Origin of the sequence: Phaeobacter sp. JH20_34 (assembly GCF_048056095.1) — a bacterium.
GTDB lineage: Bacteria > Pseudomonadota > Alphaproteobacteria > Rhodobacterales > Rhodobacteraceae > Phaeobacter > Phaeobacter bryozoorum.
This window is the reverse complement of record NZ_JAYMWT010000004.1, coordinates 1018859-1076529: the sequence shown is the minus strand read 5'-3', so window position 1 is coordinate 1076529 and position 57671 is coordinate 1018859. Positions and strand designations below refer to the sequence as shown.

Below are 57671 nucleotides of genomic sequence, written 5' to 3'. Positions count from 1 at the left end.
ATCCATCCAGGTCAGCCGCTCACCGGTCATGCAGATCGGCAGACAGTCCTGTGGCAGCTGGCCGAGCTGCTCGAACATGGTCATATAGTCGAAGTTGGACAGGAATTCCCGGATCTGACCATCCTGCATCCGCACAATCAGCTGGCCGTAGTAGTCCAGTTTGTCATCCGAACTGCGGCCATAGCACCGCACGTGGACCCGGATCGCGCAATAGTCGCCGTCATCCAGCGCATGGGTCAGGGTCAGGTCAAGATCCTCCATGAGATTGTGCAGCGTGCCGACAATTTCGCGGTAGTCCGCGGCAATTGCGATTGCGCCATGCAGAGGGCCGTTTACCTCAAGCTCAGGATGAAACATCGGCTCAATCTGGTCGAGGTCCAGACCGACCCAGACATCGTAAAACCATCGAAAGAGCCGTTCACTGTTTTTCATTTATTCCCTAAGGGTCAGAAACTGACACCGGTTGAAGCATCGGGGTTGCGCAGGCAGCCTTATTCAGGGTTGCAGCATTGGTCAAAACAACGCCTGACGCGGGACTGGACCGTCGTCAGACATGAGACTGAAGCACAAGTGTTAACAACAATTCAATGGGCATTCGCTCCGGTTGGCGCTGCCCGCAGTCGAGTTTGATCGCCTCTGGTGCCTCCCGCATCTGCGCTGGTGTATCGACCTTCGGCGTGGCCCCGGATGTGGCGTCAGGGGGCGCCTGTGGTACCGAGATGCCTGCATTGTGAGAAACAGATATTGCGGTAGGGCCGAGGCCAAGATCGAAGTCTGGAGTAGGCGAGGAGGAAGTGCAGGTTTCTGTTGCCAGGTACCTGCGAACCCCGCCTTACGCGGCTAGGCGCAAGGACTTAGTTTCGGCGACATTAACAGCTTACGCTGCTACTGCCATTGCCGGAGCACGATTGTCATTTGCAATTGTACAAGTTTCGCCGATAACGGTGGCAGACAGCCGAGACAAAGCTAACCCCTTTAGACGTTCGTCGATCCTGTTTCGACCCCATGATCCCCAAATGAAGGATGTTTGGTGGAGTCGCCGGGTACCGCCCCCGGGTCCGATCCGCTTATTACGAGCGCGTTTATGTCCATAGTTCCCGAAGGAACACCCTGAATATAGGCCGTGCCGATACGGAGTTAAAGGGGAAATGACACATAAAATACGTCCCGGCGGGAGCGGCTGCACCACGACGCCGGGGCGGTGGTTTAGCCATGGTCGCCCCTGGTCGCTTCGCCAGCCCGCCGGGCAAAGACCGCAGCGGCCAGCGTGCGGGTCTCGTCCTCCAATGCGGTCAGCCCGGCAGTGGCGGCGGCCTCGTCGCGTCCCTCCAGCGCATCGGCAATGGCGCCATGCAGCGCCACCATCCGGGCGCGGTCGCGCGCGGTAAAGGTGATCATGTTCATCAGCGGCTGCATCGCCTCGACCGCTCCGGCCAGCTGGTAGGACAACACCGGATTGCCCGCCGCATCGACCAGCGCCCGGTGAAAGGCCACATCCGAGGCGCAGAACGCCTCATCCGTCAGCCTGGGCTGGCCCTGACGAAAGATCTCGGCGCGCATGGTCGCCAGCTGATCCGCCGTCCGACGTGCCGCCGCCAGCGGCGCGCAGGCCCGTTCCAGCGCATAGCGCGCCTCGCAGGCGGTGTCGAAACTGACAGCATTCATACTCAGCAGCAGCGTCGACGTGGTCACCTGCTGGGCGTAGGCATCCTCAAAACTCAGCCGGTTGACAAAGGCGCCGCCGGTGGCGCCGCGCTGGGTGCGGATCAGCGCCTGCGCGGCCAGCCGCTTCAGGGCTTCGCGGACTGTTGGCCGGGACACCTGAAACTGCTCGGCCAGTTCGGCCTCCGAGGGCAGGCGCTGGTCCACAGGCAGGGCGCCGCTGATGATCGCATCGCGGATGGCTTCGGCAATCTGCGCCGACAGATCGGCGGCGCTACGGGGGTTCAGCTTCATGTCGGTGCCCTGTGTGGTGCCCTGTGTGGTGGCCAGTGTCTTGGCCTGTGTGATGACCTGTGGCGCGGCGCGCGTCTCGGCAGAAATCATTTGTCAGACATTTAAAAGTCTGACATTTGATTGGCAAGAGTTGAGTCGCCCGCCATCGCCGTTTCGGCTGCACGGCGGGTCCGCGCTCCTGGCGCGTCAGGTTGAATTCAGAGGAGGACCCATCATGTTCAACGCATTGGTTGTGACCAAGGACGAAGACAGCGGCGAGACATCCGCCGCCGTGCAAACGCTCAGCCTCGAGCAGCTGCCGGATGCCGAGGTGACCGTGGCAGTGGACTACTCAACCGTGAACTACAAGGATGGCCTCTGTCTTGGTCCGGGCGGCGGACTGGTGCGCAAATATCCACATGTGCCGGGCATTGATTTTGCAGGCACGGTCGAGACCTCCAGCGATGAGCGTTACAAACCCGGCGACAAGGTTGTGCTGACCGGCTGGCGCGTCGGCGAAGCCCATTGGGGCGGTTATGCGCAAAAGGCCCGCGTGCGCGCCGATTGGCTGGTGCCCTTGCCGGATGGGATCGACACGCGCCAGGCCATGGCTGTTGGCACAGCGGGTTTTACCGCAATGCTGGCCGTCATGGCGCTTGAGGATCACGGGCTGACACCCGGCCACGGCCCGGTACTGGTGACCGGCGCTGCGGGTGGCGTGGGGTCGGTGGCAACCGCGATCCTCTCCAACCTCGGCTATGAGGTTGCGGCGGTGACCGGGCGCCCTGAGACATCCGACTATCTCACCGCCCTTGGCGCCACCCAGATCGTGCCGCGCGAAGAGCTGAACGAGACGGTAAAGCGCCCGCTCGAAAGCGAGAACTGGGCGGGCTGCATTGATGCGGTCGGTGGTGCGATGCTGGCGCGGGTTCTGGGCCAGATGAAATATGGGGCCTCGGTGGCGGCGGTTGGCCTTGCAGGCGGGGCCGGTCTGCCCGCCACGGTGATCCCGTTTCTGTTGCGCGGCGTCAACCTTCTGGGCATCGACAGCGTGATGCAGCCTTATGACAACCGCCTGCGGGCCTGGCAGCGCATCGCCACCGATCTGCCGATGGATAAGCTGGAGGCGATGGTGCAGCCGGCCACCCTGTCCGATCTGCCACAGCTGGGCGCCGATATCCTGAAAGGGCAGGTGAAGGGCCGCGTTGTCGTTGATGTGAACGGCTGACACAGCCCCTGCTGACGGGGCAGCCCGCCTGAAGGTCGACAGATCAGAGATAGATCGGGCGATGATCACAGGGAAACCTGTCAGAACGCGCAGCCAGCCTGCGCGTTCTTTGCGCGTCCGTGGGGCCAGCCGGTCAATCCCCGCGTCATAGACCCGGCAACCGGGCGCATGTCGCGCAGCGATTGCACCGCTGTCACGCAGATCGCCCCACAAGACGCGACATTTGCATGGTTTTCTGCTAGGCTGGTGATCTGTCCATGGCCACGCCAGCCGCTGCCTGACCGCAGCGCGTGACTGGGCTAACGCGGATCTATCGGCGATCGTTGTCGGCATGAGCGCTGTGATGATCGCCCCCGACCGCCTGCTCAACGGGCGCCGGTCATGGAGAGGCACCCGTGCGGGGGGCTGCATTTTTTTCGCGATCGGCGGGAACCTGCGCAGCGCGCGACGGTTGAGACACTGGACGTTCACATAAGACAGAACAGGGACACCCATGACAGACGAAACGGCCAATCAGGGCATACCCGCCCCCGACGGTGAGGCCGCCGTCATCGACACCGAATATGAAATCGGACAGGACAATCTGGAAGGATCCGTGGGACCGATTGGATTTGACATCCATAACCCGGTTTTCATGGTCTCCGGCATCAGCATCATGCTGTTTGTGTTCTACGCGCTGGTTCTGCCGGAACAGGCGGCAACCTTCTTTGGCTGGCTGCGCCCCGCCGTGACCAGCTCGTTCGACTGGTTCTTCCTCAGCGCGGGCAACATCTTCGTGCTGTTCTGTTTCTTCCTGATCGTCTCGCCCTGGGGCAAGGTGCGCCTTGGCGGGGCCGACGCGGCACCCGATTATACCTACATCGGCTGGTTTGCGATGCTGTTTGCGGCCGGCATGGGCATCGGCCTGATGTTCTACGGCGTCAGCGAACCGATGAGCCATTATTCCACCGCCTTTGGTGGTGTGAGCATGGGTGAAAATGGCGCCCGCACCGACTGGGCGCCGCTGGGCGGCGCGGCCGGGGACAGCACCGAAGCCGTGCGTCTGGGCATGGCGGCTACGATCTATCACTGGGGCCTGCACCCTTGGGCGATCTACGCGATTGTTGCCCTGTCGCTGGCGCTGTTCTCCTTCAACAAGGGGCTGCCACTCACCATCCGCTCGGCCTTCTACCCGATCTTCGGCGAGCGGGTCTGGGGCTGGACCGGCCATATCATCGACATTCTGGCGGTTTTCGCCACACTCTTTGGCCTTGCAACCTCGCTGGGTTTTGGCGCGACACAGGCCAATGCGGGCCTGAACGAGCTGTTCGGTGTGCCGGTTGGCTCAACCACCGAGGTGCTGCTGATCTCCGCCATCACCGCGGTTGCGCTGATCTCGGTTGTGCGCGGTCTTGATGGCGGTGTGAAAGTGCTGAGCGAAATCAACATGGGGCTGGCCTTCCTGCTGTTGATCTTCGTGCTTCTGGTCGGGCCTACGCTGCTGATCATCACCGGCTTTTTCGACAGTCTGGTGGCCTATGTGCAGTATCTGCCGGCGCTCTCTATGCCCTTCGGCCGCGAGGATGCCAACTACAGCCAGGGCTGGACCGCCTTTTACTGGGCGTGGTGGATCAGCTGGTCGCCGTTTGTCGGCATGTTCATCGCCCGCGTCAGCCGGGGCCGCACCGTGCGCGAGTTCATCATCTGCGTTCTGCTGATCCCCAGCCTGGTCTGCGTCCTGTGGATGAGCGTCTTTGGCGGCACCGCCATTCATCAGGTGGTGGCTGATGGCTATACCGGCGCGCAGGATGCCGCACTTGAGCTGAAGCTGTTCAAGATGCTGGATCAGCTGCCGCTGGCCTCGATCACCTCCTTTGTCGGCATCCTTCTGGTGATCGTGTTCTTCGTCACCTCTTCGGATTCCGGCTCGCTGGTGATCGACACCATCACCGCAGGCGGCAAGGTCGACGCGCCGCTGCCGCAACGGGTCTTCTGGTGCGTGTTCGAAGGTGCGGTTGCGATCGTGCTGCTGCTCGGCGGTGGTCTTGTGGCCCTGCAGGCGATGGTGATCTCCACCGGCTTGCCGTTCACCATCGTGCTGCTGCTGATGTGCTGGGCGATCCTGCGCGGATTGCAAACCGAGGCGCGCTGATCCCGCGCCGCCATCCCGGACCAGTAACGCCCAGAAACGCCCCGAAACGCCCCGGAGAACTCCGGGGCGTTTGCCGTTCAGCTCTTGGCCTCATAGAAGCCGACCGAATTGCCGTCGGGGTCTTTGGCGTAGAAGAACTGCCCTTCGGGCAGCGGCACCGCCTCTGACACCACCTGCCCACCGGCGTCGGTCACCCGCGTCATCACATCGGCCAGCGCACCTTCGGCGGCCAGATGCAGGGTCGGGCCAACACCATCCGGGGCCGGGGTGCCGGGATAGATGCTCAGCGCGACCCCGGTTGCCGGGTCCTTGGGGCGAAACAGCAGCATCGGGTTTGGTCCATCGCTGACCAGTTCCAGCGCGGCGCCGGTCACATGCTCGTAGAACTTGCGTGCGCCGTCCATGTCGGTGACGGGGATCTCTCCCCAGACCAGAAAATCCTTGGGCGTATAGGCCATCATCTGCATCCTTTCGTGTTGATGTATCCCCTAGCTACCCGCCACTGTTGACAGAAAATGACATCAGGTCAGCGGCGGCCTCAGTCTCTCCGCGCTTGACCTTGCGCATCATCGCCGTCACTTCTTCTGAGACAGAAAGAGGAGAGACCATGGCCCTTGATATCGACTTTGTCCGCAGCCAGTTTCCGGCCTTTGCAGCGCCCAACCTGCAAGGTCAGGCCTTTTTCGAGAACGCCGGTGGCTCTTATACCTGTCAGCAGGTGATCAACCGGCTCACCCGCTTTTATACCGAACGCAAAGTGCAGCCCTATGCCCCCTATGAGGCCTCGACGCTGGCGGGCGACGAGATGGACGAGGCGCGGCACCGGCTTTCCGGCATCCTCGGGGTGGCACGGGATGAGCTAAGCTTTGGCCCCTCGACCACCCAGAACACCTATGTGCTGGCGCAGGCCTTTCGCCAGTTCCTGTCTCCGGGGGAGGCGATCATCGTCACCAATCAGGATCACGAGGCCAACAGCGGCCCGTGGCGGCGCCTTGCGGATGCCGGGATCGAGGTGCGCGAATGGCAGATCGACCCGCAAACCGGCCATCTGAACCCCGCAGATCTGGAAAATCTTCTGGACGAAAACGTCCGGCTGGTCTGTTTTCCGCATTGTTCCAACGTGGTCGGGGAGCTGAACCCGGTCACCGAAATCACCGCTCTGGCCCATGCGGCCGGCGCCTTTGTCTGCGTCGATGGTGTCTCTTACGCGCCCCATGGCCTGCCCAATGTCGGCGAGCTGGGGCCGGATATCTATCTGTTCTCCGCCTATAAGACCTACGGGCCGCATCAGGGGCTGATGGTGATCCGCCGCGCCCTGGGGGAGCTGCTGCCCAATCAGGGACATTTCTTCAACGGTGACACGCTCTACAAACGCTTCACTCCGGCGGGGCCGGACCACGCTCAGGTCGCCGCCTGCGCGGGCATGGCTGACTACATCGCCGCGCTGGCCCATCATCACGGCGGCCCGCTGACCGAAGGCGCGGCACAGGGGGCCTTTGTCCACGATCTGATGCGCGCCCATGAGGTGGAGCTGCTGCAACCGCTGCTCGATATGGTGAAGGACCGCAACGATCTGCGCCTGATCGGCCCCTCTGATGCCAGCAGACGCGCGCCCACTGTGGCACTGGCGCTGGATCGCCCCGCCGAAGCCGTAGCCGGTGAACTGGCCGAACATGGCATCATGGCGGGGGGCGGTGATTTCTACGCCCTGCGTGCCCTGAACGCGATGGGTGTCTCCACCGGTGACGGCGTGCTGCGGCTCAGTTTTACGCATTACACCTCGAAAAAAGAGATGACACAGTTGATCGAGGCCCTAGATCGCGTGTTGTGAAAACCGCAGCGATACAGGGACCTTGATCTTTCATGACTGACCATACCCCGCGACAGGCGCCGGTGATCTGGTGGCTGCGCCGAGACCTGCGGCTCGCCGACAACCCCGCCCTTGAGGCGGCCGTCGCCCGGGGCACCCCGGTGATCCCGCTCTTTGTCTTTGACACGCTGGATGAACATCTGGGCGCTGCGCCAAAGTTCCGGCTGGGGCTGGGGCTTGCCCATCTGGCCAAGGTGCTGGAGCAGCGCGGCAGCCGCCTGATCCTGCGGCGTGGTCCGGCAGCCGAGGTGCTGGCGCAGGTGATCGCGGAGACCGGGGCAGGGGCGGTGCACTGGAGCCGCGCCTATGATCCCGACGCCATCGCCCGCGACACCACCATCAAGGAACAGCTGAATGGGCAGGGCGTTGCGGCGCAGTCTTTTGGTGGTCATCTGCTGTTTGAACCCTGGACCGTCGAGACCAAGACCGGCGGCATGTACCGGGTCTATTCGCCCTACTGGAAATCCGTGCGCGACCGCGATGTCGCGGATCTGATCGCCGCCCCATCCCGAATACCCGCGCCGGAGCAATGGCCCGCCTCTGATGATCTGGACGGCTGGAAACTCGCCGCTGATATGCGGCGCGGCGCTGACATCGTGGCGCAATATTGCCGGGTCGGGGAAGATGCCGCGCAGGAGCGGCTGGCGGAATTCCTCGACTCCCGCGTGGCCGACTACAAACAGGACCGAGACTTTCCCGCGGTGGATGCCACGTCCGGCCTGTCTGAAAACCTCGCCTGGGGAGAAATCAGCCCGCGCCGCATGTGGCATCACGGGCTGGAGGCACGTCGCGCAGGCAAATCCGGCGCTGAGCATTTCCTCAAGGAAATCGTCTGGCGCGAATTCGCCTACCACCTGATGTTCCACACTCCGCATATCCTGACCCGCAACTGGCGCCCCGAATGGGAAAGCTTCCGCTGGTCCGAGCAGGACGACGACCGGGTCGAGGCCTGGCGGCGTGGTCAGACCGGTTACAATTTCGTCGATGCCGCCATGCGCGAACTCTATGTGACCGGCAAGATGCACAACCGCGCCCGGATGATCGTGGCCAGTTTCCTGACCAAACATATGCTCACCCACTGGCGCATCGGTCAGAAATGGTTCGAGGAGTGTCTGGTGGACTGGGATCCGGCCTCCAACGCCATGGGCTGGCAGTGGGTGGCCGGCTCCGGCCCCGATGCCTCGCCGTTTTTTCGGATATTCAACCCCGACGGCCAGCTGGAGAAATTTGACCCCAAGGGCCGCTACCAATCCGCCTGGATCGCCGAAGGTCAGGACAGCCCGCCGCAGACGGCACTGGATTTCTACCGCGCGACACCCCTGTCCTGGGAGCTGTCGCCTCAGGATAGACGCGCCAGCCCCTTCGTTGATCTGAAAGAGGGTCGCGCCCGCGCGCTTGAGGTCTATGGCCAGCGCGAGCTGCCCGAGGACTGACAGATCCCTTGCCAGAAGCGCCTGATTTGGCCTAGCCTTTTCTCTGGACAGGGGCCGTGAACCCACCGGACCCGTCTAGGGGAGGAGAGAATGGCGCTCACACAGACCGAAGGACAGGCCAATCTGCCGCGCTATTTCGCGGCGATCTTTGACCAGTTGCAGGCGCTCGAGGTGGGGCAGCTGGACATCCATCTGCCGGACGGTCGGGTGTTCCGTGTCACTGGCGACCGCCCCGGTCCGGTGGCAGATCTGCGTATTCGCAACCCCGATTGTTTCGCCCGGCTGATCCGCGAGGGGGATCTGGGGTTCTCCGATGCCTATCTTGATGGCTGGTGGAGCACATCCGATCTTCAGGCCTTCATGGATCTGGTGCATCTGGGGTCTGAAACCGTCTATGATGGCTTTCCGGGACGCGGGCTGATCCGCGCCTATGAGCAGTTCCGCTTCTGGCTGCAACGCAATCACCGCGCGCAGGCCAAGGCGAATATCTCCTATCACTATGACCTCGGCAACGCCTTCTACGGGCTGTGGCTTGATGACACGATGACCTATTCCAGCGCCCTGTTCAAAACCGGGCAGGAAAGCTTGGAGGCGGCGCAGACCGCCAAATATGCCTCCATGGTCGACCAGATGGGCGTGCAGCCCGGCGATCACGTGCTGGAGGTCGGCTGCGGCTGGGGCGGGTTTGCCGAATATGCAGCCCGCGAACGCGGCCTGCGGGTCACGGGCCTCACCATCAGTGCCGAACAGTTGAAATATGCCCGCGAGCGCATTGAAAAGGCGGGGCTTTCCGACAGGGTTGAACTCAGGATGCAGGATTACCGCGACTGCGAAGGCACCTTCGATGGCATTGCTTCCATCGAGATGTTCGAGGCTGTCGGCGAGAAATACTGGCCCGCCTATTTCAGGATGATCCACGACCGGCTGCGCCCCGGCGGTCAGGCCACCTTGCAGATCATCACCGTCGCTGACCGGCGCTGGACGGTCTACAAACGCGGCGTTGATTTCATCCAGAAACATATTTTTCCGGGTGGCATGCTGCCCGCGCCCAAGATCCTGCGGCAACAGGTTGAAAATGCCGGGCTAAAGGTCATGAAATCGCTCGAATTCGGTGATAGTTACGATCAGACGCTGCGGCGTTGGCACACCACCTTTAACAGTCGCTGGGACGAGATTGCGGCCATGGGATTTGATGATCGGTTCAAAAAGATGTGGAATTTCTACCTCACCTCCTGCGCCGCCGCGTTCAAGGCGCAAACCTGCGACGTGACCCAGATCACGCTGGCCCACCGCTGAACGAAAGCCCGGATCATGCCCACAGCCGCCCGCCTTATCGCCGCCGTCAGCATGGCGCTTGTCGCGATTGCCGCCTCTTTCCTGATCATGCCACTGATGCCCGAGGGCACCGATTTCGGCTATTTCGTGCCGCTCAACGCCGCGCTTGGCGCGCTGATCGGCTGGGTCTGGGTCGGCCGCCATGTCGGTCGCGGCGTGGTCAATGCGATCAACAACGGCCTCACCGGTGTGGCGCTGCTGGTGCTCTGGGGGCTGTTTCTGCAAGGCGCCTGGGAAATGTTTCGCCTCGCCATGCGCAACCGCTATGACGGCCCGTTTGAGGCGCTTTCGGCGATTTTTGTCATCGGTTTGGATTTCTTTTTCGTGATGGCGGTGCCACATGTGTTGCTGGCGCTGGTGATCGGTGGCATCTTCAGCGGTCTGGTGACCGAGAATGCCGCAAGACGCTGGCGCTGAGATAACAGAATTCCAACAGGATACAGACCGTGGTTGATCTTTTTGTCTATGGCACGCTGCGCCATATGCCGCTGCTTGAACTGGTGTTGGGGCGGTCAGGTGCCGCGCTGGATGTCACCCCTGCACATCTGCCCGATCACGGTGCCTTTGCGGTGGTGGATCAGCCTTTCCCGGCGATAGAGGCCCGCGTCGGCCACCGCGCACCGGGGCTGCTGCTGCGCGGTCTCACCCCGGACGATATGGCGGCGCTGAATTTCTACGAAGGCGGGTTCGACTATACGCTGCGCCCTGTCACGGTCGCGCTGGACGCAGGCGGTAGCGCCCCGGCGGAGGTCTATTTCCCAGAGCCGGGCCTGTGGCAGACCGGGGCGGCCTGGGATCTGGGCGACTGGCAGCAGAAATGGGGCGCCTTGTCGCTGCGCGCGGCAGAGGAGGTCATGGCCTATCGCGGTCGCCTGACCGCCGCCGAGGTGGCCGAGCGGTTCCGCCCGATCCGCATCCGCGCCGCCGCCTGGCTCGCGGCGCAGAACCGCCCCGGCGATCCCGATCACGATCTGACCCGCGATGTCGTCGTCCACCAGCATAAACGCGCCTATCTCAACTTCTTCGCGATGGAGGAGATGGACCTGCAATTCCGCCGCTATGACGGCAGCCTCAGCCCGGTGATCAACCGGGGCGTCGCGCTGGTGGGGCAGGCGGCGGTGGTGCTGCCCTATGATCGCCGCCGCGACGCGGTTTTGCTGATCGAACAGTTCCGCGCCGCCACCTATATCGCGGGCAACCAGCGCCCCTGGATGTGGGAGCCGGTGGCCGGGCTGATCGACCCCGGCGAAACCCCCGAACAGGCCGCCCGCCGCGAGGCGATGGAGGAGGCAGGGCTGAAGATCGACCAGCTGGAAACCGTCGCCCAGGTCTACCCCTCCAGCGGCGCCTCAGGCGAATTTCTGCATATTTTTGTGGGTCTCTGCGACTTTGACGAGATCGCCGGCGGCGGCGGACTGGAGAGCGAGGGCGAAGATATCCGCAGCCAGATCCTGCCCTATGAGGCGCTGATACAGGGCGTAGATGACCAGACCTATCAGGACATGCCACTGGTCACCGCCGCCCTCTGGCTGTCACGCCATCGTGAGCGCTTGCGGCAGGGCTGACCCCGCCAACCGCGCGGCGCGCCGCTATCTCGGCTTGTGGTTGTCCAATGCCTTGGCTACACCTCAACTGGAATGATCGAAAGGGATACCATGCGCATTGCACATGATCTGGCCGACGCGATCGGCCACACGCCTCTGATCCGCCTGAACCGCGTCAGCGATGAAACCGGATGTGAGATTCTGGGAAAGGCCGAGTTCATGAACCCCGGCCAGTCGGTCAAGGACCGCGCCGCACTCTATATCATCAAGGACGCCATCGCGCGCGGTGATCTGAAGCCGGGCGGCACCATCGTCGAGGGCACTGCCGGTAACACCGGGATCGGCCTGGCGCTGGTTGGCGCGTCGATGGGCTTCAAAACGGTGATCGTGATCCCCGAAACCCAGTCCGAAGAGAAAAAGGACATGTTGCGACTGGCCGGCGCCCAGCTGGTGCAGGTCCCCGCAGCGCCTTATCGCAATCCCAATAACTTTGTCCGCTATTCGGAACGTCTGGCCAAGGAACTGGCCAAGACCGAACCCAATGGCGCGATCTGGGCCAATCAGTTCGACAATGTCGCCAACCGGCAGGCCCATATCGAAACCACCGCACCCGAGATCTGGGAGCAGACCGACGGCAAGGTGGACGGCTTTGTCTGCGCGGTCGGTTCTGGCGGCACGCTGGCAGGTGTGGCCGATGTGCTCCAGCCCAAGGGCGTGAAAATCGGCCTTGCCGATCCGATGGGCGCGGCGCTTTATTCCTACTACACCACCGGTGAAATTGTGACCGAAGGCGGCTCCATCGCAGAAGGCATCGGCCAGGTGCGCATCACCAAGAACCTTGAAGGGTTCAAACCGGATTTCTGCTACCAGATCGAGGATCGCGACGCGCTGCCCTATGTCTTCGACCTCCTGCACGAAGAGGGTCTGGTGCTGGGCGGTTCCTCGGCGATCAATATCGCCGGTGCCGTGCGCATGGCCAAGGACATGGGACCGGGCAAGACCATCGTCACCGTGCTCTGTGACTATGGGACGCGCTACCAGTCGAAACTGTTCAACCCCGACTTCTTGCGTGAAAAGAACCTGCCGGTGCCGGATTGGATGACTCACCCCCCGGCCTCTATCCCCGGCGTGTTCGAGGACGTATGATCGCCCTCATGCGTGGTTTTGTGAAATGTCTGGCCGGGCTGGTTCTTCTGATCAGCCTGGCCTTTCCCGCTCTGGCCCAGCTCGATGCGCGTTCGAAATCCTATTACGAGGATTGGCTGCGCACCGCGAACCGGGCCGAAAACGTAATTGATGCCAGCCGCGCCTCCAATATCGCCTTGGAACAGCTGCGCAGCGAGCTGGCCGAATTCCGGCAGACCTTCCAGACCAAGCGTGGGGAAAACGGCGAGCGTATCCAGACCCTTCAGGGCCAGCTGGACGCGCTTGGGGCCCCACCGGGCGAGGGCGAGGAAGAGCCCGAAGACATCGCCCAGCTGCGTGACGCGCTGACCCAGCAGCTCAATGAGCTGCGGGTGCCGCGTATCGTCGCCGAAGAGGCCTACAGCCGCGCCGACGGCCTGATCAACGAGATCGACAAGATTGTCCGCGAACGGCTGACCAAACGGCTGTTTGAGCGCGGCACCTCGCCGCTCAACCCCGAACATTGGCCCGGCGCGCTGCGGGATCTGGTCCACGCCAGCCGCGCCGTGGGCAATGAAACCCTGTCGCAGCTGCGCAATGACACTACCAGCGAACGCATCAGCGGCGATCTGGTGGGCATTCTTGTGCTGGTGCTGATCGGTATGCTGCTGATCCTGCGCGGGCGCCCATGGGCGCATCTGGCGGGTGATTACCTGCGGCGCTACGGCGCGCGGGGCACCGGCGTCTGGACCTTTGTCGTCTCGCTGCTACAGGTGCTGCTGCCGCTGATCGGTGTCATCTTTCTGGTCGCAGCGGTCGATCTTTCGGGCATTCTTGGGGTGCGCGGCAGCATCTTCCTCGAATCCGTGCCGGCCTGGGCCTTTATCATGCTGTCGTTCCACTGGCTGGGCGAGCAGCTCTATACCAATCAGATCGAGAATGATCTGCTGCCCGTACAGGAGGGCAATCAGGCCGAGACCCGCTTTCTGATCGACATGATGGCGGTGATCCTGGTGCTGCAGGATGTTTTTGCCACCATCGAGCGGATCCAGAACATCCCGGACAGCAGTTCCGCGGTCTATGCCTTTCCGCTGATCAGCTGTGCTGCGCTGATCCTGCTGCGTCTGCACCGCATCGGGGCCAAGCAGCGTCAGGCACAGAGCGAGGAGGAGCCCGAGGAAGGCGCCATCGCCGCCGGGGCCAATCGCATCATCGCGGTGGTGCGCCGGGCGATCTACCTTCTCGGCTTTGCCGGGCCGCTGCTGGCTGCGGTGGGCTATCTCAACGCGGCCGAGGCGGTGATCTACCCGGCCATGCTGACGCTGGCGATGCTGGCGGGCCTGTTTGTCCTGCAACGGTTCTTTGCCGATCTCTACGGCTTTGTCACCGGCAAGGGTAGCGCGGCCCGCGACTCGCTCTTCACGGCGCTGATCGGCTTTGCGCTGGCGCTGGTGGCGCTGCCGATGCTGGCGCTGATCTGGGGCGCGCGCGTTGCGGATCTGACGGAGCTGTGGTCGAACTTCCTCGAGGGCTTCCAGATTGGCGACACCCGTATTTCGCCCACCGCCTTTCTGACCTTTGTGACCATCTTTGCCGTCGGCTACGGTCTGACCCGGCTGGTGCAGGGCAGCCTGCGCAACGCGCTGCTGCCCAAGACCCGCATTGATGTCGGCGGCCAGAATGCCATCGTCTCCGGCATGGGCTATGTCGGGATTTTTCTGGCCGCTCTGGTGGCGATTTCGATGGCCGGTCTGGATCTGTCGTCGCTCGCCATTGTCGCCGGTGCGCTCTCTGTGGGCATCGGCTTTGGTCTGCAAACCATCGTGTCGAACTTTGTCTCCGGCATCATCCTTCTGGTCGAGCGCCCGGTGTCCAAGGGCGACTGGATCGAGGTTGGCGGCCTGATGGGCTATGTGCGCGATATCTCCGTGCGCTCCACCCGGATCGAGACCTTCGACCGCACCGATGTGATTGTTCCGAACTCGGATCTGATCACCGGCACCGTCACCAATTACACCCGCGGCAATACCGTGGGCCGGGTGATCGTGCCTGTCGGCGTCAGCTACGGCACCGACCCGCGCAAGGTCGAGGCCATCCTGATCGAGGTCGCCAAGGCACATCCGATGGTGTTGATGAACCCACCGCCATCGGTGGTGTTTCAGGGCTTTGGGGCGGACAGTCTCAACTTTGAGATCCGCGCGATCCTGCGCGATGTGAACTGGGTCCTGTCGGTGAAATCCGACATGAACTACGACATCGCCCGCCGCTTCGACGAGGCCGGGATCGAGATCCCCTTCGCCCAGCGCGATATCTGGATCCGCAACCCCGAGGCGCTGGCCGGGGCGGCGGCGGCCGCGGCGCCTGAAGCTGCGCCCGACTCTGGCCCCGGATCTGTTCAGGACAGCGCGGCCCGGCCATCACCGGCTGCGGCAGCGGCGCCCGCCAGCAAACGCCCCGAAACCCCGGATCTGGAGGACCTCTCCAACCGGGACGATGCAGCCGACAGCGGCGATGAAGACGGAGACGGCGATCGATGACCGACCAATTGTTCCTGACGGATGCCTATGCACAACAGGCCCCGGCGCAGATCATTGACCACACAAACGAAGGCGGGCTGGTGCTGAACCAGTCCGTCTTTTACGCAACCGGGGGCGGGCAGCCGGGCGATACCGGTCATCTCAGCTGGTCCGATGGGGCAGGGGCGCACCGCCTGACCATCACCAATACGGTAAAGGGGGAGGCGGGCGCCATTGTCCTGCTGCCGGAACCTGACCAGCCGCTGCCCAGCGTCGGGCAGGAGGTGACGCAGACCCTCGACTGGGATCGCCGCCTTGGCCATATGCGCATCCATACCGCGCTACACCTCCTCTCGGTGGTGATTCCCCTGCCGGTCTCCGGCGGTTCCATCGGCGCCGACAAGGGGCGGCTTGATTTCAACATGCCCGAGGCGCCGGAGGACAAACAGGCGCTGGAGGATGCGCTCAACGCCCTCATCAGCCGCGATCTGGAGGTCAGCGAACGCTGGATCACCGAGGAGGAGCTGGATGCAAACCCCGATCTGGTGAAAACCATGTCGGTGGCGCCGCCCCGTGGCAATGGCCGCATTCGGCTGGTGCGGATCGGCACGATGCAGGAGCAGATCGACCTGCAACCCTGCGGCGGCACCCATGTGCGCAGCACCGCTGAAATTGGTCCTATCCGCCTTGGAAAGGTTGAAAAAAAGGGCAAGCAGAACCGCCGTGTCTACCTGCATCTGGGGGCTTGAGCGCGGGCTGCAAATAAGTTTCTGCAAGAGTGAATTTTTTGCTGTTTTCGCTCTTGCAATTGCTTCCGTGATCCGTCAAAAGTCCGCCCAACGGAGAGGTGGCCGAGTGGTCGAAGGCGCACGCCTGGAAAGTGTGTAGGCGGGGAACCGTCTCCAGGGTTCGAATCCCTGTCTCTCCGCCATAACATCTAGACCAAGATGGTTTTATGACAGCCGCCACAGCATGTGGTGGCTTTTTGCGTTTCAGACCTTGCCCCCGTGATCCATCAGCCACCTGTCAGATCGTGGCGACCGCGGCTTGATCGACAAAATGATAGACGTCTATCAGAAAATGATATACGTCTGTCAAAACTGCCGGAAACAGATGGGCTGCAAGGATGGGAAAACCCACATTACATGATGTCGCTGCCGCGGCCGGGGTCAGCTACGCCACGGCGGACCGGGTGCTGAACAATCGCGGCGGGGTGGCGAAAAAATCGCAGGACCGGGTGCGCGCCGCCATTGCCGAGCTGGGCTATCAGCGCGATATCACCGCCGCCAATCTGTCACGCCGTCGCCGCTACCGGTTTGCCTTTCTGCTGCCGATGGCGGGGGAGGGCTTCTTTGCCCGGCTGCATGAGCATGTCCAAAGCGAACAGACCCGCCGCGCGCAGGCGCGCCAGCAGATCACCATCACCCATGTGCCTGCCTTCGATGCGGCGGCGCTGGTGCGGGCGATCGAAAACTGCGCCGCCGAGGATTACGACGGTCTCTGCCTTGTGGCGGTGGAGGATCCGCAGGTTGAGGCCGCGCTGACCAGCCTGCGGGCCAGGGGTGTTGCCGTGGTCACACTGGTCGCCGACAGCCCGGAAACCACGCGGGATGCCTATGTGGGGATCGACAACCGGACCGCAGGTCGCACCGCAGGCGACCTGATGGTGCTGGCCCATCGCGGAGCGGCCTCCGAAGGGCGGGGCCGGATCCTTCCCATCACCGGCAGTCTCAGCGCCCGCGATCATGCCGACCGCTACGCCGGGTTCTGCGATGTGGTCTCGCCCGGTCTGCCGGTGCTGCCACCGCTGGAGACCGGCGACGACCCCGATGTGCTGGAACAGGCGCTGCGCCGCGCGCTTGATGCAAACCCCGACATTACCGGGGTCTACAATCTGGGTGCCGGCATTCCGGGGCTGGTCGCGGCCCTGTCGGCGACGGCACGGCCGCACCCTCCGGTGGTGATCAGCCACGAACTCTGCGCCGCGACCCGCGATGCCGTGGCGCAGGGCCTTATTGATGCGGTGATCGACCAGAAACCGGCGCAGGAAATCACCGCCGCCCTAGCGGCCCTTGTCGCGCTCAGCGACGGGCTGCCGTTCGACCCGCTGACCGCGCAGATCATTCCCGCCGTCCATTTCAAACACAACATGCCCCCGCAGCCTGCGGTCGGGCCAGAAGAGAGGGCCTGACCATGGCTGGCTATTTCGACGACATCGCAGCAATCACCTACAATCCAGATGGCGACGGGCTGGCCTATCGCCACTACAACCCCGATGAAATGATCATGGGCAAACGGATGGAGGACCACCTGCGCTTTGCCGTCTGCTACTGGCACAACTTTGTTTGGGAGGGGAACGACCCGTTTGGCGGGCAGACCTTTGATCGGCCGTGGTTCCCCGCCGATACCATGGATCTGGCGCGCATGAAGGCGGAGGCCGCCTTTGACATGTTCCGCATCCTCGGCGTGCCGTACTACTGTTTCCACGACCACGATATCCGGCCAGAAGGCGCAAGCCTCGCCGAAAGCCACAAACGCCTGAACCAGATGGGCGATCTGCTGGAACAGAAAATGGCAGATGGTGGCCCGAAACTTCTGTGGGGGACGGCCAATATGTTCTCCAACCGCCGCTATATGGCCGGCGCCAGCACCAATCCCGACCCGGATGTCTTTGCCTATTGCGCCTCCACCGTGCGCGCCTGCATGGATCTGACCCATCGTCTGAACGGCGAGAACTATGTCCTTTGGGGCGGACGCGAGGGCTATGAAACCCTGCTCAACACCGATCTGTCGCGTGAGCTGGAGCAGATGGGCCGCTTCCTGTCGATGGTGGTCGACTACAAACACAAGATCGGCTTCAAAGGCGCGATCCTGATCGAGCCAAAGCCGCAGGAGCCGACCAAACATCAATATGACTATGACGTTGCCACCGTTTACGGCTTCCTCAAACGCTTTGGTCTTGAGGATGAGGTGAAGGTGAACATTGAACAGGGTCACGCGATCCTCGCCGGTCACAGCTTTGAACATGAGATCGCCATGGCCAATGCGCTGGGGATCTTTGGCTCCATCGACATGAACCGCAACGACTACCAGTCCGGCTGGGACACCGATCAGTTCCCCAACAACGTGCCGGAGGTGGCGCTGGCCTATTATGAAATTCTGCGCGGCGGTGGCTTTACCAGCGGCGGCACCAATTTCGATGCCAAGCTGCGCCGTCAGTCGCTGGATGCCGAGGATCTGATCGCGGCCCATGTGGGGGCCATGGACGTCTGCGCGCGGGGGCTACGCGCCGCCGCTGCCATGCTGGAAAGTGATAGCCTCGAGGCCAAGCGCCGCGACCGTTACGCCGGTTGGACCACTGCCGAGGCGCAGGCCTATCTGGCCGAGGGCGCAACGCTGGAGGCCATCGCCGATCAGGCCGAGGCCAGGGCGCTTGATCCGCATCCGGTCTCTGGCCGTCAGGAACAGCTGGAGGCGCTGGTCAACCGTTTCGTCTGAGGCGGCGGAACCATGGCGTAATGGGGAGAGGGCACAGATATGTATCTTGGCATTGATCTTGGCACATCGGGGCTACGCGCGCTGATGACCGATGCGGCGGGCAAGCCTGTCGCCTCGGCTGAGGCGCAGTATTGCGTGCAGACCCCCCATCCCGGCTGGTCGGAACAGGATCCCGGCGACTGGATCACAGCGCTGGATCGCGCGATGGACCAACTGCGGGATACCCCCGGCTATGGTCAGATATGCGGCATTGCAGTGGCAGGGCATATGCACGGTGCGGTGCTGCTGGACGGCGCCGATCAGGTGCTGCGGCCCTGCATCCTGTGGAACGACACCCGTTCCGCCGCTGAGGCGGCTGAGCTGGACGCAACGGCGAAGGTCCGAGATCTGAGCGGCAATATCGTCTTTCCGGGGTTCACCGCGCCGAAACTTTTGTGGGTGCAGCGCCACGAGCCGGAGATTTTTGCCAATACGGCCAAGGTCCTGCTGCCTGCGGCCTATCTGAACCTGCATCTGACCGGGCGCCATGTGGCTGACATGTCCGACAGCGCAGGCACCTCCTGGCTGGATGTGGGCGCGCGGGTCTGGTCGGAGCCCCTGCTGCGCGCGGGTCGCATGCGGCGCGATCAAATGCCGGATCTGGTCGAGGGCTGCGAGCCTGGTGGTATCCTGCGTCCTGAACTGGCTGCGCGTTGGGGATTTGGCAAAGACGTGACCGTGGCCGGTGGCGCAGGCGACAATGCCGCTGCGGCCTGTGGCACCGGGGTGATGGCACCGGGGCAGGGGTTTGTCTCGCTTGGCACCTCCGGGGTGGTGCTGACCGCGCGAGACGGGTTCCACCCGGATCCGGCAACGGCGGTGCATACCTTCTGTCACGCGATCCCGGAGCGCTGGTATCAGATGGGGGTGATGCTCTCGGCCACCGATTGCCTGAACTGGCTGGGCCGGATCACCGGACGCAGCCCTGCGGATCTGACAGCAGGTCTTGGCGATCAGCTGCGCCCCCCCGGCGAGGTGACATTCCTTCCCTATCTCTCCGGGGAGCGCACGCCGCATAACTCAGCAAGCCTGCGCGGTGGGTTTCAGGGGCTGTCGGTCGCGACCACGCCCGAGGATATGGCCCGCGCGGTGATGGAGGGTGTCTGCTACGGGCTGCGCGACTGTCTGGCGGCACTGCGCAGCACCGGCGCTGAGCTGGACAGCTGTCTGGTCATCGGCGGCGGCAGCAGATCACCCTATTGGGTCAGGCTGCTGGCCACGGTGCTGGACCTGCCGCTGCATCTCCCGCAGGGGGGTGAGTTCGGCGCCGCGCTTGGTGCGGCGCGACTGGCCCGGCTGGCGGTGACAGGTGGGGATCCCGCCGAGGTTCTGACCGCGCCGCAGATCGCGCGCACGGTCACCCCCGATGCTGCCCTGCGCGATGGTTTTGACGCAGCCTATGCAACCTTTCGCCAGCGGGTCAGCGACATGATCTGAGCGCTGGTCAGCGCCTCAGGCGGCGTCACGGGGCCGGGCGAATCGTAAATCAGCCCGTGGTGGCGACAAGTTGTCTAAAATTCTCCCCATTGTTGCGCGCCGTGGGACAACCCCTGCGCCCAGCGGTTCGCGTGATGGATCTGACAGAGGGCGGCTGTGCGCTCTGATGATCTGCCATTGTCTGCAGGATGGCGACAAACGGCGGTTGTTTCGCGGCGGTGACGGCAGATTCTGCGGGATCGCGCGGTGGCGGCGGTCAGACCGGAAACAATCCCCGGCCTCTGGGGACGGGATCATCGGACGGCCGGGCCGGCGGATGCACGCTGATTAAGATTTTGTTCTTTTTTAGGCAGATTTGCCCGCGTAGGGTAAACCCATGCTGCCACAGGATGAGTGGTGCTCTCTTCAAAGCTGTACCCCGAGGTGTGGCGCCCCTTTGCAATACCAAGGCAGGCCAGGGACCGGTTGCACGGCTGTGCGACCGGGGTGGTCGGGCTTTTGGACGGAGATCATGACGTGCCTTGCTTTACGCCCGGAACAACTGTTGCGACCCCTCAGGGGAGCTGCGCTGTCGAGGATCTGAGCGTCGGGGACCGTGTGGTGACCCGTGACAATGGTCTGCAGCCCATTCGCTGGATCGGGCGGCGGAGGCTGGATCGCAGCGCCCTGCAAGGGGCGGCACATCTGCAACCGGTGCTGATCGCGGCAGGGTCGCTTGGCAATGGGATGCCGGAGCGCGATCTGCTGCTCAGCCCGAGCCATCGGGTGCTGATCGGCAATGACAAGACCGCATTTTATTTCGAGAATCGCGAGATACTGGTCGCGGCCAAACATCTGACCGGATTGTCCGGGGTCGATGCGGTAGAGACCACCAGCATCGACTATCTGCATTTTGTCTGTGAGGACCATCAGGTGGTCTGTGCCGACGGGGCGTGGATCGAGTGTTTTCAGCCTGCCGACCAGTCCCAGCGCGGGTTGGATCGCGCCCAGCGCGATGAGGTGCTGATGCTGTTTCCCGAGTTGCAGACACAGCCGCCGGTGCCCGGTGCGCCCCCTGCGCAGCCGTCACGCCGACGGCCGGGGTGCAAGGCGGGGGCGCAGTGGTTCATCCACTAGCCCTGTGGCCTAATCGCTTTTGAATGTCGTTCGCGCGCGGCGCCAGGCCGTCCACGCCTCGGGCGTGTCCAGATCGGTGAGCGCATGGGCCTCGGGCAGCGGCACCGGGTGAATGGTCTCTCCCTGATCCTGTGCAGCCTTTAGAACCGCGCGGGCACCCTGATCGCCGCTGAGCTGGCCGAGCGCGGCGAAATACCGGCGGGGAAAGACCACCGGATGTCCAAACCGCTCCTGCGCCCCGGTGATTGGGCCTGTGGCTGCACCGGTTGCTGTTCCGGTCGCGCGCAGGATCCGGTCTGGCAGCGCCATAGCGCTGCCCGCGACCTGCGCCAGATCGGCTTGCGTCAACTCCGGCATATCGGCAGGCAGGATCATCACCGCCTCGTAGCTCTTGGTCAGACCTGCGATGCCTGAGCGAATGGAGGCGGCCATGCCCTCCTGCGCGTCCGGCACAAAGAGCGCTGTTGCAGCGGGGCAGGCGCGGCTGAGCAGCTGGGCTCTTGGGTGGGGTGCGGCTGGCAAGGTGACATAGGTGTCCTGCCCGGTGCCAAGGGCCGCCCCGCAGATCCGGGCCAGAAGCGGTGTTCCGTCGATCTCCTCCAGCAGTTTGTCACGCCCGCGCATCCGCGAGGCGCTGCCGGCAGCGAGGATCAGAATGGCGATGGCGGTCATATCTGTCGCCTCCCTGGCGTGGTGCCGCGCTGTCGGAAGCCTCCGGCGGGGATATTTAGGGCCAGAAGAGGAGAGGGGTCCAGCAAAAGTGACAGGGCAGGTCAGTGAGGCTGACATAATGTTTCGCGTGCGAAACATTGGGGCCGGGGCAGGACCCATCTGTTGCGCGAAAGCGGCGGCCCGGCGCGCGCCGACATGGCAACACTGGGGGAGACGGGTCAGAAATATTGACCCGCCTGCTGCTGTCAGCCGCGCATCCGGGCGCCGTCGGCATCAAACAGCGGCCTGGTGATCAGTCGGGCCTTTTGCATCTTGCCCAGGATCTCGATCTCGACCGCCAGACCCTCTTCAGCGCGGTCGGTGGGGACAAAGCCGAGTGCGATGGATTTCTGCGCGTGGTGGGAGTAGCCGCCGGAGGTGCAGAAGCCCACAACTGCGCCGTCCAGCCAGATCGGCTCATAGGCGGTCACATCTGCGTCGTCAGCCTCCACCTCAAAGGCGCAGAGCCGGCGGGCTGGCGGTGTGTCGCGTTCGGGCTCGGCTGCAGCGCGGCCAATGAAATCAACGGGTTTCTTGAAGGAGATAAAGCGGTCGAGGCCTGTTTCCGCCGCCGTGTAATCGGGGGAGAATTCGCGCAGCCAGGAGCCGAAGAACCTGTCGAGCCTGAGCGACATCATCGCCCGCATGCCGAAGGGCTTCATGCCGTGCGGCTGGCCAGCAGTCCACAGCGCATCCCACAGGGCACGCTGGCTGGGCAGGTCGCAGTAGATTTCATAGCCCAGATCCCCGGTATAGCTGACCCTCTGCACGATGCAGTCGGCCATGCCCACGGTCAGGCGGCGCACATCCATGAAGCGCATGTCCGAGATGTATTGCCTTGTGCAGGCTTGCAGGACCGCGCGCGCGCCGGGGCCTGCGATCTGGAAGCCTGTGCGGGTGTCGGAGATGTTTTCCAGCTGAACGCCCGCGTCCAGGTTCTGCAGGAACCAGCGCATATGATAGGCCTGCGCGCCGTAAGAGGCGGTGAGCTGGAACTCGTCCTCGGACAGGCAGGAGATGGTGAAATCACCGATCAGGCGGCCCTTGGGCGACAGCATCGGGGTCAGCGACAGGCGGCCCGGCTGTGGCACCCGGCCGGCCATGATGCGGTCGAGCCAGGCGCGGGCGCCGGCGCCTTTGACCAAGTATTTGCCGAAGTTGTGGACCTCGTTGATGCCGACGCTTTCGCGCACGGCTTTCACTTCGCGTGCGGTGGCCGCGAACGCGTTGGAGCGGCGGAAGGAGGGGGTTTCATAGCGGGGCTCGTCACCTGTGGCGAAGTAGTTCGGCACCTCCAGCCCGTATTGGGCACCCCAGACCGCGCCCATGCCATCGAAGATGTCATACATCGGGGTGGTGCGGAACGGGCGGGCCGCGGGCAGCTCCTCGTTCGGGTAGGCGATGGAGAATCGTTTCTGATAGTTTTCAATAACTTTGGGCCGAGTATAGCCCGGAGTGATCCAGCCGCCGAAGCGGGCGCAGTCCATTGCAAAGGTATCGCGCTCGCATTCGCCCTCAACCATCCATTGCGCCAGCATCAACCCGACGCCGCCGCCCTGGCTAAAGCCGGCCATGACGGCGCAGGCGGACCAGTAGTTGCGCATCCCCGGCACCGGGCCGACCAGCGGGTTACCGTCGGGGGCAAAGGTGAAGGGGCCGTGGATCACCGATTTGACGCCTGCGCGTTCGAGCGCCGGGAAGCGTTTGTAGGCGAAGGCGATGCTGTCCTCGATCTTGTCGAAATCATCGGGCAGCAGTTCGTGGCCGAAGTCCCATGGCGTGCCATCGACGGCCCAGGGTTTGCAGGGCTGTTCATAGAAGCCGATGCAGAGGCCGCGGCCTTCCTGACGGAGGTAGCTTTCGCCGGCCGGGTCCATCACATGGGGATGCTCGCCCCCTGCGTTGATGATTTCGGCGATCTCCGGCACCTCGTCGGTGACGATATATTGATGCTCCATCGGGTGCAGGGGCATGTAAATGCCTGCCATGGCGCCCACCTCGCGCGCCCAGAGGCCGCCGGCGTTGACGATATGTTCGGCGTGCACTGTGCCCTTGTCTGTGACCACATCCCAGCTGCCATCGGGGCGCTGGCTGGTCTCGATCACCTTGCAGTGGGTTTCAATCGTGGCGCCGCCCATGCGCGCGGCGCGGGCATAGGCGTGGGTGGTGCCGGAGGGGTCGAGGTGGCCATCGAGCGGGTCATACAAACCGCCGATGATGCCGTCGATATTGGTGACCGGGGCGATTTTCTTGATCTCCTCGGGAGAGATGATCTCGGTTTCCAGCCCCATGAACCGGTGCTTGGCGCGCTCCGCCTTCAGCATGTCGAAACGTTCCTGGTTGTCCGCGAGGGTGACGCCGCCGACATGGTGCAACCCGCAGGACATGCCGGTGATCTCCTCCAGCTCCTTGTAGAGCTTGATGGTGTAGCCCTGCAGCGCCGCCATGTTGGTGTCGCCGTTCAGCGTATGGAAGCCGCCCGCCGCGTGCCAGGTGGAGCCTGAGGTCAGCTCCGAGCGTTCCAGCAGCAGGACATCGGACCAGCCGAGCTTGGTCAGGTGATAGAGCACCGAGCACCCCACAACGCCGCCACCGATCACCGCTACCCGTGTTGTCGTCTTCATCTTGCATCCCCCACTGGCTGTTTGCGGTTATTCTGGACAGATGTGTTTAGTAGTCCAGCAAAAACGCGACATCAGCCGTCGGGATTGAGCGCTGCGAGGACGAACCGGGCGTCAGCCGTGGGGCGCTGCATCAAAAAAAGCCGCCACCCGGTGGGGCGGCGGCCTGATGATGCGGGGGCGCGGTTGCGTTATTGCAGCGGGCGGATTTTCAGCTCCGTCACGCGGTTGCCGTCGCGCGCGGTGACCTCAAAGCGGAAATTATGGAAGGAAAAGACCTGCCCCACGACGGGGATTGTCTGCGCCTCGTGAATGACCAGACCGGCGATGGTGTTGGCCTCGTCATCGGGCAGCGACCAGTCGGTTGCGCGGTTGAGATCGCGAATGGTGGTGGCGCCATCGACCAGATAGTTGCCGTCGCTGGTTTTCTTCACCACGGTTTCCTCATCCGGGTCGAATTCATCGGTGATCTCGCCGACGATTTCCTCAAGGATGTCTTCCAGGGTGATCAGGCCCTGTAGGGTGCCGTATTCATCGACCACCAGCGCAAAATGGGTGCGTGCGCGCAGGAACTGGCGCATCTGTTCATCCAGTGTGGTGGTTTCCGGGACGAAATAGGGCGGTTTGGTCACGCTGGTGATATTGAAGTTGCGCAGCGAGGCGGCATCGCCGTCGGGGCCGCCGATCTGGGCGTACATCTCCCGCAGAAGATCCTTGGCATGGAGCACGCCTATGATGTTCTCCGGCTCGTCCTTGAACACCGGCAGGCGGGTGTGCGGCGAGGTCAGACATTGTTCGAGGATCTTCTGTGGCTCAAGGCTGGCGTCGATCATCTCGATATTGGAGCGGTGCAGCATGATTTCCTCGACAAAGCGGTCGGAGAGATCAAGGGCGCCAAGGATCCGGTCTCGGTCTTCCTTTTCGACCACACCTTCGGAGTGGCCAAGGTGCAGGGCGCCGGCGATTTCCTCGCGGACGGCCATGATGTGGCTGTTGGGGTCGATGCGTACGCCAAACAGGCGCAGCACACCGCGCACCAGAAGGCGGACGGCCCCCACCACGGGGGCCAGCAGCGTGACCAATATGCCAATCGGAGGGGCAACGGCGGCGGCGGCTTTCTCGGCATTGGAGATGGCGTAGGTCTTGGGCAGGACTTCGGCAAAGATCAGCACCAGAAGGGTCATGACCAGGGTGGCCAGCGCGACACCGCTTTCGCCCAAGGCGCGGGTGAACAGCGCGGTGGCCAGCGAGGTGGCGAGGATATTCACCAGGTTGTTGCCCAAGAGGATCGAGCCGATCAGCCGTTCGCTGTCTTCGGTGATCGCCAGTGCACGTTTGGCGCCGTTGGAGCCCTTGTCGGCCTGCGAACGCAGCTTGCCCCGCGAAGAGGCTGTCAATGCGGTCTCGGAGCCAGAGAAAAACCCCGACAGAACCAGCAGAAAGACAATTGCGCCGGCGGTGGTCCAGAAGGTGGAATCGACAAAGGTCGTGGTGCTGTCCATCAGAGTCCCGAAAGAAATGTTGTGATCCCCATGGTTATGGGGTGCCGACCGCCCTGTCGCAAGGGGGGAGGTGGCACGCTCGCGCCGTGCGGGAGCTATTCTGGTCCCGACAGGTCGGTTTTACCCGGTGGGGCGGGGTGATCGGCAGCCCCGGCAGGGCGGGCCAGCGGGTGATGGTCCAGCACCAGCTCGCTCAGCCGGGCGTCCAGCACATGGGTGTAGATCTCGGTGGTGGCAATATCGGCATGGCCAAGCAGTGCCTGGATCGCCCGCAGATCGGCGCCATTGGTCAGAAGATGCGTGGCAAAGGCGTGGCGGAGGGTATGGGGCGACACCGCTTCGGGCGCGATGCCCCCGGCGACGGCAAATTCCTTGATCAGCAGATAGAACCGATGCCGGGTCAGATGGCCGGATTTGCCACGCGACGGGAACAGGAAACGCGAGGGGGCGGCCCCTTTGGCAACGGCGGCCTCCTCAGCGGTGTCGCGCGCGGTAAGCCAGGCCGCCAGCGCATCGCGGGCCGGCGGCGACAGAGGCACCATGCGTTCCTTGCCGCCCTTGCCCAGCACCAGCAACATGCGCGGATCGCCCCGCGCGGCCGCCACCGGCAGGCCGACCAGCTCGCTCACCCGCATGCCGGTGGCATAGAGCAGCTCCATCAGGCAGGTGTTGCGCAGCCGGTCGGCGGTGCTGCGGCCAGACTGGCGGGCGGCATAGAGCAGCCGGTCGACCTCGATCACCTCAAGGGTCTTGGGCAGCGCCTTCTGGCGTCCCGGCCCCTTGATCTGGATCGCGGGATTGTCGCTGCGCCAGCCTTCGTCAAAGGCAAAGCGGTAGATCTGCTTGATCGCGGAGAGGCGGCGGGCGCGGGTGGCGCGGGCCAGCCCTTCGGCGTCGCAGGAGATCAGATAGGCCTCGATATCATCGCGGGAGGCCCTGCCAAAACCGAGGTTTTTATGGGCAAGCCAGCTGGCGACATCCTTCAGATCGCGGCCATAGGCCAGCAAGGTGTTGCGCGCCGCACCGAGATCGGCGGCCTGCGCATCCAGAAAGGTGGAGATCCATTGCAGATCATCCTGTGGGGCATTGGCGGGGCTGCTCATCGGGGAGGGACCATGGCGGCGGGCCTAGCGACGGTTCAGCAGCAGCAGCTGCAAGGCGGCGCGGCGGGCGGTATCCTCGAGTCCGACGGCGCGGAAGGTTGCCAGCGCATCGGTGAGATCGCCGAGATTGCCCTCGGCGCCCTGGGCAAAGAGCTGCATCGCGCGCAGGATCGATTCGCCGAGCTGGCCATTGTCCAGCAGGCGCTGAAGCTTGCGGGGGGCAGCGCTTTCGGGGGCAAAGGCGGCGGCGATCGCCTGCTCAAGACCGCTATGTGCCAGCTCGGCAGTGGGCACGCCCTGCGCCACCGCCGCGACAAAGGCGGCGTGGCCCTTCAGATCCGGCAGGCTGTGGGAGGCGGTTTCATAGGTCGGGGCCAGCAGGCGGATGCGCCAGGCCAGCTGTGCGGCGCTGCCCTCCAGCGGGATCCGCGCCAGCCGGTCGGCAAAAAGATCGGCAAAGGCGGTTTCGATCTCAGCGGTGCGCATGGCCTGCCAGACCTTTGGCAGGGTCTTGCTGACGGCCTCGGCGCTGCCGGTTTCGAGTGCGGTTTCAAAGCGTTGCAGCGCCGCAACCCGGTCCCAGATGCCGCCGGACGCCGCGGGGGCGCGTTCGGAGTAGAGCCCCAGCAGATGATTGGGGTTCAGCGCGCCGATGCGGGTCAGCCGTTCAGCCGCTTCCAGCTGCGCCTTCCAGCCGGCGATATCGCGCAGATCTGCCGCTGCAAACGCGCGGGGCAGATTGGCGGTCGGGCGGCGTTCTCCGATGGTTTCATACAGGCGGAAGGTCAGCGGATCCGGCGATTTGGGCGCTCGCAGGGGGGCGGCATCCTCGAACACATCGGGGTTGAGGAAGCGGTCCAGAAGGTCGAGCTGGCGGCTGTCGACCAGTTCAAGCGCATGGGCGGCCTCCAGCAGCAGCGCGGCGGTCGGCCAGTCGCCGAGCCGGGCGGCGCAGAAGATGCGGGCGGCGTAATCGGGCGCCAAATGCGGCTGTTCCTGCAGGGCACGGCAGGCGGTCTGCTCGTCACCGGTCAGCAGGGTGGCGTCGAACCAGCGCTTGAACCGGGCGGTGCTGCGGGTGGGGCCTGCCTGTTCGGCCAGGGCCTGCGCCGGGTCCGGGGCGCCAAGATCCATCAGCCGGTCCAGCCGCGCCAGCAGCAGCGTCTCGCCGCCCTCGGCAGGCGGGCGGGTTTCCGACAGCAGCAGGGTGAACATCAGCGACTGCATCGCCGGGGAGTTGCGCACAGGCACGGCGGCCAGCAGGGTGGCCAGCTCCTCGGCGCTGCTGCCGCGCCACAGGTCGACGGGCAGTCCGGTGGAGGCGGGTTTGACAAGGCCGACGGGCGCAACAAGGCTGGCGAGCGGCGTCACGGTGACCTCGGGGCGTCGGGCAGACCCGGCGACGGGTGGTTCCAGCAGAACGGTGCCGGGCAGCCCTGCATCCGGCGCCGGCGTGGCTAGCCAGTCGATGGCGGCGAGCGGATCATCCGGTTTTGCGGCCCGGCTGCCCGGTCGCGGCGTCTTGGCCGCGGGGGGCGTGGTTGATGGGGGCGTGGCAGCGGGTGCGGGGGGGCGCGTGGTCGCGGGCGATTGTGCCGGGGCCGAAGCGGCAAGGCCAACGCCGACCGCCACCCCGAGGCTCAGCGTCAGGGGGCGGGTCAGGGACGCGATCTGCGCCAGTCGCTGGGTGATCAGGGCGGGGGCGGCCTCGCATTCTCTGCCCGAGGGAGAGAGCGCAGGGGCCGACTCACCGCGCCGTTTTCTAGTCGGCATTCAGAACCACCGGTTTGCGGACCTCGGAGGTGGGGGCGTCGAAATCCGCCCCGAACCACGGCCCGACATAGGCATAGATCACCAATCCGATCGCTGCCAGTATAACTAAATAAAGTAGGTATTTGATCAATCGCCCCATGGGTGTCCCGCTGACTGCTTCTTTGGCTTTTGTGCAAGTTATATATGGCCTTTTTAGCAATATCACGTCATTCACTGAAGAATGAGCGAAAAAGAGCAAACACTCAGTGGCGCGGGTGACCGCCGGGTGCCCGGAGCGCTGAAGAAGACCATCGTCATGGTGGGGATGATGGGGGCAGGGAAGACGGCCGTGGGCCGGGCCCTTGCTGCCCGTCTGAAGGCCCCGTTTCTGGACAGCGATCACGAAATCGAGGCCGCGGCCAACCGCACCATTCCCGAAATCTTTGCCCGCGATGGCGAGCCGTTCTTTCGGCAGAAGGAGCGCCAGGTGATCCGGCGTCTGCTGGATGAGGAGCGTGGCGTGCTGTCCACCGGCGGTGGTGCGTTCCTGGCCGAGGAAAACCGCAGGATCATCTCCGAACGCGGGGTTGCGATCTGGCTGAATGCGGATCTTGAGGTGCTGTGGAACCGGGTCAAACACCGCGACACGCGGCCCCTGCTGCGTACCAAGGATCCCCATGCGACGCTGTCGGCGCTCTATCATGAACGGGTGCCTTATTATGCGCAGGCGGATCTGACCGTGGTGTCGGACGGGCAGGCGTCGATAGATGAAATGGTGAACCGGGTGATCGAGGCGCTGCGCGCCCGCCCGGACGTGCTGGAGTGGATATGATGGTGCAGTTCAGCTTGGAACGGGTTGTGCATGTCGACCTGGGCGAGCGGGCCTATGACGTGGTGATCGGGCCGGATCTTCTTGCGGATGTGGGCGCGCGGCTGCAACCATTGCTGCGCCGTCCGAAAGTGGCGGTGCTGACCGATGAGACGGTGGCTGCCCATCATCTGGAGGCCTTGCAGGCCGGGCTGGCGGAAGCGGGGATCGAGATGGCGGCGCTGGCGCTGCCCCCCGGAGAAAGCACCAAGGGCTGGCCGCAGTTCAGCCGCGCGGTGGAATGGCTGCTGGAGCAGAAGGTCGAGCGCAATGACATCGTCATCGCCTTTGGCGGCGGCGTCATCGGCGATCTGGCCGGGTTTGCGGCGGCTGTGTTGCGCCGCGGGGTGCGGTTTGTGCAGATCCCGACGTCGCTGCTGGCGCAGGTCGACAGCTCCGTCGGCGGCAAGACCGGCATCAATGCGCCGCAGGGCAAGAACCTGATCGGGGCCTTTCATCAGCCCTCGCTGGTGCTGGCGGATACCGCGCTGCTGAGCACGCTGACGCCGCGCGATTTTCTTGCCGGCTATGGCGAGGTGGTCAAATACGGGCTGCTGGGGGATGCGGCGTTTTTCGACTGGCTGGAGGCGCAGGGGCCGACATTGGCGGCCGGTGCGCGCGCGGCACGGGTGGAGGCGGTGACCCGCTCGGTGCAGATGAAGGCCGATATCGTGGTGCGTGACGAGACCGAACAGGGCGACCGCGCGCTGCTTAATCTTGGCCATACCTTCTGTCATGCGCTGGAGGCGGCCACCGGATATGGTGACCGGCTGCTGCATGGCGAAGGGGTGGCGATCGGCTGCGCGCTGGCATTTGAGCTGTCGGCGCGGTTGGGCCTGTGCAGCCAGGAAGACCCCAGCCGGGTGCGGGCGCATCTGAAGGCGATGGGGATGAAGACCGACCTCGCGGATATCCCCGGCGACCTGCCGGATGCCGAGGCGCTGCTGGCGCTGATGGGGCAGGACAAGAAGGTGGTCGATGGCCAGCTGCGGTTCATTCTGGCGCGCGGCATCGGCCATGCTTTTGTCACCGGGGACGTGCCGCCGGAGGCGGTGCTGGAGGTGCTGCGCGAGGCCCTGGCGCAGCGGTGACGGCCTGAGGGGCGGCGCTGGCCCAGACCTGATCCCGACGTGACGGCGCGCTGCTCGGCACGCCGTTCAACTGACGACAGCCCCTGCCATGGCGGGGGCTGTGTCATATGCCGGATGAGGATCTGGCCTGGCTGGGCTGTGGATCAGGCGACCCAGGATTCGTCGTCGTCAACGCCAGCTTCGATATCTGCGGCGTCATGCTCGGCGGCGGCGGCCATCTGCGCCGCCATCTCCGCGTCGCTGTGCTCCTCCTGCGCTGAGGCGGGGGCTGCTGTGCCTTCCAGCTGAAAGGCGCCGATCATCGTGTTCAGCTCGCGTGCCTGCTGGAACAGCTGCGTGGCCGAGGCGGTGGTCTCCTCGGTCATGGCGGCATTGGTCTGGGTCATCTGTTCCATCTCGCCGACGGCGTGGTTCACCTCGCTCAGCTGGGTCGACTGGGTCTCCAGCCCCTTTGCAATCGAGACGATCAGTTCGGAAATCGCGCTCACCTGGGTGCTGACCTCGGACATGGCGCTGCCGGCAGAGCCGACGAGGCTGGATCCGGTATTGACCTGTGCCGAGCTGCGGGCGGTGATTTCGTCGATCTGCGACACCGCATCGGAGCAGCGCTGTGCCAGCCGCTGCACCTCGCTGGCGACAACGGCGAATCCGCGACCGGCCTCACCAGCGCGCGCCGCCTCGACACCGGCATTGAGCGCCAGCAGATTGGTCTGGAAGGCGATATCCTCGATCACCTTGGTGATCTGGGAAATCTCGTCGGAGGAGGCGCGGATCTCCTCCATCGCGGTCACCGTTTTCTGAACGATCTCTTCGCAATCGTTGACCTTGTCCTGAGTGGTGCCGGCGATGGTCTCGGCCTCCTTGGCGTTGCTGGCGGATTCGCCAACGCTGGTGGTGATCTCGTTCATGGCATGGGTGGAGCGTTCGAGCGCGGCGGCCTGCGATTCGGTGCGCCGGGACAGATCATCCATATTGGCGGCAATGGTCTGGCTGTCGTCGCCAACCGACAGGGCGGCGCTGCGGACGGTGCTCATGGCATCCTGTAGCGAGGCGGCCAGTTCGTTGAAATCCATGCGCAGGCTTTTGAAATCTTCGGGGAAATGGTCTTTCAGACGGTAGACCAGAACCTTGTTGCTGAGTTGGCTCAGCGCTTCGGCGATGGCGTCGGAGACCAGTTTCTGTTCGGCCATCGCGCGGTCCAGATGATCATCGGCCGCGCGTTTTTCGAGGGCGTGACCGCGCAGGATTTCGGCCTGACGCGCGATATTGCCGATCTCGTCCTTGCGCGATTTGCCGGAGATGTCGATCTCCAGCTCACCGGAGCTGATGCGCTCCAGCGCGGTGGTTACCATCCGCACCCCGCCTGCGATATCGCGGGCCATCACCAGCGCGCCCAGGCTTATCGCCACGATCACAAAGGAGAGGCCAGCCAGCGTCTGGTAGAAGGCATTGTTGTTGAACCTGTCGAAAGCCTCGAAATCGGCCATCAGCTGATCGCGGATCTCGGTTTCGACCTCTTTGACAATCTCAATCGCATTGGTGGCGATCTCGAACCACTCCTCGGCGGTCAGGTCCTGACGGGCGCGACCGGCGAGCACATCCGACCGGATACTCGCAAAGGTCTGATAGGTTTCGCCTGCGGCCTGACCGTCAAAAAGCTCGACGCTTTCGCTGTCGGACAGCTCATGGAAAACGCGCATGCGTTCTTTTGACTGCATATAGGAAATGAGCATCCGTGATTGCAGGTTTTCGGTCCAGCCGTTGGCGAAGCCCTGGGCACCGACCGCACGCTGGATGCCATAGGCGTCTTTGGCCATCTGAAAATAGGTAAAGGCCATCGCACGCTCGGCCAGTTCGGTGTCGTGGACCAGCACCTCAAAGGCAAGGGCGGTTTCCAGCAGGTGGAGGTTCAGTTTGCTGTAGAATTCGACCGCTTCCGGCGCGCTGATGGCCCGATCCGCGATCTTGAGGTGCATGTCATCCAGGGCTTCCAGCTCGTCATGGGCGAGACTGACGAAGACACGCGTGTTGTCGTGCAACTGTGACAGATCGGCGGTTTCGATCACCTCCAGCATATGCTCGCGCAACTCCTGCGATGTCTGGCGCTGGGTTTCCAGCCGGGCAGGGAGCGCGGTCGCCTCGGTGGAGAGGAACTCCGCAGACATGCCGCGCTCCAGCTGTAGATTATGAACCAGCTCGCTCGCGGTCAGCATGATGTCCCGGGTCAGCGTGGTGTCGAAACTCGCCCGTTTGTTCAGCGTGTACAGCACCGCGCCGGATATCCCGATAATAATAAGGAGAGGCAACCCGATGAGGGTCATAATCTTTGCCCGGATGGACATACGCTGCAACAGTCGGCTGATCATACTCTACGCTCCGGCTTAACGTTATCGGTCCGCAAAACCGTAGGTTCGAGGTGCTAATAGAATATGTATTTTATCGCCCGATAGAGATTTTAGATAAAAGATGAATTCAAAATCGCCTTGTTTTGCTGGTTATTGGCTGGGATCAATCGCCGCCGCTATCGCTATGGGAACTAAGGGTTTTGCAAAAAAAATGCGCAGACCGGTGAAGGTCTGCGCGGGAAAAACACCAGTCGACCGGGCTTTTGGCGCCGGTTCGTGACTGTGATTCGCCCTTAGAACGGGATCTCGTCATCGTCGATATTATGCGATGCGCCGCCCTGGTTGCCGCCGCCGAAGCCGCCGCCCTGACCGCCGCCGCTGGGGCCGCTGTCGTAGCCACCGCCGCCGCCATAGCTGCCGCCGCCCTGACCGCCACCATAGCCGCTGCCACCACCCTGGCCGCCTTCGTTGCGGCCATCAAGCATGGTCAGCGTGCCGCCGATGCCCTGCAAGACCACCTCTGTCGAATAGCGGTCCTGGCCGCTCTGGTCCTGCCATTTGCGGGTTTGCAGCTGGCCCTCGATATAGACCTTGGAGCCTTTGCGCAGATATTGTTCTGCCACGCGCACCAGACCTTCGGAGAAGATCGCGACCGAATGCCATTCGGTTTTTTCGCGACGCTCGCCGGTGTTGCGGTCTTTCCAGGTCTCGGAGGTTGCGATCCGCAGGTTGCAGACCTTGCCGCCGTTCTGGAAACTGCGCACTTCGGGATCACGGCCGAGGTTGCCGATCAGGATTACTTTGTTGACTGAGCCTGCCATGGGTCTGTCCTCTTGGTCTGGTCGTTCGGAGTCGCGAAAATCAGCAAAAGCCGGGTGGTCTACCCCTCCAGCTCAGCGGTTTCGGCGGGCCCCGTCGGGGTATGAAATCTGTCCGGTCCGAATCTGGTCGCGCCGGGTTGGCGGCCACACTACCGCTCCGGGTCGCCACATGAAAGTCGGCTGGCCGCGATATCTGAGGTCATCCTCATATTTTGCGCGAGAGGCGCCCGCATCACCGGCCGCAGCCGCAGGAAACGCGAAGGTTCTTTTCTTTTTAGTCAATCCGGATATAGTTTCGCGCAATCCAGGATACGGAAAAACAGGGACAGGGCAGGGCGTTTTATGCGTAGGCTGTTGGTGGGGGTCACGCTGGCCGGTGTTGTATCGGGCCAGATGGCAACGGCAGATATGTTCAGCACAAAGAGCCAGCGCAAGCTGTTTGCCTCGCACGCGCGGGTTCTGGATGAGCGCGCTGCCGGGCAGTACAAGAATTCGATCCGCCTGCAACCGCCCACCATCCATACGCCCTCCAAACACGGCAGCCTGCCGTATAGTGGTAAATATCGGGGCCAGTATCTGAACATTGCGCGGGCCGCGGCGCAGAAACACGGCGTGCCGGAGGATCTGTTTCTGCGACTGGTGCAGCAGGAAAGCGGCTGGAACCCGACGGCAAAATCCCACAAGGGCGCGCTGGGGCTGGCACAGCTGATGCCCGCCACCGCCAAGGCGCTGGGGGTGGATGCCACCGATCCCAGGCAGAACCTGGAAGGTGGCGCGCGCTATCTCGCCCGGCAATACCGCAAGTTCGGATCCTGGCGGCTGGCGCTGGCGGCCTATAACGCAGGCCCCGAAGCGGTGCGCAAACATGGCGGTGTGCCGCCCTACCGCGAGACCCAGAACTACGTGAAGAAGATCTGGGGCAGCTAAGCCCCTCCGGCAGGGGATTGCGCCAGGGTGACTGTCGCGCAGCAGCCGGACCACGCCGGGCCTGCGCGCTGGGGGCGCAATTGACCGGGGGTCTGCGTGTTTTCTCTGTTTGAAATCTGAGCTTCAAATCTGAAATTCTACGCAGTTTCGGCAGCAGCTTGCCGATTGTCTGGGGGATCGGCATTAATACGCTGATAATCTTCCTTAATGCCGCGTTAACTCCGTCTGGCTGCCAGAAAGTTGCCTTAATCTCTTGGCAACTAATCGGAAGCTTCAGAAGAGGAATATCCCGGTGTCTTTCAAACGCTTCGACGAACGCCTGAACCAGATGCAATGGCAGCCCCAGTCCGGCCCGTCGCCGCAGATCGTTGACAGTGTGATTGCCGACCGCGCGCCGCTGGCGATCCGCGGCGTGGAGTTCACGCTGGCGGGCGCCATTCTGGGCATCCTGATCGGTGTCGGCCTCAAGGGGATCTATACGCCCGGCGCGCCCTGGGGACCCAATACCGGCCAGATCGGGCTGCTGATCGGCGGCGCCTCTCTCGCCGGGGCGGCGGCCTCTCTGGCACTGGCCGCCTATGCCGTGCTGCGCCGCCACGATATGCCGCGACTGATGCAGTTTGCCTCGATGAACCTGCTGATCATCGTGATGCTGCTGCTGGGCTGATCGTTTCGCAGGCGGCCTGGCCGCCGATCACTCGGCGGCGATTTTGATCACCGGTTCCATCTGGGCCAGTTCGGCATCGTCGAGATGGCATTTCACCTGATGGCCCCCCGCAAGGGTGCGGACCGGCGGAACCTCGCGTTCGCAGAGCCCATCGGCCACCTTCGACTTCCAGCGGCAGCGGGTCTGAAACGGGCAGCCGGGCGGCGGGTTCATCGCCGAGGGAATATCGCCTTCCAGCACGATATGGCGTTTCTCAACCGAGGTATCGGCGATCGGCACGGCGCTCAGCAGCGCCTCCGTATAGGGGTGATAGGGCGGGGCAAAGACCTGATCGGTGGTGCCCAGTTCCACCACATGGCCGAGATACATCACCATCACCCGGTCGCTGAGATAGCGCACAATGCTGAGGTCGTGGGAGATGAACAGGAGCGTTGTCTTCTCCTTGCGCTGGATTTCCATCAGAAGATCGGTGACCGCCGCCTGCACCGAGACATCCAGCGCCGAGACCGGCTCATCCGCCACCACGATGCGGGCGCCACCGGCAAAGGCGCGGGCAATGCCGACGCGCTGTTTCTGCCCGCCTGACAGCTGGCGCGGCATCCGGTCGGCAAAAGCCCGCGGCAGCTTGACCAGATCCAGCAGCTCCAGCATCCGCTCCCGGCGCGCCGCCGTGCTGTCGCCGATGCCAAAGATTTCCAGCGCCCGCATGATCTGACGGCCCACGGTCATCGAGGGGTTCAGCGTGTCGAACGGGTTCTGAAACACCATCTGCACATCGGACACCGTGCGGGTGTCGCGCTGTTCGATCGGTGTGGCTTCGATATTCTTGCCATCCAATTCGATGGCGCCATCGGTCGCGGTCTCCAGCCCCATCAGCACCTTGGCAAAGGTGGATTTGCCGCAGCCGCTCTCGCCGACGATGGCCAGGGTCTCACTCTCTCGGGCCTCGAAACTCAGGGTTTCATTGGCCTTCACCACCTTGCGCGCGCCGCTGTCAAACAGCGCATTGGCCGAGACCTCGTAATATTTGCGCAGATTGTCGATTTTCAGGACCACCTTGCCGACCTCGGGTTTTTCCTTTTGCACAGCGGCGGCAATCGGGGCGTTCCAGTCGATTTCATCATGGCGCAGACAGCGGGTATGGTGGCGGTCGTTGCCATGGACGGCTGCCATCGGAATATCCTGGGCATCACAGCGCCCGGCCACGAAATAGTCGCAGCGCGGGCCAAAGTTGCAGCCGGGCGGGCGTTCGTGGGGCAGCGGGAAATTGCCGGGGATCGCCACCAGCGGGCGGGCATTCTTATCCGCGCCGGGCAGCGGGATCGAGCGGAACAGCGCCTGGGTATAGGGATGCTGCATCTCGTCGAACACATCATGGATGGAGCCGCGCTCCACCGCCTCGCCGGAATACATCACACAGAGCCGGTCGCAGGTTTCCAGCACCAGCCCGAGGTTGTGGCTGATGAACAGCATTGAGGTGCCGTATTTCTTGCCCAGATCCTTTACCAGCTCGACCACGGCGGCCTCCACCGTCACGTCGAGCGCGGTGGTCGGCTCATCAAGGATCAGCAGCGCCGGTTTCGACATCAAGGCCATGGCGATCACGATACGTTGCTGCTGGCCGCCCGACAGCTGATGCGGAAAGGAATTCAGCATCCGCTCAGGGTCGGGAAGGCGGACATCGCTCACCACCTCCAGCGCGCGCCGATAGGCCTCTTCCTTGCTGACGCCCTCGTGGATCATCGGCACTTCCATAAGCTGCTTGCCGATCTTCATCGCCGGATTGAGCGAGGCCATCGGCTCCTGATAGATCATCGCGATCTCATTGCCGCGCACATCGCGCAGCTCTTCGGCGCTCATTTCCGCCAGATTGCGGCCCTTGAACTTGATGGAGCCGCCGGTGATGCGGCCGTTCTTGCCCAGATCCTGCATCACGCCAAGCGCCACTGTGGATTTGCCGCAGCCCGATTCCCCGACCAGCCCCACCGCCTCGCCGGGCTGCACGGTGACGGAGAAATCCATCACCGCCGGAATTTCGCGCAACCGGGTGAAAAAGGAGATCGACAGCTTGTCGATTTCCAGGATCGGGCCGTCATAATCTGCCAGTTTGTTCATCATCTTATCTCCCTGTTGGAGCTGGAAGGGTGGTCTGCCCTTCTTCTGGCCCCAAAATATCCCGGGGGTCCGGGGGCTGGCCCCCGGTCCGACCGGTTCGGATCAATCGCGCAGGCTTTCTTCGCGCAGGCCATCGGCCAGGAGGTTCAGCCCCAGAACCAGGCTCAGCAGCGCCAGCGCCGGCGGCAGCGGCGGGTGCAGGTAGACCGACAGCAGCTTGCGCCCGTCGTTGATGGTGCTGCCCCAGTCAGGGCTTTCCGGTGGCAGGCCCAGTCCGAAAAAGCCCAGCGTGCCGAGGAGGATGGTGGTGTAGCCGATGCGCAGGCAGAAATCGACGATCAGCGGCCCGCGCGCATTGGGCAGGATCTCCCACAGCATGATGTACCAGGGCCGTTCCCCACGGGTCTGGGCGGCGGCGACATAGTCGCGGGTCTTGATGTCCATGGTGAGCCCGCGCACGATGCGGAACACGGTGGGCGAATTGACAAAGACAACCGAGACAAAGACCACCAGAATACCGCCCGGCACGTCAAAGAGATCGAGCGGCCAGAAGGTGATCTTGGATCCCGCCTCATTGATCAGCGACAGATAGCCCAGCAGGCCCGGGATCAGCACAACGGCCAGCCAGAGCGCGCTGTGCTGCGGCCGGGTGCGGAAGCGCGAGTGGATCAGCACCCCGACAAAGATCAGCGGAAAGGCAAAGAGCACCACGGCGATATATTGCGGCAGCCCGGTTGCGATGATCTCCGGGGTGACCAGCAGGTAGAACAGCAGGATCACCGGGAAGGCCAGGATCAGGTTGGCGAGGAAGGACAGCACCGTGTCCCACAGGCCGCCGTAATAGCCCGCAGGCAGCCCCAGCGTGATCCCCACCATAAAGGCAAACACCGTGGCCAGCGGCGCGATCTGCACGACCACCCAGGCGCCATCTATCAGGCGGCTGAAGACGTCGCGTGCCAGGTTGTCACCGCCAAGCAGATACCAGGCCGCAATGCCGCTGTCGGCCTCGGCGCCGGGCAGGGGGGTGCCCGGCAGCTTGTTCTTGAGGCCACTGACCTGGGTCAGCGGGTCGTGCGGTGAGATCAGATCCATCGCGCCCAGCACACCGGTAAAGACCCAGAACATCACCAGCGCAAAGCCGATCATACCGATTGGGCTGTCGAACAGCTTGCCATAAAGACCGAGCCGCCGCTTGAAGGTCATCGACACCGCAAACAGCACCACCAGCGCGATCCAGACCGGCAGCAGCAGCCGCGCCATGGCACCGACGATGCCGCCGCTGGCGCCAAACAGCACGCCGAAGAGGATATAGATCAGGATCAGTCCGATCACCGCAAGAAAGCTGAGGCGCACCGCCCTGCCGGCCAGCACATCGGGTGTGGTCGCGAGACCGGCGCTGCCATGGGCGTTGATCATTGTTGTCGGGCTGACCGTGACGATGCTGAGCACCAGCCAGGCAATGATGCAGAGCGCCAGTGCCACCAGGGCAAGGATCAGCACCGGGTTCAGAAAGGCAAGACTTCCGGTCCAGCTGAGAGGGTCCATGCTGCGTTCCTCCTTCAGGAAATCCGGATACGGGGATTGAGATAGACATAGCCAATGTCGGAAATCAGCTGCGTGAGCAGCACGACAACGACAGAGACCACCGAAATCCCCAAGAGCAGTTCGATGTCATTATTGCCAGCCGCCTCGACCAGCGCCCAGCCGAAGCCCTTGTAGTTGAACAGGGTCTCGACAATCACCACGCCGTTCAGCAGCCAGGGAAACTGCAGCATGATCACCGTGAAGGGGGCGATCAGCGCATTCCGCAGCGCGTGACGCATGACGATTTTTGGAAAACTGACGCCCTTGAGCCGGGCGGTACGGATATACTGTGCGGTCATCACCTCGGTCATGGAGGCGCGGGTCATCCGGGCGATGTAGCCGATGCCATAAAGGGCGATGGTCAGTACCGGCAGGAAGAAGTTTTCGAAATTGGCGTCGACCATCGCCGAATTTGCGGTGCCCTTGAACCATTTCAAGCCAACGGCAGAGGAGGTGAAGACCGCCATGAAGATCACACCGGAGACATATTCCGGGGTTGCCGTGGTCAGGATCGAGGCGGTTGACAGTGTGCGGTCCGTGACGGAGCCTTCGCGCATCCCGGCCAGGATCCCGATCAAGAGCGCCGAGGGCACCATCAGGATCAGCACCCACATCATCAGAAAACCGGTATTGCCAAGGCGCGTTGAAATGATGGAACTGACATCATCCTTGAAAACGCTCGAATGGCCCCAGTCGCCCTGAAGAATGCCGCAGAAACGTGGGGCGGCTGCTGCCTCTTCGGCGGGTTGAACCCCGGTGATGCAGCGCCCTGTGGTCCCCTCATCTGTCACCGTGGTCCAGCCCGGCAGCACTCCCAGCCATTGGCCGTATTTTACCGGCATCGGTTGCAGATACCCTCCCTTTTCCAGCCAGCTGGCAACCGCCTCGTCCGACATGCGGAAGTTGCCTTGGGTCTTGGCGAGTTTTTCAAGGTTCGGGTAGAGATTGGTCAGCGTGAAGACGATGAAGGTCAGGCAGAGCGCGGTCAGGATCATGATCCCGACGCGCCTGAGGATGAACAGTCCCATGGAATGCTCCCGTTGGTGGCTGTACGCCTTGAGTTAGGCCAATGGTCAGGCCGCAGTCGGCGGCCTGCCAGGCTTTTGAGCGTTTTCTTGCGGCCAGAAGCTTTGGGCCGCGCCGTGCGGCGCGGCCCGCTGTGTCAGATCAGGCCTTGAAAGCCCATTTGTAGATCTGGGGCAGATCGGCGATGTGCTTGTCGACGCCGACCACATTGTCGGTGTGGTGGCGGATGGCGGTCCGCCAGAAGGGCTGGATGGTAACGCCTTCGTCAATCATGATGGCCTGTAGCTTGGCCATGACTTCGCGCCGCTTATCGACATCTGCAAGTGCGTTGGCTTCGGCCAGCAGGCTGTCGAACTCTTCATTCGCAAAACCGGCTTCGTTCCAGGCTTCGCCGGAGCGGTAAGCCAGTCCCAGAACCTGGGTGCCGAGCGGGCGGTGGTTCCAGTTGGTGGAGCTGAACGGGTATTTCGCCCAGTCGTTCCAGAAGGTCGAGCCGGGCAGAATGGTCCGTTTGACCTTGAAGCCCGCGTCACGCAGCTGGGCTGCGACCGCGTCGGTCGTGTTGCGGCGCCAGTCGTCGTCGATGGAGTGCAGCTCGTGCTCATAGTCGAGCATGCCTGCCTCTTCCATCAGCGCCTTGGCCTTGGCCGGGTCAAACGGCAGCCGCGTCACAGTCGGGTCATGTTCGGGGTGCATTGGGCCGACATGGCAGTTGTCTGCCGGAATGCCATAGCCGGACATGCCCAGTTCAAGGCAGACGGTGTTGTCCACCGCCATGGCAATCGCCTGGCGCACGCGCTTGTCGGCATAAGGCTTGGTGCCGTTGACCTCGGTCAGCTGGTTGGGGCGGATCACGATGGTGAAGCCGGAGGCGATTTCCGAGCGGTTCAGGCCGATGCCGTCAAAGATATCGACGTATTCCCCCACGGATTCCCAGTTCATATCAATTTCTTCGGCCTCATAGGCCGCCAGGAACGACGCCGGATCGGTGCCGTAATCAATGAATTCGATCCGGTCCAGATAGCCGCCTTTGCCCGCTGCGGTGCCCCACCATTCGTGGTCTTCGTTGCGTACGAGGACGCCTTTCACGCCGACTTCCATCGACTCAGGCAGCATGTAGCCGGTGCCGATGGGGTTCTCCAGCATGGTGTCGCCGGTATGGCTGGAATGGGTGATCTGCGCGGGATAATCAGCCATCCCCGGAATGATGGTGATGTCCGGAGTGTTGGTTTTCAGCAGCACGGTATGGCTGTCGACAACGGTGATGGCGCCTTCGGCGGCTTGGCCGGTCTCCGCGTCGATCAGCGACGCCATACGGCCTGCCATCGAGTTGCCCTCGACGCTCTTGTCGCACCAGCCGGTGATGTTGCGGGCCACGTCCTCTGCGGTGAAATCGTCGCCATTGTTCCACTTCACCCCTTTGCGGACATGCAGGGTGAACTCGGTCGCGTTTTCGTTGACGTCCCAGCTTTCCAGCAGCAGCGGCTCAAAGGAGCCATCGCTGTTGTATTCAACCAGGAATTCCAGCCAGCCGGAGGTAAAGGTTGCGATCTGCGCCCAGTCATAGGTGCGCGGATCCTTCAGGGCGCGCACTTCCATCTGCATGCGCAGGGTGCCGCCGGTCTGTTCATGACCTGCGGCCTGAACAGGGGCGTCAAGCCCAAGGAGGCCGTATGCCGCAGCCGAACTGACGCCAAGCGCGGTGGCGCGGACCATGAATTCGCGTCGATCCATCTTCCCAGCAAGGGTTTCTGTCGCATACATCTTTGCCGCCGGGTGGATATCGGTCCCGGTGATGGTGTCTTTTGTCATGTGGCTCTCCCTGTTGCACCGCAAGTTTTCGCTTTTGGAACGGCGGGCCATCTGAGCTGGCTGGCGCCGTTTGAGGTGCTGTGTTCAAAGATTGTTTCCCCGTCTGATCATTCGGCCCCAGATCGCGGGTTAGGTCAATGTAAGAAGTCGACGTTTCACATGACTTTTGCGACATTGTTGGTGTCGGTTTTGCGTTTTTCCCCAAGGGAGGCCAGTCCGAAAGTTTTAGTACTGGGCATATGTGCACAGTCAGCCGGTAGGCTGCGCGTCTGTCGCCGGGGTGACTCGTGGACGTTTAGCGCGGTCCAGGGGCTGGGGAATTCGGCGCGAGGTGGTGCAGGCGCGCAGGCGCGGCGTCGCTGCGCGCTCGGTGGACACGGTGCGGGGGAGATCTGGTGCGGCCTGATATCTCAGGCGGCGCGTTTCAGCTTTTCGCGCGCCTGTTTGCGCAGACGGCTTGGGGTTTCACCGGTGTGCTGGGTGATGAAGCGGGTGAAATAGGCGGCGCTGCCAAAGCCGAGGGTCGAGGCGATATCGCGCATCGGCAATTCAGAGTTGATCAGCAGGCTGCGCGCCGCGTGCAGCTGGCGCTCGGTCAGCAGGGCGCCCGCCGTCTTGCCGGTTTCGGATTTGCAGACGCGGGTCAGATGTGTCGGCGTCACATTCAGCGCGGCGGCATGATCGGCCATGCTGGCATGTTGGGCATAGCATTCGACGATGCGCCCGCAATAACCCTGAGCCAGCCGCTGGGCAGCGGTGGGTTTGCCGCTGGTGCTGCTGCGTTCCGCCATCAGGCGGCGGATGTGGATTGCGATCAACGTGCCATGGGCCTGCATCGCGCGATACCACAGCGCGGGGCGATCCTGCTGTTCGGCCTGCATGGCCTGGAACATGCTGTTGATCACCGCCTGATCCTGAGCATCGGGGATGCGCAGCGTGTCGGCGGCATCGGGGAAATCCATCGGGGTCGAGGTGGGCACATTCATGACCTGGCCGATGCACTGCCGACCCAGCTCCAGCGACCACAGGGTCCCGGCCGGAACAAAGATGGCGCTGTTGGGGCCAAAGCCACGCTGCTGCCCGTTCAGAAAGACCCGCCCCTGGCCACGGGTGATCCAGATCAGCAGATTTTCGGGGCGGTCATGTGCCAATTCGACCTGCCAAGGCCCATCGGGAGTCAGCTGCGACAGCGGTGCGACTGTGATCTCGCCGATATGGGTGGGGTCAAAAGGCATAGGCTGGTTGATATGTGATGCTCGTATTTTCGGTTGGCGCAAATGGACATGAAAAATTGATTCTGGCAAGTTTTTGCCGAAAAATGCTTAAGGATTTAATAGAATTGCAGGTCTCTGCATGGGGTTTGGGCAACAATGTGCGTATGACGCGCGGTCATCTGGACATTTTGTCCACATCTGTTCCGCGCACCGTGCCGCCGATGTCATTCTGGCCAGCGGACGCGCTATCGACCGGACGCAAGCCGGGGTGCCGGGCAGCGCCAAGGCGGCGTTCAGACGGTGTTTTCGAGGCTGTTCGGACGGCCCTCAGGCCGGACGGTAGGGCGTCCACTGCTTCATTCGCGCGCGGAACCACGTGCGCTGACGTTTGGCAAACTGCCGGGTCGCAACCGAGGCCCGCTCCCGCGCCTCCGCCTCGGTCATCGCGCCCAGGTAATGCGCCATCAGCTCCGGCACGCCAATTGCGCGGCAGGAGGGCAGCGCGGGATCATAGCGATCCTGCATGGCGGCAATCTCCTCCATCGCACCGGCCTCCATCATCGCATCAAAGCGGCGGCGGATGCGCGCTTCGAGCCAGCCCTTGTCGGTGTCAAAAACAATCGCGGTGCAGCGATCCAGCGGCAGCGGCGGCGGCGGTGTTTCGGCCTGCCAGTCGGCCAGGCCGCGACCGGTCGCAGTCAGCACCTCATAGGCGCGCTGCACCCGGGCGCGATTGAGAAGGTCGATCCGCTCAGCCGTCGCGGCATCCAGCGCCGCGCGCATATCCTCAAGCGACAGCAGATCGGCCTGCGCCCGGACCTCGGCCGGGGTGGCAGGGATCTCCGCAAGGCCCTGCGTGAGGGCGCTGAAATAAAGCCCGGTGCCACCGACGATGATCGGACGGGAGCCCTGGTCCAGCAGCGGCAGCACCTCGCGCAGCCAATGCCCGACGGAATAGTCGGCGTCATAAGGCTGGTGGCCATAGAGCAGATGCGGGGCCTGTGCCTCTTCCTCGGGGGAGGGGCGGGCGGTGATCACCCGCCAGCAGTCATAAACCTGACTGGCATCGGCATTGACGATCACGCCGCCCTGAGCTTCGGCGATCTGAAGCGCCAGCGCCGATTTGCCGGAGGCGGTTGGCCCGGCGATCAGCACCGGCTGGTGGGGCGGGATGTCTGGCAGCTGGGTTGCGGTGGTCATGCGGGCGTCCTGTTCTTTGGATGTTCTGCGGCGCGCGGGGCGTTGCTGCGGTGGGGCGTCGAAAAACATCTCAGGCCGCATTGATCCTGCCGCCGATTTGCTTCATTTTGCGCGCAAATTAACCCCGTCATATTCCGGAGCGCAACATGCCCCTTACAAACGATCAGCCGGAGGCCACGCCGGCGGCAACCTATAAACGTGTGATGCTGAAAATCTCAGGCGAGGCGCTGATGGGGGACCAGGGGTTTGGCCTGCATCCGCCGACCGTCCAGCGCATCGCGCAGGAGGTGAAATCCGTGCGAGACATGGGCGTGGAGATCTGCATGGTGATCGGCGGCGGCAATATCTTCCGCGGGTTGTCCGGCTCGGCCCAGGGGATGGAGCGGACAACGGCGGACTACATGGGGATGCTGGCCACGGTGATGAATGCGCTGGCGATGCAGTCGGCGCTGGAAGGTCTGGGTGTCTTTACCCGGGTGATCTCGGCCATTCGCATGGATGAGGTGGCCGAGCCCTACATTCGCCGCCGCGCCGTGCGTCACCTTGAAAAGAAACGGGTCTGCATCTTTGCCGCAGGCACCGGCAACCCCTATTTCACCACCGATACCGCGGCCACGCTGCGCGCCAATGAGATGGCCTGCGAGGCGATCTTTATGGGTAAGAATGGCGTCGATGGTGTCTATGACAAGGATCCCGCGCAGCATGACGACGCGGTGCGTTATGACACCATCAGCTACGACGAGGTTCTGGCCAAGCGGTTGAAGGTGATGGATGCCTCGGCGATTGCGCTGGCGCGCGACAACAACCTGCCGCTGATGGTGTTCCCGCTGGATGAGCCGGGCGGCTTCCGGGGCATTCTGGCGGGCAAGGGGACCTACACGAAGGTTCACGGCTAACCGGGCCGGGGTGGGCGGGGCGCACTTGCCCTTGCCACATGCACAATGAGCCGCGCGCCCGGATCGAGATCCGGCGCGCGGTTTTTTCATGTGGCGCGCGGCGCTGGCGGCGGGTCTTGTGCGGCGGCGGCTGACCGGCTGCGGTGCCGGGCCGTCCCGGAGAAGGGCAGAACCCTGCCTGTGGCCGCTTCAAATCTGCGGCAAGATCGCTATACAACGCCGCACCAATGTCTTATGAGCAATGCAAACACCGCCTCAAGTCAGGGGAGAGCAGAATGTCTGACGATTTTATTCTCGATACCGATGATCTACAGCGCCGCATGGATGGTGCCATGGCCAATCTCAGAACCGAATTCGCGTCGCTGCGGACCGGTCGTGCCTCCGCCTCGATGCTGGAGCCCGTGATGGTGGACGCCTATGGCTCGATGACGCCGATCAACCAGGTTGGCACCGTCAACGTGCCGGAGCCGCGCATGGTCACCATCAACGTCTGGGACAAGGCGCTGGTCGGCAAGGTCGAAAAAGCCATCCGTGAATCCGGTCTGGGCATCAACCCGCAGCTCAATGGCACCATCATCATGCTGCCGATCCCCGAGCTGAACGAAGAACGTCGCCGCGAGCTGACCAAAGTGGCCGGCCAGTATGCCGAGCACGCGCGGGTGTCGATCCGCAATGTGCGCCGCGATGGGATGGACCAGATCAAGAAAGCCAAGGCCGACGGCATGTCCGAGGACGACCAGAAGCTCTGGGAAGGCGAAGTTCAGGAGCTGACCGACAAGATGATTAAGGTTGTCGACGCGGCTCTGGAAACCAAACAAGCCGAAATTATGCAGGTCTGACACCTGCTTATGTCACAGAGCACAGACACCGTCCTGGCGCCGGATGAGAGCGACCCCGCACCGGAACGCGGCCCGAAACATGTTGCCATCATCATGGATGGCAATGGCCGCTGGGCGCAGGCGCGGGGCCGTCCGCGTCTGTTCGGTCACCACGCGGGCGCCAAACGGGTGCGCGAGGTGGTGGAATGCTGCCCCGCGTTGGGGGTGAAATACCTCACCATCTTTGCCTTCTCGACCGAGAACTGGAAGCGCACACAGGTGGAGGTCGCAGGCCTCATGAGCCTGTTCCGCCGCTATATCTCCAAGGAGATGAAAGCGCTGTCGCAGCGCAATGTCCGGGTCCGTTTCATCGGGGACCGGGTGCGGCTGGACAAAAAGCTGGTCGCGCTGATGGACCAGCTGGAGCAGGAGACCGCCTGCAATGACGGTACCCACCTGACCATCGCGCTGAATTATGGCAGCCGTGACGAGGTGGCGCGGGCCACCAAACGGCTGGCCGAGGATGTGGCAGCGGGGCGCCTGAACCCTGCGGATGTGGATGAGGAAACCCTGCCACGTTATCTCGATACCCATGTGTTGCCCGATCCAGATCTGGTCATCCGCACCAGCGGTGAAGCGCGGATCTCCAACTTTCTGCTGTGGCAGTCGGCCTATGCGGAATATGAGTTCATCGACACGCTGTGGCCGGATTTCACCGCCGACGAGATGGACCGGCTGTGCCGCAGCTACGGGCAGCGGGATCGCCGGTTTGGCGCGGTGAAGACATGAGCGCCGCGGGACGTTGGGCCGATCTGATGCCGCGGGTGATCTCCGCCATCGTAATGATCGTCGTGGGGGGCTGGGCCGTGTGGCGCGGGGGCGTGGTGTTTGACCTGCTGATCGCGGCGGCCTGTGGTGGCATGATCTGGGAATTGCTGCGCATGGTGGTGCCTGATCGTCAGGGGCTGGCGCTGCCGCTCGGCGTCCTGTCGATGGGGGCGGTGCTGGCCGCAGCGCTAATGGGCGGCGGCTGGGCGCTTGGCCTGCTGCTGATACCGGCGGTGCTGGGCGCGCTGGCCATCGACATCCGCCGGGGCATTTACATCGGTTTCGCGCTTTGGGTGCTGTTCGCGGCCTATGCGTTCATCTGGATGCGCAGCGCGCTGGGGCTGGATTGGATGATCTGGCTGATCTCGGTTGTGGTGGCCACGGATATTGCGGGCTATTTCGCCGGTAAGACCTTTGGCGGGCCGAAATTCTGGCCGCGTGTCAGCCCGAAGAAAACCTGGTCCGGCACCTCTGCGGGCTGGATCGCGGCCGCAGCTGTTGGTGCGGTCTTTGCGGTGCAGGGCGGGCTTGGCTTTGGCGTCGTGCTGCTCTCTGTGCTGGTCTCCATGGCCAGCCAGGCCGGTGACGTTGCCGAAAGCGCGCTGAAACGCAAGATGGCTGTGAAGGATTCCAGCGGCCTGATCCCGGGCCACGGCGGGCTGTTCGACCGCTTTGACGGTATGCTGGGCGCGGCGGCCATGGTGCTGCTGGTACTCAGCCTGTGGGGTCTGCCCGGCGGGACGATCTGATGCGCAAGATCTCGATTTTCGGGGCCACCGGATCCATTGGTCAGAATACGATTGACCTGATCCGGCGGGCCCCCGGTGACTACAATGTGGTGGCGCTGACCGGTGGCGCCAATATTGCCCAGCTGGCACAGGATGCCAGGGCGCTGCGTGCCGATATCGCCGTGACCGCCTATGATGACAAGCTGCCGGAGCTGCGGGCCGCCCTGGACGGTTCGGGCATCGTGGCGGCCGCCGGGCAGGCGGCGCTGGTCGAGGCGGCGGCGCGGCCTGCGGATTGGGTCATGTCGGCGATTGTCGGCGCGGCCGGCCTTGCTCCGGGGCTCGAGGCGCTGAAGCAGGGCGCGACTCTGGCGCTGGCGAATAAGGAATCGCTGGTTTGCGCCGGAGCGCTGCTGCTGGAGACCGCCCGCAGCCATAATGCGCGGCTCCTGCCCGTGGACAGCGAACATTCGGCGGTGTTTCAGGGGCTGGTCGGTGAAGACATCGCGGCGGTGGAACGTGTGGTGATCACCGCCTCTGGCGGGGCGTTTCGCGACTGGCCGCTGGAGCAGCTGAAGACCGCCACGGTGGCACAGGCCTCCTCGCATCCCAATTGGGACATGGGCCAGCGGATCACTATCGACAGTGCGTCCATGTTCAACAAGGCGCTGGAAGTCATTGAGACCCGTGAGTTTTTTGACGTCGATCCAGACCAGATCGAAGTGGTGGTGCATCCTGAATCCATCGTTCACGCGCTGGTCGGTTTTCGCGACGGTGCGCTGATGGCGCATCTCGGCGCGCCGGATATGCGCCATGCCATTGGTTATGCGCTGCATTGGCCCGAACGGCGCGAGCTGCCGGTGGAGCGGCTGGATCTGGCGCGGCTGGCGCAGCTGACGTTTCGGGCGCCTGATCCCGCGCGCTACCCGGCATTGCGGCTGGCCTATGATGTGATGGCGCGGGGCGGGCTGATGGGGGCGGTGTTCAATGCCGCCAAGGAACGGGCGCTGGATCATTTCATCGCCGGGCGCATCGGCTTTCTGGACATGGCCGAGGTGGTGGCGCGGGTGCTGGATCAATTTGACAGTGCAGATCGCGGGCTAGATGAGGCAATGACACTTGATACGGTGCGCCGGACCGACCATCTCGCCCGGATGGACGCCGACAATGCAATTTTGAAATATGTAAGGTAAGCCCTTGGATCTCGTCTCCTTTCTTCCGCAGTTTGGCGGGTATCTCTATGTGATTGCCAGCTTTGTGGTGGCCCTGTCGGTGATTGTGGCTGTGCATGAATATGGCCATTACATCGTCGGGCGCTGGTCCGGGATCCATGCCGAGGTCTTCTCGCTGGGGTTCGGTCCGGTGCTGTTTTCGCGGGTGGATAAGCGCGGCACCCGCTGGCAGGTGGCGCTGCTGCCGTTTGGTGGCTACGTGAAGTTCCTTGGTGATGCGGATGCGGCCTCGGGCAAGGATAGCGCGGCAATGGCGGATGCGGCGGCTGATCCGGTGGCGCTGCGGCGCACGATGCACGGCGCGCCGCTTTGGGCGCGGGCGGCCACCGTCGCGGCGGGGCCGGTGTTCAACTTCATCATGTCCGCGCTGATTTTTGCCGGTGTTTTCATGGTGCAGGGCACCATGCGCGATCCGCTGACGGTGGAGCGGCTGGTGCCACTGCCGGGGCTGCAAACCGGCCTGCGCGAAGGTGACGCGCTGTTGCAGATCAACGGTGTCGATGTTCCCTCGCTGGAGGATAACACTGCCTTTGCGGCCTTCCGCGATGCGGTGCCGGAACAGCAGCCGCTAACCTATACCGTGCTGCGCGACGGCCAGCAGACCGAGGTCGAGGGACCGTATCCCTGGCCGCCGCATGTGCGTGGCGTGGCACCGCGCAGTGCCGCGTCTGACATCGACCTTCAGCCGGGCGATGTGATCACCGCCGTGGATGGCGCGCCGATCTTTGCCTTTGACCAGCTGAAACGTGCGGTTGAAAGCGCCGAGGGCAAGGTATTGCTGCTGAAGGTCTGGCGCGCTGGCGAAGAGTTCGAGATGGCTCTGGCGCCCCGCCGTGTGGATGAGCCGCAGGCGGATGGTGGCTTTGCCACCCGCTGGCGTATGGGCATTGTCGGTGGTCTGGCGTTTGAGCCTGCGACCGAGAGCCTGGGCCTTGGAGAGGCGCTTGGCGGTGGTGCGGCGCAGGTCTGGGGCGTGGTCGAAATGTCGCTTTCCGGGCTGAAACATATGATCACCGGTGCGATCAGCACCTGCAACCTGTCGGGTCCGATTGGCATTGCCGAGACCTCTGGTGCGATGGCAAGCCAGGGGGCGGCCAGCTTCATTCGGTTTATCGCCGTGCTCTCCACTGCCGTTGGCCTGCTGAACCTGTTCCCGATCCCGGCGCTGGATGGCGGGCATCTGATGTTCTACGCCTATGAGGCGGTGACCGGTAAACCGCCGAATGATGCGGTGATGCGGGTACTGATGGCGGTTGGCATCTCCGCCATCCTCAGCCTGATGATGTTTGCGCTTTTCAACGATATCTTCTGCTAGGCGCTTTCTTGCCGACCGGCCACGATCCGGCTGGTCGGCAGATCCCGCAGCAGCAGGGCGCGCCAAACTGTCGCCACATTCCCCTGTTAATCCTTTGGTAAGCCGCCGGTGGGCAGCGGTGCCGCAGATCGCGGCGCGGTTGTGGCGGATGTGGGATCTTTTTTTAGATAAACGGGAGAGTGGACGCCATGAGCAGCCTGCATATTACCAATACGGGATTGGGTCTTTTTATGCGCCTGAACTGGGACCGCGCCATGTCTGTGGCGACGATTTTGGGAGCGCTGGTGGCTGGGGCCTGGATCGGCAGTCTCTGAGTTTTCAACCTGTTGCAAGCAATCTGGCGCGTGGGGTCCTCCCGCGCGCCTTTTTGTTGTTTTTGACAAGCGCTGATAAACCCGATACGCACGGATTAAGCTGTAAAAAAATCGGGTTTTGACTGATGGTTCGGGGGAAGCACACAGGTAGATCCTGTGGGGGGCGCAAATTAGGTGCCCATATTTTGTATAGAAACGCATCTGCTGTAGCGCTGGCTGTTGCCTTGGGATTTGTCCTGACGCCAGAGTTCGCAGTGGCGCAGAGCTATAGTTTCACAAACGTTCAGGTCGAGGGCAATCAACGCATCCAGACCTCAACAATTGTGGCCTATACCGGCATTGAGCGGGGCAAATCGGTGAGCGCCGGGCAGCTCAACGATGCCTATCAGCGCATTCTGGACAGCGGCGTATTCGAAAGCGTCGAGATTGTTCCGCAGGGCAATACGCTGGTGATCAAGGTCACCGAATTTCCGACCATCAACAAGATCAGCTTTGAAGGCAATCGCCGCATCAAGGACGATGCCATGGCCGAGCTGATCGAATCGGCGCCGCGCCGGGTATTCAACCCCACGGTCGCCGAGCGTGATGCCTCCAATCTGGCCGAAGCCTATGGTGCACAGGGACGTCTGGCCACAACCGTGACACCGCGCATCATCCGGCGCAGCGACAACCGTGTCGATCTGGTGTTCGAAATCTCCGAAGGTGACACCATCGAGGTCGAGCGCGTGTCCTTCATCGGCAACCGCGTCTATTCCGACCGTCGTCTGCGCCGCGTGCTGGAGACCAAACAGGCCGGTCTGCTGCGCACCTTCATCCGCGCCGATACGCTGATCGAGGACCGTCTGGAATTCGACAAGCAGGTGCTGCGCGATTTCTACCTGTCGCGCGGCTATGTTGACGTGCGTATCAACAGCACTAATGCCGAGGTGACCGAAGAACGCGACGCCGCCTTCCTGGTGGTGGATATCAGCGAGGGCCAGAAGTTCGAGTTTGGCGAAATCTCGGTCACCAGCGAGATGTCGGAAGCTGACGCCGATGAGTTCCGCAAGGTTCTGAGGGTCCGCCCCGGGGTAACCTATTCGCCGAGCGTGGTGGAAAATGCCATCCGGCGCCTGGAAACATATGCGATCCGCAAGGGGATTGATTTCCTGCGGGCCGAGCCGCGGATCAGCCGCAATGATCGCGAGTTGACGCTGGATGTGGATTTTGTGCTGACCCGTGGTCCGCGCGTGTTTGTTGAGCGGATCGACATCGAAGGCAACACAACCACGCTGGACCGGGTGATCCGTCAGCAGTTCCGCACCGTCGAGGGCGACCCGTTCAATCCGCGCGAAATCCGCGAAAGCGCTGAACGCATCCGTGCGCTGGGGTTCTTTGAAACCGCCGAGGTGGACGTGCGCGAAGGCAGCAGCGCCGGTGAGGTGGTTGTCGATGTGGACGTCGAGGAAAAGCCAACGGGTGCACTGAGCCTTGGTGGTGCCTACTCGGTCAACGATGGCTTCGGTCTCAGCATCGGCCTGTCGGAGAATAACTTCCTTGGTCGGGGGCAGCGCCTGTCGTTCAACATCTCGACTGCTCAGGACGCCGAGGAATACACGCTTGGCTTCACCGAGCCCTATCTTCTGGGGCGCGACCTGCGTCTCGATCTGGATCTGGGTCTGTCTGAGACGGATTCCAGCTTTGCGCTTTACGACACCAAACGTGCGTTCTTCTCGCCCGCGCTGACCTTCCAAACCTCGGAAAACAGCAGCCTTCAGATCCGGTACACCTGGGATGAGGATGAGATGATCACCCGTGGTGATGATTCCGCCGGGATCCCGCTGGCCGGTCCTGTGGTTCGTAGCGAGATCAACCAGGGTGCGATCAACGCCAGTTCCATCGGCTTTACCTATACTGTTGACAGCCGCCTGAACGGACTGGATCCGAATTCGGGCTATCTGTTCCAGGTTGGGGCCGATTATGCCGGGCTTGGCGGGGATTCTGAATATCTGCGCACCACCGCAAAGATCATCGCCCAGCGTCGTGTCTTCAACGAAGAGGTTACATTGCGGGCAACGATCGAGGCAGGCGCCTTTGCCTGGCAGGGGGATGGCTTCAGCCGCTCCATTGACCGGTTTGTCCTGTCGCCCAATATCCTGCGTGGTTTTGAACCGGGTGGTATCGGTCCACGGGACCAGTCGCCCAATGGCGCAGGCGGGACCTATAACGACTTCCTCGGCGGCAACTATTACGCGGCGGCCCGCTTTGATGCGGAATTCCCGCTGGGCCTGCCGGAAGAGATCGGCCTGCGAGGCGGTCTGTTCTATGATGTGGGCAACCTCTGGGGTCTGAACAATGCCGATACCGGCGCGGCGGGCGGCAATATTGTCGGGCGCGGCGGGTCGTACCGTCATGTGGTCGGCTTCTCGCTGTTGTGGACAACCGGATTTGGCCCTTTGCGGTTCAATTTCTCCAAGGCGCTGAAGAAAGAAGACTTCGACCAGGAGCAGAGCTTTGACCTGACGTTGCAGGCGCGGTTCTGATCGCAATGACACGAGCTGTGGACACACGGCACACGGGGGCGCTGGCTGAGATGCTGGCGCCTTTTGTGCGCGGGCTTGCGATGCTGCCGCTGCTGGTGCTGCCTGCGATGGCGCAGGAGACGGCATTGCCGGGGGCGGGCTTTGCCTTTGGCGAGACATTGCAGCTGGGCGCACCGCAGACCGGGCTGCTGACCATCCAGTCCGAGCGGCTCTATGCCGAGAGCGCCTTTGGTCAGCGTGTTTCCCAGGAACTGGATGCCGAGGGTGCGGTCCTGACGGCCGAAAACCGCCGGATCGAGGCGGAGCTGCGTGCAGAGGAACTTGAGCTGACCGAGCGTCGCAGCAGCATGGATCCTGCGGCGTTTCGCGCGCTGGCCGATGCTTTTGACAAAAAGGTGCAGGAAACCCGTCGTCAACAGGATCAGAAACTGCGCGATATCAACCAGATCGGCGAAGATGCGCGGCGTGATTTCTTCACCGCTTCGCTACCTGTGCTGCAACAGATCATGCTGGAAGCCGGGGCTGGAGCCATTCTGGAACACGCCAGCGTGTTTCTGAGCGCAGATGCCGCGGATGTCACCGATCTGGCGATCGCGCGGGTGAACGAAGTGCTCGGCGACGGGCGTGAGAGCCTGCCCGAGGCCACCGGCGAATAGGCTTACCGCGCCCGGCTGGCGATTGCCTCAGGCGGAGGCAGGGCGCCGACCGTGCAGCCATCGCCGGGTCTGCCGCTTGCCGAAGCTGTGGGCAGTTGCTAGGACATACCTAACATTCAGAAAACGGGGAAACCGCAATGACAACCGAGCTGAAAAGCGCCGACATTCACCTGATCCAGCGGATCCTGCCGCATCGCTATCCGTTTCTGTTGGTCGACAAGGTGGTCGAGATCGACGGCTATTCCTCGGCCTGCGGGATCAAGAACGTCACCATGAACGAGCCGCATTTCCAGGGCCATTTCCCGGGCACGCCGATTATGCCGGGCGTCACCATCGTCGAGGCGATGGCACAGACTGCGGGCGTGATGCTGGGCGTAGGCATGGATATGATCGACACCGAGCTGCTGATCTATTTCATGAACATCGACAAATGCAAATTCCGCCGCAAGGTGATCCCCGGCGATGTGCTGGAGATGCGGGTGGAGACCACACGTGGCAAGCCCGGTGGCAAGATCTTCAAGTTCAAGGGTGTTGCAACCGTCAATGGTGAGACTGCGGCGGAAGCCGAGTTCTCGGCCATGATCGACGTGCAGAAGGATTGACACAGATGACCCGGATCCATCCCAGCGCGGTGGTCGAAGAAGGGGCGAAGATTGGCGCCGATTGCGTCATTGGCCCGTTCTGCCTGATTGGCCCTGAGGTCGTGCTCGGCGACCGGGTTGAGCTGAAATCCCATGTGGTCGTCACCGGAGATACCGAGATCGGAGAGGATACCACGGTGTTCTCCTTTGCCGTGCTGGGCGAGATTCCGCAGGATCTGAAGTTCAAGGGCGAGCGCTGCAAGACCGTGATCGGCAAGCGCAACCGCATCCGAGAGCATGTGACGGTGAATGCCGGCACCGAAGGCGGCGGCGGGATCACGCGGATCGGTGATGACGGCTTGTTTATGGCCGGCTGCCACATCGCCCATGATGCGCAGATCGGAGATCGTGTGATCGTGGTGAATTCCGCTGCGGTTGCGGGCCACTGCGTGCTGGAAGATGACGTCATCATCGGCGGCCTGTCCGGCATTCACCAATGGGTGCGCATCGGTCACGGCGCCATTGTCGGCGCGGTCACCATGGTGACCAATGATGTGATTCCCTACGGGCTGGTGCAGGCGCCGCGCGGTGAGCTGGACGGGCTGAACCTTGTCGGCCTGAAACGCCGGGGCGTGCAGCGTGCGGATATCACCGCGCTGCGGGCGGCCTTTCAGATGCTGGCCCAGGGCGAGGGCACGTTTCAGGAGCGCGCGCGCCGTCTTGGCGCAGAGAGCGACAGCGAATACGTGCAGGAAATCGTTGATTTCATTACCGGCGAGAGTGACCGCTCTTTCCTGACGCCGGGAGGCTGAGACCATGCTGGCATTGATTGCAGGGCAGGGCGCACTGCCTGCCGAACTGGCCGCGCGCCTGTCCGACCGGCCACTGGTCTGTGCCATGCGCGGCTCCGAGCCCGATCACATTGAGCCGGAGCTGACCTTTCGCCTGGAACAGCTCGGCAGCTTTATCACGCGCCTGTCGGCCAGCGGCGTGCGCGAGATCTGCCTGGCGGGCGCAGTGCGCCGCCCGGCCATTGATCCATCGCAGATTGATGCCGAGACCATGCCGCTGGTTCCGATTCTGCAGGGGGCGATTGCCGCAGGTGACGACGGGGCGTTGCGCGCCATCATCGGCCTTTTTGAGCAGGCGGGCATGTGCGTGCGCGCCGCCCATGAGGTGGCACCGGATCTGGTGATGGCCGAGGGCATCCCGACCGAGGTGCAGCCCGGCGAATTGGACCGGCGCGATGCAGAACGCGGCGCAGAGGTTGTCGAGGCCATGTGCCGCGCCGATGTCGGCCAGTCCTGCGCGGTGCGGCGCGGACAGGCGATTGCGGTCGAGAACCTCTTTGGCACCGACTGGATGCTGACGGCGTTGCAGAACCGGCCTGACGGCACCGGAGGTCTGCTGTTCAAGGCGCCCAAACCCGGACAGGACCGCCGCGCGGATCTGCCCACGATCGGCGTGCAGACGGTTGAGCTGGCGGCCAAGGCTGGGCTGTCGGGGATCGTGCTGGAGGCAGGCGGTGTTATCGTGCTTGATCAGGATGAGGTGGTGGCCACCTGCAATCGGCTCGGGCTGTTTCTCTGGCTGCGCAGCGCATGAGCCTACGGGTGTTCATCCTCGCAGGCGAGCCTTCTGGGGACCGCCTTGGCGGTGCGCTGATGGCAGGTCTGCGGCAGCTGCGCCCGGATATCATCTTTGAGGGGGTTGGCGGCGCGCTGATGGCTGAACAGGGCCTAAAGTCGCGCTTCGATATGTCGGAGCTGTCGGTCATGGGGCTGGCCGAGGTGCTGCCGAAATACCGTCAGCTGAAGCGCCGCATTCGCGAAACCGCAGAGGCGGTTCTGGACATGAAGCCGGATGTGATGATCACCATCGACAGCCCGGATTTCTCCCTACGGGTCGCCGCATTGGTGAAAGAAGCCAGCAGTATTCGCACGGTACATTATGTGGCGCCATCGGTCTGGGCCTGGCGCCCCAAGCGGGCCGAAAAAATGGCCCGGGTCATCGATCATGTGCTGGCGCTGCTGCCGTTTGAGCCGCCCTATATGGAAGCGGCTGGCATGGAGTGCGATTTCGTTGGCCACCCCGTTGTGGGGGAGCCACAGGCCACGGCGGAGGAGATTGCCGCCTTTCGCAGCCAGTACCAGCTGGAGGAGGCGCCCTGCATTCTGGCGCTGCCGGGATCGCGGCGCTCTGAGGTGACACGTCTGGCGCCGGTATTCGGTGCGGCCCTGAAACAGTTTCAGGACAGCCATCCCGAATACCGGATCGTGGTGCCGGCCGCAGCTCCGGTTGCCGATCTGGTGCGCAGCCATCTTGCGGAATGGTCGGATACCGCGGTGGTGATCGACCCCAATACGCTGGACGGTGAGGTGGCCAAGGCGCATAAACGCGCGGCTTTTGCGGCGGCGGATCTGGCGCTTGCGGCTTCTGGTACGGTCTCGCTGGAGCTGGCGGCGGCGCGCACCCCAATGGTGATTGCCTATAAGTTTCAGTGGCTCACCTGGCATATCATGCGGCGCATGGCGTTGATTGACACCGTCACGCTGGTCAATCTGGTCAGCGATACACGCGTGGTGCCGGAATGCCTCGGCCCTGAGTGTACGCCGGAGGCTATCGCCAAGGCGCTGATCAAGGTCAAGGCGGCGCCTACCGCGCAATCCTCTGCCATGGCAATCACGATGGAGCGGCTGGGCGAGGGGGGCGAAGACCCCGGTCTGCGCGCGGCCCGCGCAGTGTTGGATCGTCTGTCTGCGCAGGCCTCCGCCGTCTCCTGAAGCCTGCCGGATGCAGAGCCTCCGGCAGGTGGCCTCTCGTAGCGCGGGCGCTATGCACCCGCGCGGTGCGCGCCGCAATGCGGGTAACTGAGCATGTGCGGTTGGGCGTGGTGTTGTGGTGGATTATATTTTGCTGAGATGCGCCTAAGGGCAGGTCTGCCCTCAGGCGCTATCTCGATTTTGGATTTGGGGAGGGCCTGTCAAGGACAAGCCGCGTCCCGCGCGGAGGCTGCGCCTTCCCTGACAGACGCGCCGTGTTACTGGCCGTGTCAGTAGCCGCGCCAGATCCAGCCGCCGCCAAAGATACGGCTGCCCTCCTCAGCATAGAACACGCAGGCCTGTCCGGGAGAAATACCCTCTTCCGGGGTCAGCAGTTCGACCTCGGCTTCGGTCTCCGAGATCGGACGGATCACCGCATCGCGCGGGGGCCGG

At 63.2% G+C, this 57671-nt stretch carries 49 protein-coding genes, 1 tRNA gene and 1 other RNA gene (2 of these 51 running past the window's edge); 32 read left to right on the top strand and 19 right to left on the bottom strand.

All coding sequences use genetic code 11. The annotated features are described in order from the left end of the window. The 3 genes from VWZ81_RS06660 to VWZ81_RS06650 form a co-directional block, all read right to left on the bottom strand. Positions 1-432, bottom strand: partial view of a nuclear transport factor 2 family protein gene (locus VWZ81_RS06660; RefSeq protein WP_340545407.1) — the 5' portion only. The gene continues 9 nt to the left of window position 1, outside the view; the window shows 432 of its 441 coding nt (coding positions 1-432); its start codon is at positions 430-432; the stop codon falls past the left edge of the window. Between the two features lie 361 nt (positions 433-793). Next, positions 794-1146: a transfer-messenger RNA gene (gene ssrA / locus VWZ81_RS06655) on the bottom strand. Between the two features lie 60 nt (positions 1147-1206). Then, positions 1207-1956, bottom strand: coding sequence for a FadR/GntR family transcriptional regulator (locus VWZ81_RS06650; RefSeq protein WP_416542460.1), 750 nt, complete (start codon positions 1954-1956; stop codon positions 1207-1209). Positions 1957-2170: 214 nt separating this feature from the next. On the opposite strand from VWZ81_RS06650, the gene acuI reads away from it, so the two are divergent. Together acuI and VWZ81_RS06640 are read left to right on the top strand one after the other, a co-directional pair. After that, positions 2171-3163, top strand: a complete 993-nt coding sequence (acuI, locus tag VWZ81_RS06645; RefSeq protein WP_416536082.1) for an acryloyl-CoA reductase — start codon at positions 2171-2173, stop codon at positions 3161-3163. 493 nt (positions 3164-3656) lie between these two features. Beyond that, positions 3657-5294 carry a BCCT family transporter gene (locus VWZ81_RS06640; RefSeq protein ID WP_340545409.1) on the top strand — a complete coding sequence of 546 codons (1638 nt, stop codon included), beginning with the start codon at positions 3657-3659 and terminating at the stop codon, positions 5292-5294. 77 nt (positions 5295-5371) lie between these two features. Here VWZ81_RS06640 and VWZ81_RS06635 read toward each other — a convergent pair whose 3' ends face one another. Then, entirely contained in the window at positions 5372-5752 is a 381-nt protein-coding gene (locus VWZ81_RS06635) for a VOC family protein (RefSeq protein ID WP_416558268.1), read from the bottom strand. Between the two features lie 149 nt (positions 5753-5901). On the opposite strand from VWZ81_RS06635, the gene VWZ81_RS06630 reads away from it, so the two are divergent. The 13 genes from VWZ81_RS06630 to VWZ81_RS06570 all read left to right on the top strand — a co-directional run bounded on the left by VWZ81_RS06630 (position 5902) and on the right by VWZ81_RS06570 (position 21207). Next, entirely contained in the window at positions 5902-7125 is a 1224-nt protein-coding gene (locus tag VWZ81_RS06630) for an aminotransferase class V-fold PLP-dependent enzyme (RefSeq protein ID WP_416542360.1), read from the top strand. A gap of 32 nt (positions 7126-7157) precedes the next feature. Next, positions 7158-8597 (top strand): cryptochrome/photolyase family protein, encoded by a 1440-nt coding sequence (locus VWZ81_RS06625; RefSeq protein ID WP_416542359.1) that lies wholly within the window; start codon positions 7158-7160, stop codon positions 8595-8597. A 90-nt stretch (positions 8598-8687) separates the two neighbouring features. After that, positions 8688-9893 carry a class I SAM-dependent methyltransferase gene (locus VWZ81_RS06620; protein ID WP_416542358.1) on the top strand — a complete coding sequence of 402 codons (1206 nt, stop codon included), beginning with the start codon at positions 8688-8690 and terminating at the stop codon, positions 9891-9893. A gap of 15 nt (positions 9894-9908) precedes the next feature. Then, positions 9909-10349, top strand: a complete 441-nt coding sequence (locus VWZ81_RS06615; RefSeq protein ID WP_416542357.1) for a TrgA family protein — start codon at positions 9909-9911, stop codon at positions 10347-10349. Between the two features lie 29 nt (positions 10350-10378). Continuing rightward, positions 10379-11497: an NUDIX domain-containing protein gene (locus VWZ81_RS06610; protein ID WP_416542356.1), complete on the top strand. Its 1119-nt coding sequence runs from the start codon at positions 10379-10381 to the stop codon at positions 11495-11497. Positions 11498-11587: 90 nt separating this feature from the next. Continuing rightward, on the top strand, positions 11588-12622 hold the full coding sequence (locus VWZ81_RS06605) for a cysteine synthase A (protein WP_416542355.1): 1035 nt from the start codon (positions 11588-11590) through the stop codon (positions 12620-12622). After that, positions 12619-15138, top strand: a complete 2520-nt coding sequence (locus VWZ81_RS06600) for a DUF3772 domain-containing protein (protein ID WP_416542354.1) — start codon at positions 12619-12621, stop codon at positions 15136-15138. The genes VWZ81_RS06605 and VWZ81_RS06600 overlap by 4 nt, the downstream gene beginning before the upstream one ends. Further along, positions 15135-15866, top strand: coding sequence for an alanyl-tRNA editing protein (locus VWZ81_RS06595; protein WP_416542353.1), 732 nt, complete (start codon positions 15135-15137; stop codon positions 15864-15866). The genes VWZ81_RS06600 and VWZ81_RS06595 overlap by 4 nt, the downstream gene beginning before the upstream one ends. Before the next feature lie 92 nt (positions 15867-15958). Then, positions 15959-16048 (top strand) — tRNA-Ser (locus VWZ81_RS06590). Positions 16049-16243: 195 nt separating this feature from the next. Then, complete coding sequence (locus VWZ81_RS06585) at positions 16244-17308, top strand: LacI family DNA-binding transcriptional regulator (protein WP_340545419.1); 1065 nt, start codon at positions 16244-16246, stop codon at positions 17306-17308. A gap of 2 nt (positions 17309-17310) precedes the next feature. Then, positions 17311-18615, top strand: coding sequence for a xylose isomerase (gene xylA / locus VWZ81_RS06580; protein ID WP_416542352.1), 1305 nt, complete (start codon positions 17311-17313; stop codon positions 18613-18615). A gap of 39 nt (positions 18616-18654) precedes the next feature. Further along, complete coding sequence (gene xylB, locus VWZ81_RS06575; RefSeq protein WP_416542351.1) at positions 18655-20091, top strand: xylulokinase; 1437 nt, start codon at positions 18655-18657, stop codon at positions 20089-20091. 516 nt (positions 20092-20607) lie between these two features. Beyond that, the gene (locus VWZ81_RS06570; protein WP_416542350.1) at positions 20608-21207 is read left to right on the top strand and encodes a Hint domain-containing protein; all 600 of its coding nucleotides are present in this window, start codon (positions 20608-20610) and stop codon (positions 21205-21207) included. A gap of 9 nt (positions 21208-21216) precedes the next feature. Here VWZ81_RS06570 and VWZ81_RS06565 read toward each other — a convergent pair whose 3' ends face one another. The 6 genes from VWZ81_RS06565 to VWZ81_RS06540 form a co-directional block, all read right to left on the bottom strand. Then, complete coding sequence (locus VWZ81_RS06565) at positions 21217-21879, bottom strand: nucleotidyltransferase family protein (RefSeq protein WP_416542349.1); 663 nt, start codon at positions 21877-21879, stop codon at positions 21217-21219. Positions 21880-22124: 245 nt separating this feature from the next. Next, positions 22125-24542: a GcvT family protein gene (locus tag VWZ81_RS06560; RefSeq protein ID WP_416542348.1), complete on the bottom strand. Its 2418-nt coding sequence runs from the start codon at positions 24540-24542 to the stop codon at positions 22125-22127. A gap of 188 nt (positions 24543-24730) precedes the next feature. After that, a complete protein-coding gene (locus VWZ81_RS06555; protein ID WP_340545425.1) occupies positions 24731-26041 on the bottom strand; it encodes an HlyC/CorC family transporter in 1311 nt (436 codons plus the stop codon). Between the two features lie 95 nt (positions 26042-26136). Continuing rightward, the gene (locus VWZ81_RS06550) at positions 26137-27144 is read right to left on the bottom strand and encodes a site-specific tyrosine recombinase XerD (protein ID WP_416542347.1); all 1008 of its coding nucleotides are present in this window, start codon (positions 27142-27144) and stop codon (positions 26137-26139) included. Between the two features lie 24 nt (positions 27145-27168). Continuing rightward, positions 27169-28917 carry a hypothetical protein gene (locus tag VWZ81_RS06545; RefSeq protein WP_416542346.1) on the bottom strand — a complete coding sequence of 583 codons (1749 nt, stop codon included), beginning with the start codon at positions 28915-28917 and terminating at the stop codon, positions 27169-27171. Continuing rightward, positions 28907-29056, bottom strand: coding sequence for a hypothetical protein (locus VWZ81_RS06540; RefSeq protein ID WP_340545428.1), 150 nt, complete (start codon positions 29054-29056; stop codon positions 28907-28909). The genes VWZ81_RS06545 and VWZ81_RS06540 overlap by 11 nt, the downstream gene beginning before the upstream one ends. An 81-nt stretch (positions 29057-29137) precedes the next feature. Between VWZ81_RS06540 and VWZ81_RS06535 the strand changes: the two genes are divergently transcribed. Together VWZ81_RS06535 and aroB are read left to right on the top strand one after the other, a co-directional pair. After that, the gene (locus tag VWZ81_RS06535) at positions 29138-29728 is read left to right on the top strand and encodes a shikimate kinase (protein WP_340545429.1); all 591 of its coding nucleotides are present in this window, start codon (positions 29138-29140) and stop codon (positions 29726-29728) included. Next, entirely contained in the window at positions 29728-30855 is a 1128-nt protein-coding gene (gene aroB, locus VWZ81_RS06530) for a 3-dehydroquinate synthase (RefSeq protein WP_416536049.1), read from the top strand. The genes VWZ81_RS06535 and aroB overlap by 1 nt, the downstream gene beginning before the upstream one ends. Before the next feature lie 143 nt (positions 30856-30998). Here aroB and VWZ81_RS06525 read toward each other — a convergent pair whose 3' ends face one another. Together VWZ81_RS06525 and ssb are read right to left on the bottom strand one after the other, a co-directional pair. Next, on the bottom strand, positions 30999-33221 hold the full coding sequence (locus tag VWZ81_RS06525; RefSeq protein WP_416542345.1) for a methyl-accepting chemotaxis protein: 2223 nt from the start codon (positions 33219-33221) through the stop codon (positions 30999-31001). A 272-nt stretch (positions 33222-33493) separates the two neighbouring features. Beyond that, positions 33494-34021, bottom strand: a complete 528-nt coding sequence (gene ssb / locus VWZ81_RS06520) for a single-stranded DNA-binding protein (RefSeq protein ID WP_340545431.1) — start codon at positions 34019-34021, stop codon at positions 33494-33496. Between the two features lie 342 nt (positions 34022-34363). On the opposite strand from ssb, the gene VWZ81_RS06515 reads away from it, so the two are divergent. Both VWZ81_RS06515 and VWZ81_RS06510 read left to right on the top strand, forming a co-directional pair. Then, on the top strand, positions 34364-34948 hold the full coding sequence (locus VWZ81_RS06515) for a lytic transglycosylase domain-containing protein (protein ID WP_340545432.1): 585 nt from the start codon (positions 34364-34366) through the stop codon (positions 34946-34948). Between the two features lie 292 nt (positions 34949-35240). Then, positions 35241-35615: a hypothetical protein gene (locus VWZ81_RS06510; protein ID WP_416542344.1), complete on the top strand. Its 375-nt coding sequence runs from the start codon at positions 35241-35243 to the stop codon at positions 35613-35615. 27 nt (positions 35616-35642) lie between these two features. On the opposite strand, the gene VWZ81_RS06505 is transcribed toward VWZ81_RS06510, so the two are convergent. The 6 genes from VWZ81_RS06505 to miaA form a co-directional block, all read right to left on the bottom strand. Further along, complete coding sequence (locus VWZ81_RS06505) at positions 35643-37730, bottom strand: dipeptide ABC transporter ATP-binding protein (protein WP_416539159.1); 2088 nt, start codon at positions 37728-37730, stop codon at positions 35643-35645. A 102-nt stretch (positions 37731-37832) separates the two neighbouring features. Continuing rightward, entirely contained in the window at positions 37833-39275 is a 1443-nt protein-coding gene (locus VWZ81_RS06500) for an ABC transporter permease (protein WP_340545435.1), read from the bottom strand. Between the two features lie 14 nt (positions 39276-39289). After that, a complete protein-coding gene (locus tag VWZ81_RS06495; RefSeq protein WP_416542343.1) occupies positions 39290-40342 on the bottom strand; it encodes an ABC transporter permease in 1053 nt (350 codons plus the stop codon). A 139-nt stretch (positions 40343-40481) separates the two neighbouring features. Further along, on the bottom strand, positions 40482-42152 hold the full coding sequence (locus tag VWZ81_RS06490; RefSeq protein WP_416542342.1) for an ABC transporter substrate-binding protein: 1671 nt from the start codon (positions 42150-42152) through the stop codon (positions 40482-40484). Between the two features lie 410 nt (positions 42153-42562). Next, positions 42563-43387, bottom strand: a complete 825-nt coding sequence (locus VWZ81_RS06485) for an AraC family transcriptional regulator (protein WP_340545438.1) — start codon at positions 43385-43387, stop codon at positions 42563-42565. 306 nt (positions 43388-43693) lie between these two features. Next, positions 43694-44566, bottom strand: a complete 873-nt coding sequence (miaA, locus tag VWZ81_RS06480) for a tRNA (adenosine(37)-N6)-dimethylallyltransferase MiaA (RefSeq protein WP_416542341.1) — start codon at positions 44564-44566, stop codon at positions 43694-43696. Between the two features lie 146 nt (positions 44567-44712). Here miaA and pyrH point away from each other — a divergent pair, with 146 nt between their 5' ends. The 13 genes from pyrH to lpxB all read left to right on the top strand — a co-directional run bounded on the left by pyrH (position 44713) and on the right by lpxB (position 57239). After that, positions 44713-45462 (top strand): UMP kinase, encoded by a 750-nt coding sequence (gene pyrH / locus VWZ81_RS06475; protein WP_340545440.1) that lies wholly within the window; start codon positions 44713-44715, stop codon positions 45460-45462. A 275-nt stretch (positions 45463-45737) separates the two neighbouring features. Beyond that, on the top strand, positions 45738-46301 hold the full coding sequence (gene frr / locus VWZ81_RS06470) for a ribosome recycling factor (protein ID WP_340545441.1): 564 nt from the start codon (positions 45738-45740) through the stop codon (positions 46299-46301). 9 nt (positions 46302-46310) lie between these two features. After that, positions 46311-47069, top strand: a complete 759-nt coding sequence (locus VWZ81_RS06465) for an isoprenyl transferase (protein WP_416536039.1) — start codon at positions 46311-46313, stop codon at positions 47067-47069. Beyond that, positions 47066-47857, top strand: coding sequence for a phosphatidate cytidylyltransferase (locus tag VWZ81_RS06460; RefSeq protein ID WP_260103190.1), 792 nt, complete (start codon positions 47066-47068; stop codon positions 47855-47857). Before VWZ81_RS06465 ends, VWZ81_RS06460 begins: the two co-directional genes overlap by 4 nt. Beyond that, positions 47857-49029 (top strand): 1-deoxy-D-xylulose-5-phosphate reductoisomerase, encoded by a 1173-nt coding sequence (dxr, locus tag VWZ81_RS06455; RefSeq protein WP_416542340.1) that lies wholly within the window; start codon positions 47857-47859, stop codon positions 49027-49029. The genes VWZ81_RS06460 and dxr overlap by 1 nt, the downstream gene beginning before the upstream one ends. Positions 49030-49033: 4 nt before the next feature. Next, the gene (rseP, locus tag VWZ81_RS06450) at positions 49034-50383 is read left to right on the top strand and encodes an RIP metalloprotease RseP (protein ID WP_340545445.1); all 1350 of its coding nucleotides are present in this window, start codon (positions 49034-49036) and stop codon (positions 50381-50383) included. Positions 50384-50571: 188 nt separating this feature from the next. Beyond that, positions 50572-50697 (top strand): hypothetical protein, encoded by a 126-nt coding sequence (locus tag VWZ81_RS06445; RefSeq protein ID WP_340545446.1) that lies wholly within the window; start codon positions 50572-50574, stop codon positions 50695-50697. A 125-nt stretch (positions 50698-50822) separates the two neighbouring features. Further along, entirely contained in the window at positions 50823-53219 is a 2397-nt protein-coding gene (gene bamA / locus VWZ81_RS06440) for an outer membrane protein assembly factor BamA (RefSeq protein ID WP_340545447.1), read from the top strand. Between the two features lie 5 nt (positions 53220-53224). Then, positions 53225-53875, top strand: coding sequence for an OmpH family outer membrane protein (locus VWZ81_RS06435; protein WP_340545448.1), 651 nt, complete (start codon positions 53225-53227; stop codon positions 53873-53875). 137 nt (positions 53876-54012) lie between these two features. Beyond that, positions 54013-54477: a 3-hydroxyacyl-ACP dehydratase FabZ gene (gene fabZ, locus VWZ81_RS06430; RefSeq protein ID WP_340545449.1), complete on the top strand. Its 465-nt coding sequence runs from the start codon at positions 54013-54015 to the stop codon at positions 54475-54477. 5 nt (positions 54478-54482) lie between these two features. Continuing rightward, the gene (lpxA, locus tag VWZ81_RS06425; RefSeq protein ID WP_340545450.1) at positions 54483-55268 is read left to right on the top strand and encodes an acyl-ACP--UDP-N-acetylglucosamine O-acyltransferase; all 786 of its coding nucleotides are present in this window, start codon (positions 54483-54485) and stop codon (positions 55266-55268) included. A gap of 4 nt (positions 55269-55272) precedes the next feature. Continuing rightward, entirely contained in the window at positions 55273-56061 is a 789-nt protein-coding gene (locus VWZ81_RS06420; RefSeq protein WP_416542339.1) for an LpxI family protein, read from the top strand. Beyond that, the gene (gene lpxB / locus VWZ81_RS06415) at positions 56058-57239 is read left to right on the top strand and encodes a lipid-A-disaccharide synthase (protein ID WP_416542338.1); all 1182 of its coding nucleotides are present in this window, start codon (positions 56058-56060) and stop codon (positions 57237-57239) included. The genes VWZ81_RS06420 and lpxB overlap by 4 nt, the downstream gene beginning before the upstream one ends. 269 nt (positions 57240-57508) lie before the next feature. Here the strand turns inward: lpxB and mnmA are convergent, their stop codons facing one another. Continuing rightward, positions 57509-57671 carry the final stretch of a tRNA 2-thiouridine(34) synthase MnmA gene (gene mnmA / locus VWZ81_RS06410; protein ID WP_416542337.1) on the bottom strand. Its footprint extends 983 nt past the window's final position, so the window shows 163 of its 1146 coding nt (coding positions 984-1146); the start codon falls outside the window, past its right edge — the gene reads right to left on this strand; the stop codon is at positions 57509-57511.

What these genes read in the sequence shown, in the direction of transcription:
- VWZ81_RS06650 (WP_416542460.1), bottom strand. Translation starts at nt 1,956, where the DNA reads ATGAAGCTGAACCCCCGTAGCGCCGCCGATCTGTCGGCGCAGATTGCC.
- acuI (WP_416536082.1), top strand. Translation starts at nt 2,171, where the DNA reads ATGTTCAACGCATTGGTTGTGACCAAGGACGAAGACAGCGGCGAGACA.
- VWZ81_RS06640 (WP_340545409.1), top strand. Translation starts at nt 3,657, where the DNA reads ATGACAGACGAAACGGCCAATCAGGGCATACCCGCCCCCGACGGTGAG.
- VWZ81_RS06635 (WP_416558268.1), bottom strand. Translation starts at nt 5,752, where the DNA reads ATGGCCTATACGCCCAAGGATTTTCTGGTCTGGGGAGAGATCCCCGTC.
- VWZ81_RS06630 (WP_416542360.1), top strand. Translation starts at nt 5,902, where the DNA reads ATGGCCCTTGATATCGACTTTGTCCGCAGCCAGTTTCCGGCCTTTGCA.
- VWZ81_RS06625 (WP_416542359.1), top strand. Translation starts at nt 7,158, where the DNA reads ATGACTGACCATACCCCGCGACAGGCGCCGGTGATCTGGTGGCTGCGC.
- VWZ81_RS06620 (WP_416542358.1), top strand. Translation starts at nt 8,688, where the DNA reads ATGGCGCTCACACAGACCGAAGGACAGGCCAATCTGCCGCGCTATTTC.
- VWZ81_RS06615 (WP_416542357.1), top strand. Translation starts at nt 9,909, where the DNA reads ATGCCCACAGCCGCCCGCCTTATCGCCGCCGTCAGCATGGCGCTTGTC.
- VWZ81_RS06605 (WP_416542355.1), top strand. Translation starts at nt 11,588, where the DNA reads ATGCGCATTGCACATGATCTGGCCGACGCGATCGGCCACACGCCTCTG.
- VWZ81_RS06600 (WP_416542354.1), top strand. Translation starts at nt 12,619, where the DNA reads ATGATCGCCCTCATGCGTGGTTTTGTGAAATGTCTGGCCGGGCTGGTT.
- VWZ81_RS06595 (WP_416542353.1), top strand. Translation starts at nt 15,135, where the DNA reads ATGACCGACCAATTGTTCCTGACGGATGCCTATGCACAACAGGCCCCG.
- VWZ81_RS06585 (WP_340545419.1), top strand. Translation starts at nt 16,244, where the DNA reads ATGGGAAAACCCACATTACATGATGTCGCTGCCGCGGCCGGGGTCAGC.
- xylA (WP_416542352.1), top strand. Translation starts at nt 17,311, where the DNA reads ATGGCTGGCTATTTCGACGACATCGCAGCAATCACCTACAATCCAGAT.
- xylB (WP_416542351.1), top strand. Translation starts at nt 18,655, where the DNA reads ATGTATCTTGGCATTGATCTTGGCACATCGGGGCTACGCGCGCTGATG.
- VWZ81_RS06565 (WP_416542349.1), bottom strand. Translation starts at nt 21,879, where the DNA reads ATGACCGCCATCGCCATTCTGATCCTCGCTGCCGGCAGCGCCTCGCGG.
- VWZ81_RS06560 (WP_416542348.1), bottom strand. Translation starts at nt 24,542, where the DNA reads ATGAAGACGACAACACGGGTAGCGGTGATCGGTGGCGGCGTTGTGGGG.
- VWZ81_RS06555 (WP_340545425.1), bottom strand. Translation starts at nt 26,041, where the DNA reads ATGGACAGCACCACGACCTTTGTCGATTCCACCTTCTGGACCACCGCC.
- VWZ81_RS06550 (WP_416542347.1), bottom strand. Translation starts at nt 27,144, where the DNA reads ATGAGCAGCCCCGCCAATGCCCCACAGGATGATCTGCAATGGATCTCC.
- VWZ81_RS06545 (WP_416542346.1), bottom strand. Translation starts at nt 28,917, where the DNA reads ATGCCGACTAGAAAACGGCGCGGTGAGTCGGCCCCTGCGCTCTCTCCC.
- VWZ81_RS06540 (WP_340545428.1), bottom strand. Translation starts at nt 29,056, where the DNA reads ATGGGGCGATTGATCAAATACCTACTTTATTTAGTTATACTGGCAGCG.
- VWZ81_RS06535 (WP_340545429.1), top strand. Translation starts at nt 29,138, where the DNA reads ATGAGCGAAAAAGAGCAAACACTCAGTGGCGCGGGTGACCGCCGGGTG.
- aroB (WP_416536049.1), top strand. Translation starts at nt 29,728, where the DNA reads ATGGTGCAGTTCAGCTTGGAACGGGTTGTGCATGTCGACCTGGGCGAG.
- VWZ81_RS06525 (WP_416542345.1), bottom strand. Translation starts at nt 33,221, where the DNA reads ATGATCAGCCGACTGTTGCAGCGTATGTCCATCCGGGCAAAGATTATG.
- ssb (WP_340545431.1), bottom strand. Translation starts at nt 34,021, where the DNA reads ATGGCAGGCTCAGTCAACAAAGTAATCCTGATCGGCAACCTCGGCCGT.
- VWZ81_RS06515 (WP_340545432.1), top strand. Translation starts at nt 34,364, where the DNA reads ATGCGTAGGCTGTTGGTGGGGGTCACGCTGGCCGGTGTTGTATCGGGC.
- VWZ81_RS06505 (WP_416539159.1), bottom strand. Translation starts at nt 37,730, where the DNA reads ATGAACAAACTGGCAGATTATGACGGCCCGATCCTGGAAATCGACAAG.
- VWZ81_RS06500 (WP_340545435.1), bottom strand. Translation starts at nt 39,275, where the DNA reads ATGGACCCTCTCAGCTGGACCGGAAGTCTTGCCTTTCTGAACCCGGTG.
- VWZ81_RS06495 (WP_416542343.1), bottom strand. Translation starts at nt 40,342, where the DNA reads ATGGGACTGTTCATCCTCAGGCGCGTCGGGATCATGATCCTGACCGCG.
- VWZ81_RS06490 (WP_416542342.1), bottom strand. Translation starts at nt 42,152, where the DNA reads ATGACAAAAGACACCATCACCGGGACCGATATCCACCCGGCGGCAAAG.
- VWZ81_RS06485 (WP_340545438.1), bottom strand. Translation starts at nt 43,387, where the DNA reads ATGCCTTTTGACCCCACCCATATCGGCGAGATCACAGTCGCACCGCTG.
- miaA (WP_416542341.1), bottom strand. Translation starts at nt 44,566, where the DNA reads ATGACCACCGCAACCCAGCTGCCAGACATCCCGCCCCACCAGCCGGTG.
- pyrH (WP_340545440.1), top strand. Translation starts at nt 44,713, where the DNA reads ATGCCCCTTACAAACGATCAGCCGGAGGCCACGCCGGCGGCAACCTAT.
- frr (WP_340545441.1), top strand. Translation starts at nt 45,738, where the DNA reads ATGTCTGACGATTTTATTCTCGATACCGATGATCTACAGCGCCGCATG.
- VWZ81_RS06465 (WP_416536039.1), top strand. Translation starts at nt 46,311, where the DNA reads ATGTCACAGAGCACAGACACCGTCCTGGCGCCGGATGAGAGCGACCCC.
- VWZ81_RS06460 (WP_260103190.1), top strand. Translation starts at nt 47,066, where the DNA reads ATGAGCGCCGCGGGACGTTGGGCCGATCTGATGCCGCGGGTGATCTCC.
- dxr (WP_416542340.1), top strand. Translation starts at nt 47,857, where the DNA reads ATGCGCAAGATCTCGATTTTCGGGGCCACCGGATCCATTGGTCAGAAT.
- VWZ81_RS06445 (WP_340545446.1), top strand. Translation starts at nt 50,572, where the DNA reads ATGAGCAGCCTGCATATTACCAATACGGGATTGGGTCTTTTTATGCGC.
- bamA (WP_340545447.1), top strand. Translation starts at nt 50,823, where the DNA reads ATGGTTCGGGGGAAGCACACAGGTAGATCCTGTGGGGGGCGCAAATTA.
- VWZ81_RS06435 (WP_340545448.1), top strand. Translation starts at nt 53,225, where the DNA reads ATGACACGAGCTGTGGACACACGGCACACGGGGGCGCTGGCTGAGATG.
- fabZ (WP_340545449.1), top strand. Translation starts at nt 54,013, where the DNA reads ATGACAACCGAGCTGAAAAGCGCCGACATTCACCTGATCCAGCGGATC.
- lpxA (WP_340545450.1), top strand. Translation starts at nt 54,483, where the DNA reads ATGACCCGGATCCATCCCAGCGCGGTGGTCGAAGAAGGGGCGAAGATT.
- VWZ81_RS06420 (WP_416542339.1), top strand. Translation starts at nt 55,273, where the DNA reads ATGCTGGCATTGATTGCAGGGCAGGGCGCACTGCCTGCCGAACTGGCC.
- lpxB (WP_416542338.1), top strand. Translation starts at nt 56,058, where the DNA reads ATGAGCCTACGGGTGTTCATCCTCGCAGGCGAGCCTTCTGGGGACCGC.